General features: G+C 71.8%; 47 protein-coding genes and 1 pseudogene (1 of these 48 only partly in view). 30 read left to right on the top strand and 18 right to left on the bottom strand.

Going from position 1 to position 55986, the window contains the following annotated elements:
- The 3 genes and pseudogenes from H4F90_RS15560 to queA all read right to left on the bottom strand — a co-directional run.
- Positions 1 to 569: pseudogene (locus H4F90_RS15560) on the bottom strand (transposase); the annotation flags it as partial.
- A 46-nt stretch (positions 570 to 615) separates the two neighbouring features.
- Positions 616 to 1089, bottom strand: a complete 474-nt coding sequence (locus H4F90_RS07515; protein ID WP_182663136.1) for a restriction endonuclease subunit S domain-containing protein — start codon at positions 1087 to 1089, stop codon at positions 616 to 618.
- Between the two features lie 35 nt (positions 1090 to 1124).
- Complete coding sequence (queA, locus tag H4F90_RS07520; RefSeq protein ID WP_182663138.1) at positions 1125 to 2225, bottom strand: tRNA preQ1(34) S-adenosylmethionine ribosyltransferase-isomerase QueA; 1101 nt, start codon at positions 2223 to 2225, stop codon at positions 1125 to 1127.
- Positions 2226 to 2414: 189 nt separating this feature from the next.
- On the opposite strand from queA, the gene H4F90_RS07525 reads away from it, so the two are divergent.
- Positions 2415 to 4841, top strand: coding sequence for an ATP-dependent DNA helicase RecG (locus tag H4F90_RS07525; RefSeq protein ID WP_182663140.1), 2427 nt, complete (start codon positions 2415 to 2417; stop codon positions 4839 to 4841).
- A 5-nt stretch (positions 4842 to 4846) separates the two neighbouring features.
- On the opposite strand, the gene H4F90_RS07530 is transcribed toward H4F90_RS07525, so the two are convergent.
- The gene (locus H4F90_RS07530; RefSeq protein ID WP_182663142.1) at positions 4847 to 5644 is read right to left on the bottom strand and encodes a hypothetical protein; all 798 of its coding nucleotides are present in this window, start codon (positions 5642 to 5644) and stop codon (positions 4847 to 4849) included.
- Between the two features lie 156 nt (positions 5645 to 5800).
- Between H4F90_RS07530 and H4F90_RS07535 the strand changes: the two genes are divergently transcribed.
- Positions 5801 to 6736 carry a hydrogen peroxide-inducible genes activator gene (locus H4F90_RS07535; protein ID WP_182663144.1) on the top strand — a complete coding sequence of 312 codons (936 nt, stop codon included), beginning with the start codon at positions 5801 to 5803 and terminating at the stop codon, positions 6734 to 6736.
- Positions 6737 to 6875: 139 nt separating this feature from the next.
- Here the strand turns inward: H4F90_RS07535 and katG are convergent, their stop codons facing one another.
- Positions 6876 to 9089, bottom strand: a complete 2214-nt coding sequence (gene katG / locus H4F90_RS07540) for a catalase/peroxidase HPI (protein ID WP_182663147.1) — start codon at positions 9087 to 9089, stop codon at positions 6876 to 6878.
- 201 nt (positions 9090 to 9290) lie between these two features.
- Between katG and H4F90_RS07545 the strand changes: the two genes are divergently transcribed.
- From H4F90_RS07545 to H4F90_RS07575, 7 genes are all read left to right on the top strand, one after another.
- Positions 9291 to 9905 (top strand): DUF2062 domain-containing protein, encoded by a 615-nt coding sequence (locus H4F90_RS07545; protein ID WP_182663149.1) that lies wholly within the window; start codon positions 9291 to 9293, stop codon positions 9903 to 9905.
- Positions 9906 to 9923: 18 nt separating this feature from the next.
- A complete protein-coding gene (locus H4F90_RS07550; protein ID WP_182663151.1) occupies positions 9924 to 10706 on the top strand; it encodes an ABC transporter ATP-binding protein in 783 nt (260 codons plus the stop codon).
- Positions 10703 to 11491: an ABC transporter permease gene (locus tag H4F90_RS07555; RefSeq protein WP_182663153.1), complete on the top strand. Its 789-nt coding sequence runs from the start codon at positions 10703 to 10705 to the stop codon at positions 11489 to 11491. The genes H4F90_RS07550 and H4F90_RS07555 overlap by 4 nt, the downstream gene beginning before the upstream one ends.
- Before the next feature lie 14 nt (positions 11492 to 11505).
- Positions 11506 to 12534, top strand: a complete 1029-nt coding sequence (locus tag H4F90_RS07560) for an ABC transporter substrate-binding protein (protein WP_182663154.1) — start codon at positions 11506 to 11508, stop codon at positions 12532 to 12534.
- A 260-nt stretch (positions 12535 to 12794) separates the two neighbouring features.
- Entirely contained in the window at positions 12795 to 16376 is a 3582-nt protein-coding gene (locus tag H4F90_RS07565; RefSeq protein ID WP_182663156.1) for an indolepyruvate ferredoxin oxidoreductase family protein, read from the top strand.
- A 110-nt stretch (positions 16377 to 16486) separates the two neighbouring features.
- On the top strand, positions 16487 to 16993 hold the full coding sequence (locus H4F90_RS07570; RefSeq protein ID WP_182663158.1) for a Dps family protein: 507 nt from the start codon (positions 16487 to 16489) through the stop codon (positions 16991 to 16993).
- Positions 16994 to 17061: 68 nt separating this feature from the next.
- Positions 17062 to 17778 carry a glycosyltransferase family 25 protein gene (locus tag H4F90_RS07575; protein WP_182663160.1) on the top strand — a complete coding sequence of 239 codons (717 nt, stop codon included), beginning with the start codon at positions 17062 to 17064 and terminating at the stop codon, positions 17776 to 17778.
- A gap of 43 nt (positions 17779 to 17821) precedes the next feature.
- On the opposite strand, the gene H4F90_RS15565 is transcribed toward H4F90_RS07575, so the two are convergent.
- From H4F90_RS15565 to H4F90_RS15745, 6 genes are all read right to left on the bottom strand, one after another.
- Positions 17822 to 19375 (bottom strand): choice-of-anchor I family protein, encoded by a 1554-nt coding sequence (locus tag H4F90_RS15565; protein ID WP_235972110.1) that lies wholly within the window; start codon positions 19373 to 19375, stop codon positions 17822 to 17824.
- 88 nt (positions 19376 to 19463) lie between these two features.
- Positions 19464 to 20156 carry a Fe2+-dependent dioxygenase gene (locus H4F90_RS07585; protein ID WP_182663162.1) on the bottom strand — a complete coding sequence of 231 codons (693 nt, stop codon included), beginning with the start codon at positions 20154 to 20156 and terminating at the stop codon, positions 19464 to 19466.
- A 66-nt stretch (positions 20157 to 20222) separates the two neighbouring features.
- Positions 20223 to 22475, bottom strand: a complete 2253-nt coding sequence (locus H4F90_RS07590; protein ID WP_182663164.1) for a TonB-dependent receptor — start codon at positions 22473 to 22475, stop codon at positions 20223 to 20225.
- Between the two features lie 171 nt (positions 22476 to 22646).
- Positions 22647 to 23063 (bottom strand): ExbD/TolR family protein, encoded by a 417-nt coding sequence (locus tag H4F90_RS07595; protein WP_182663166.1) that lies wholly within the window; start codon positions 23061 to 23063, stop codon positions 22647 to 22649.
- A gap of 25 nt (positions 23064 to 23088) precedes the next feature.
- Positions 23089 to 23853: a MotA/TolQ/ExbB proton channel family protein gene (locus H4F90_RS07600; protein WP_182663168.1), complete on the bottom strand. Its 765-nt coding sequence runs from the start codon at positions 23851 to 23853 to the stop codon at positions 23089 to 23091.
- Positions 23854 to 23908: 55 nt separating this feature from the next.
- Positions 23909 to 24667, bottom strand: coding sequence for a TonB family protein (locus H4F90_RS15745; protein WP_182663170.1), 759 nt, complete (start codon positions 24665 to 24667; stop codon positions 23909 to 23911).
- Between the two features lie 278 nt (positions 24668 to 24945).
- Here H4F90_RS15745 and tgt point away from each other — a divergent pair, with 278 nt between their 5' ends.
- On the top strand, positions 24946 to 26160 hold the full coding sequence (gene tgt / locus H4F90_RS07610) for a tRNA guanosine(34) transglycosylase Tgt (RefSeq protein WP_182663172.1): 1215 nt from the start codon (positions 24946 to 24948) through the stop codon (positions 26158 to 26160).
- Between the two features lie 24 nt (positions 26161 to 26184).
- Here the strand turns inward: tgt and H4F90_RS07615 are convergent, their stop codons facing one another.
- Positions 26185 to 27345 (bottom strand): Fic family protein, encoded by a 1161-nt coding sequence (locus H4F90_RS07615; protein ID WP_182663174.1) that lies wholly within the window; start codon positions 27343 to 27345, stop codon positions 26185 to 26187.
- A gap of 144 nt (positions 27346 to 27489) precedes the next feature.
- The gene (locus tag H4F90_RS07620) at positions 27490 to 27699 is read right to left on the bottom strand and encodes an AbrB/MazE/SpoVT family DNA-binding domain-containing protein (RefSeq protein ID WP_182663176.1); all 210 of its coding nucleotides are present in this window, start codon (positions 27697 to 27699) and stop codon (positions 27490 to 27492) included.
- Between the two features lie 66 nt (positions 27700 to 27765).
- Here H4F90_RS07620 and H4F90_RS07625 point away from each other — a divergent pair, with 66 nt between their 5' ends.
- On the top strand, positions 27766 to 28449 hold the full coding sequence (locus H4F90_RS07625; protein WP_182663178.1) for an alpha/beta hydrolase: 684 nt from the start codon (positions 27766 to 27768) through the stop codon (positions 28447 to 28449).
- A gap of 87 nt (positions 28450 to 28536) precedes the next feature.
- Here the strand turns inward: H4F90_RS07625 and H4F90_RS07630 are convergent, their stop codons facing one another.
- On the bottom strand, positions 28537 to 30534 hold the full coding sequence (locus H4F90_RS07630; protein ID WP_182663180.1) for a CocE/NonD family hydrolase: 1998 nt from the start codon (positions 30532 to 30534) through the stop codon (positions 28537 to 28539).
- A gap of 172 nt (positions 30535 to 30706) precedes the next feature.
- On the opposite strand from H4F90_RS07630, the gene H4F90_RS07635 reads away from it, so the two are divergent.
- The 4 genes from H4F90_RS07635 (at position 30707) to H4F90_RS07650 (ending at position 37370) form a co-directional block, all read left to right on the top strand.
- Positions 30707 to 32311, top strand: a complete 1605-nt coding sequence (locus H4F90_RS07635; protein WP_182663182.1) for a tetratricopeptide repeat protein — start codon at positions 30707 to 30709, stop codon at positions 32309 to 32311.
- Between the two features lie 103 nt (positions 32312 to 32414).
- Positions 32415 to 34301: a potassium transporter Kup gene (locus H4F90_RS07640; protein WP_182663184.1), complete on the top strand. Its 1887-nt coding sequence runs from the start codon at positions 32415 to 32417 to the stop codon at positions 34299 to 34301.
- 71 nt (positions 34302 to 34372) lie between these two features.
- Complete coding sequence (gene gshB / locus H4F90_RS07645) at positions 34373 to 35347, top strand: glutathione synthase (RefSeq protein ID WP_182663186.1); 975 nt, start codon at positions 34373 to 34375, stop codon at positions 35345 to 35347.
- Positions 35348 to 35441: 94 nt separating this feature from the next.
- On the top strand, positions 35442 to 37370 hold the full coding sequence (locus tag H4F90_RS07650; RefSeq protein ID WP_182663188.1) for an ATP-binding cassette domain-containing protein: 1929 nt from the start codon (positions 35442 to 35444) through the stop codon (positions 37368 to 37370).
- A gap of 25 nt (positions 37371 to 37395) precedes the next feature.
- Here the strand turns inward: H4F90_RS07650 and H4F90_RS07655 are convergent, their stop codons facing one another.
- Positions 37396 to 38322, bottom strand: coding sequence for a hypothetical protein (locus tag H4F90_RS07655; RefSeq protein ID WP_182663189.1), 927 nt, complete (start codon positions 38320 to 38322; stop codon positions 37396 to 37398).
- Positions 38323 to 38407: 85 nt separating this feature from the next.
- On the opposite strand from H4F90_RS07655, the gene H4F90_RS07660 reads away from it, so the two are divergent.
- From H4F90_RS07660 to H4F90_RS07675, 4 genes are all read left to right on the top strand, one after another.
- A complete protein-coding gene (locus H4F90_RS07660; RefSeq protein ID WP_182663191.1) occupies positions 38408 to 39034 on the top strand; it encodes a LysE family translocator in 627 nt (208 codons plus the stop codon).
- Between the two features lie 191 nt (positions 39035 to 39225).
- Positions 39226 to 41475: a protein-disulfide reductase DsbD family protein gene (locus H4F90_RS07665; protein WP_182663843.1), complete on the top strand. Its 2250-nt coding sequence runs from the start codon at positions 39226 to 39228 to the stop codon at positions 41473 to 41475.
- A 51-nt stretch (positions 41476 to 41526) separates the two neighbouring features.
- Positions 41527 to 42150: a redoxin domain-containing protein gene (locus H4F90_RS07670; RefSeq protein ID WP_182663193.1), complete on the top strand. Its 624-nt coding sequence runs from the start codon at positions 41527 to 41529 to the stop codon at positions 42148 to 42150.
- 44 nt (positions 42151 to 42194) lie between these two features.
- On the top strand, positions 42195 to 42716 hold the full coding sequence (locus H4F90_RS07675) for a GNAT family N-acetyltransferase (RefSeq protein ID WP_182663195.1): 522 nt from the start codon (positions 42195 to 42197) through the stop codon (positions 42714 to 42716).
- Here the strand turns inward: H4F90_RS07675 and H4F90_RS07680 are convergent.
- Positions 42710 to 43882 (bottom strand): MBL fold metallo-hydrolase, encoded by a 1173-nt coding sequence (locus H4F90_RS07680; protein ID WP_182663197.1) that lies wholly within the window; start codon positions 43880 to 43882, stop codon positions 42710 to 42712. The two genes, H4F90_RS07675 and H4F90_RS07680, sit on opposite strands and share 7 nt — an antisense overlap.
- Positions 43883 to 43952: 70 nt before the next feature.
- Here H4F90_RS07680 and H4F90_RS07685 point away from each other — a divergent pair, with 70 nt between their 5' ends.
- The 10 genes from H4F90_RS07685 (at position 43953) to H4F90_RS07730 (ending at position 52431) form a co-directional block, all read left to right on the top strand.
- Entirely contained in the window at positions 43953 to 44522 is a 570-nt protein-coding gene (locus H4F90_RS07685) for an ATP synthase subunit I (RefSeq protein ID WP_182663199.1), read from the top strand.
- 26 nt (positions 44523 to 44548) lie between these two features.
- Positions 44549 to 45418 (top strand): F0F1 ATP synthase subunit A, encoded by an 870-nt coding sequence (atpB, locus tag H4F90_RS07690; protein ID WP_182663201.1) that lies wholly within the window; start codon positions 44549 to 44551, stop codon positions 45416 to 45418.
- 42 nt (positions 45419 to 45460) lie between these two features.
- A complete protein-coding gene (atpE, locus tag H4F90_RS07695) occupies positions 45461 to 45712 on the top strand; it encodes a F0F1 ATP synthase subunit C (protein ID WP_182663203.1) in 252 nt (83 codons plus the stop codon).
- A 37-nt stretch (positions 45713 to 45749) separates the two neighbouring features.
- On the top strand, positions 45750 to 46220 hold the full coding sequence (locus H4F90_RS07700) for a F0F1 ATP synthase subunit B (RefSeq protein WP_182663205.1): 471 nt from the start codon (positions 45750 to 45752) through the stop codon (positions 46218 to 46220).
- Positions 46221 to 46222: 2 nt separating this feature from the next.
- Positions 46223 to 46756, top strand: a complete 534-nt coding sequence (locus H4F90_RS07705) for a F0F1 ATP synthase subunit delta (RefSeq protein WP_182663207.1) — start codon at positions 46223 to 46225, stop codon at positions 46754 to 46756.
- A gap of 88 nt (positions 46757 to 46844) precedes the next feature.
- Positions 46845 to 48398 (top strand): F0F1 ATP synthase subunit alpha, encoded by a 1554-nt coding sequence (atpA, locus tag H4F90_RS07710; protein ID WP_182663209.1) that lies wholly within the window; start codon positions 46845 to 46847, stop codon positions 48396 to 48398.
- A gap of 38 nt (positions 48399 to 48436) precedes the next feature.
- Entirely contained in the window at positions 48437 to 49315 is an 879-nt protein-coding gene (gene atpG / locus H4F90_RS07715; protein ID WP_182663212.1) for a F0F1 ATP synthase subunit gamma, read from the top strand.
- A 49-nt stretch (positions 49316 to 49364) separates the two neighbouring features.
- Positions 49365 to 50780: a F0F1 ATP synthase subunit beta gene (gene atpD / locus H4F90_RS07720; protein ID WP_182663214.1), complete on the top strand. Its 1416-nt coding sequence runs from the start codon at positions 49365 to 49367 to the stop codon at positions 50778 to 50780.
- Between the two features lie 119 nt (positions 50781 to 50899).
- Entirely contained in the window at positions 50900 to 51316 is a 417-nt protein-coding gene (locus tag H4F90_RS07725; RefSeq protein WP_182663216.1) for a F0F1 ATP synthase subunit epsilon, read from the top strand.
- Positions 51317 to 51405: 89 nt separating this feature from the next.
- Complete coding sequence (locus tag H4F90_RS07730; protein ID WP_182663218.1) at positions 51406 to 52431, top strand: class I SAM-dependent methyltransferase; 1026 nt, start codon at positions 51406 to 51408, stop codon at positions 52429 to 52431.
- Between the two features lie 15 nt (positions 52432 to 52446).
- Here H4F90_RS07730 and H4F90_RS07735 read toward each other — a convergent pair whose 3' ends face one another.
- Both H4F90_RS07735 and H4F90_RS07740 read right to left on the bottom strand, forming a co-directional pair.
- Positions 52447 to 53211, bottom strand: a complete 765-nt coding sequence (locus H4F90_RS07735; RefSeq protein ID WP_182663220.1) for a 16S rRNA (uracil(1498)-N(3))-methyltransferase — start codon at positions 53209 to 53211, stop codon at positions 52447 to 52449.
- 17 nt (positions 53212 to 53228) lie between these two features.
- A complete protein-coding gene (locus H4F90_RS07740; RefSeq protein WP_182663222.1) occupies positions 53229 to 54281 on the bottom strand; it encodes an aminoglycoside phosphotransferase family protein in 1053 nt (350 codons plus the stop codon).
- A gap of 313 nt (positions 54282 to 54594) precedes the next feature.
- On the opposite strand from H4F90_RS07740, the gene H4F90_RS07745 reads away from it, so the two are divergent.
- Positions 54595 to 55986: the 5' portion of an LPS-assembly protein LptD gene (locus tag H4F90_RS07745; RefSeq protein WP_182663224.1), read on the top strand. It continues 1113 nt past the right edge of the window; 1392 of the gene's 2505 nt are visible here — the first part of the coding sequence; it begins with the start codon at positions 54595 to 54597; the stop codon falls past the right edge of the window.

Genomic DNA, 55986 nt, shown 5'->3' on the forward strand with positions numbered 1-55986 from the left:
GCGGCGCCGCACCTTGCGCTTGAGGTTCAGGCGCATCGCGCAGTACACCCGGTACACACGCTTGTGGTTCCAGCCGTGCCCGTCCTGACGCAGCCGGTCGAAGCACTTCCAGAACCCCCAGCGTGGGCGCTTTTCCAGCATGCCGTTGATCGCCTGGATGACCGGCGCATCCTTGGCCGCCTGGTCCGTCGTGGGCTTGTACAACGCCGACCGCGGTAGCCCCACGGCCTAGCAGGCGCGCACTCGGGACAGATGGTGTTCGTCGACCATGATCTGCACCGCAGCTCGCCTGGCGATCGGCGTCACAATTTTCGCGACAGCACGTCCTTGATCGCGGCGTTCTCCAGTGCCAGGTCGGCATACATGCGTTTGAGCCGCGCGTTCTCCGCCTCGAGCTCCTTGACGCGCTTGAGCTCGTTGACGGACATGCCCGCGAACTTGCTCTTCCACTGGTAGTACGTCGCCGAGCTGATGCCGTGCTTGCGGCAGACCTCCGCCACGGCCAGCCCCGTCTCGCCCTCGCTCAGGATCGCCAGGATCTGGCTCTCTGTGATTCTCGACTTCCTCATCGCTCTTCCTCGAAGATGCGGAAGTCTCCACTTTCAGGTTGTCTACTCAGCGGGGGAGCTTACGCGCGTGCTTGATGCGGGCGGCGGCAATGCGGGCTTTGAGCGGGTCGCAGAGGGCGAGGAGTTCGGTGACGCTGGCGACGATGCGACGTTGCTTGGCTAGGGGCTGAACGGGAAACGCGCACGCACGCAACGGCGTGATGTTGATCGACGCGAGGTTCGTCGTCTGCTTGGATGCGCCAGTGAAGTAGTCGCGTGCCACCGGGCTGTTGAGATACAGCTCAACCCACTGCAGGTCGAGTTCATCCGAACACGGCCGCGCACGGAAGACATAGCTCTGATGCAGGCACAGCGGCAGATCGTCGGCCCACATCGCAGTGCGGCCAACCTTGTCCCAATCGCCTCCCTCGGTGATCAGCAGGTCGCCGGCTTCGAGTCGGTACTTCTCGATCTCGTCGCCCGGAATCTCTTCTTGCTCACGACGCTCCCTGGGCGCCGGTCTGGGGCCGGCGATGCCCATGGATTCTGCCGTCCGCCTTGCGTGGGCCCTGAGCCTCACCCCACCCGATCCAGCAGCATCGCATCCCCATAGCTGAAGAAGCGGTAGCGCTGCGCCACCGCGTGGGCGTAGAGGGCCTGCATGCGGGCGTGGCCGGTGAAGGCGCTGACCAGCATCAGCAGCGTGCTCTTGGGCAGGTGGAAGTTGGTGACGAGGCGCTCGACCACGCGGAAGCGGAAGCCGGGGGTGATGAAGATGTCGGTCTCCTGCGCGCCGGGGGCGGGCAGGCCGTCGGGGGTGTTGCGGGCGGCGGATTCGAGCGCGCGCAGCGTGGTGGTGCCGACCGCGACGATGCGGCCGCCGGCCGCGCGGGTGCGGGCGATGGCGTCGACGGTGGCGGCCGGCACCTCGAAGCATTCGCTGTGCATGCGGTGCTCGCTCAGGCGCTCGGCCCGCACCGGCTGGAAGGTGCCGGCGCCCACATGCAGGGTGACGGCGGCGCGCTGCACGCCGCGCGCGTCCAGGGCGGCCAGCACGCCTTCGTCGAAGTGCAGCGAGGCGGTCGGCGCGGCCACGGCACCGGGCGCGCGCGCGAAGACGGTCTGGTAGCGGCGCGCGTCCTCGGCATCGTCGGCATGGGTGATGTAGGGCGGCAGCGGCACGTGGCCGCAGCGGGCCAGCAGGGCCAGGGCCTCGCCGGGGAAGGCCAGGCGGAAGAGGCTGTCCTCCGGCCCGCAGCGGCCCAGCACCTCGGCGCGGAAGCCGGGGGCGCCGTCGCGGCCATCGAAATCCACCGCCTGCCCGGCCTTGGGCGATTTGCTGGCGCGCAGATGGGCCCAGACCTCATGCACCCCCTCCGGCGTGGCCGGTGCGGGCAGCACGCGCTCGACCAGGGCCTCGACCCGGCCGCCGCTGGCCTTGGCGCCATGCAGGCGGGCGGGGATGACCTGGGTGTCGTTGAAGACCAGCAAGTCGCCCGGATTCAGCAGCGCGGGGAGCTCGCGGAAGACGCGGTCGGCGAAGGGCTCGGCCCGGCCGTCGAGCAGGCGCGAGGCGCTGCGCTCGGCCGCCGGATGCTGGGCGATCAGCTCGGGCGGCAGGGTGTAGTCGAAATCGGCGAGGCGCAGCTCGGGGGAGGCTTGGGGGGTGGCGCTCATGCAGGGGCCCGGCTGGACCGGCCGGGTCGGAGAGAGAACAGGGGGGAAGGGGGCGGGAGGGGCGGAGGCCCCGCGCGCCGCAGCCGCGATGATGCCGCCGGCCTGAGCCGGACGCCGTCAGGCCCTGCGGCGCTTGGCCTGACGGCTGAGCGGCGCGCCCGGTCGGGCCGGCCTCGGCAGAATGCCGCGATGCCTGCCGCCTCCGCCCCGCCGCCCGCTGCTCCGCGCGGTCGTCGCGCGGCCCCGGCGACGGTCGAGGCCCGGCCGGCCGCCAAGTCCGCACTCAAGCCCCTGTCGGCCCCGCAGCGGGCGATGGAGCGCCTGGGCCTGACCCGGCCGATCGATCTGGCCCTGCACCTGCCCCTGCGCTACGAGGACGAGACCCGCCTCACCGCCATCGCCGCCGCCCGGCCCGGCGAGACCGTGCAGGTGGAAGGCACGGTGCGCGAGGCGCAGGTCGAGCTGCGCGGCCGCCGCCAGCTCGTCGTGCGGCTGGCGGACGCCAGCGGCAGCCTGATGCTGCGCTTCCTGCACTTCTACCCGGCGCAGCAGAAGCTGATGGCGCCCGGCGCCCGGCTGCGGGTGCGCGGCGAGCTGCGCGGTGGTTTCTTCGGGCCGGAGATGGTCCACCCCACCGTCAAGGCGGTGACGGACGACACCCCGCTGGCCGCTGCGCTGACGCCGGTCTACCCGGCCAGCGCGCAGCTGCCGCAGGCCTATCTGCGCAAGGCCGTGGCGGCCGGACTGGCGCGGGCGCCGCTGGACGAGATCCTGCCGCCGGGCGTGGTGCCGGCCGGCCTGCCGACGCTGCGCGAGGCCCTGCGCTTCCTGCACCATCCGGCCCCCGAGGTGGCCCTGGCCACGCTGGAGGATCACAGCCATCCGGCCTGGCAGCGCCTGAAGTTCGAGGAGCTGCTGGCCCAGCAGCTCGCGCAGCTGCAGGCCCGCCGCGAGCGCGCCCGCCAGCGCGCGCCCGTGCTGCGCGGCCGGCCCGGCGGCCTGCATGAGCGCTTGCTCGCCACCCTGCCCTTCGCCCTGACCGGCGCGCAGCGCCGCTGCGCGGAAGAGATCGCCGCCGACCTGGCCGGCCTGGCGCCGGCTGGCGCCGACACCCCGCCGCCGGCCGGTCCCAGTCCCATGCACCGCCTGCTGCAGGGCGACGTCGGCTCGGGCAAGACGGTGGTGGCTGCGCTGGCCGCCGCCATCGCGCTGGATGCCGGCTGGCAGTGCGCGCTGATGGCGCCCACCGAGATCCTGGCCGAGCAGCATGCGCGCAAGCTGGTCGACTGGCTGGTGCCGCTGGGCGTGGGCGTGGCCTGGCTCAGCGGCAGCCGCAAAGGCAAGGCGCGCCAGGCCGAGCTGGCCCGGGTGGCCAGCGGCGCGGCCCAGCTCGTCGTCGGCACCCATGCCGTGATCCAGGACGAGGTGCGCTTCGCCCGCCTGGGCCTGGCCATCGTCGACGAGCAGCACCGCTTCGGCGTGGCCCAGCGCCTGGCCCTGCGGCGCAAGCTGGCCGGCGCCGACGCCCTTCCGGGGGCCGAGGTCGCCAGGCCATCGGGCTCAGCGTCTGAGCCCCACCTGGAGCCGCACCTGCTGATGATGAGCGCCACGCCCATCCCCCGCACCCTGGCGATGACGCTGTTTGCCGACCTGGACCTGAGCACGCTCGACGAGCTGCCGCCCGGCCGCACCCCCATCGTCACCAAGGTGCTGGCCGAGGCCAAGCGCGAGGCCGTGATCGAGCGCATCCGCGACGAGGTGGCCCAGGGCCGGCAGGTCTACTGGGTCTGCCCCCTGATCGGCGAAACCGCCGAAGGCGAGGCAGGGGCCGGGGCCGAGCTTCCCGCCGTCGAGCCCCCGCCCCGCCCCCGCGCCCGCCGGGGCGCGGCCGCCGCCGGCGGCGAGCCGCCCGAGCTGCGCGACGTGATCGCCACCCATGCCGAGCTGTGCGAAGCCCTGGGAGGCCGCGTGCCGGCGGGGCCGGCCTCGGCCGAGGCGTCGCCTGCCCTGCCCGGGTCGACGGTCGATGCGGTGCCCCAAGGGGTGGCTGCGTCCTCGCCCGCGGGGACGTCGGCTGCGCCCGCGCCCCTCGTCGGCCTCATCCACGGCCGCCTGCCCGCCGCCGAGAAAGCCGCCGTCATGGCCGACTTCGCCGCCGGCCGCACCCGCCTGCTGGTGGCCACCACGGTCATCGAAGTGGGCGTGGATGTGCCCAAGGCCAGCCTCATGGTCATCGAGCATGCCGAGCGCTTCGGCCTGGCCCAGCTTCACCAGCTGCGCGGCCGGGTGGGGCGGGGCTCGGTGGCCAGCGTCTGCGTGCTGATCTACAGCCCGCCGCTCTCGCCCACCGGCCGCGAGCGCCTCAAGGCCATGGCCGAGACCACCGACGGCTTCGAGATCGCCCGCCGCGACCTGCAGATCCGCGGCCCCGGCGAATTCCTCGGCGCCCGCCAGAGCGGCGTCGCCCTGTTGCGCTTCGCCGACCTGGAGGAGGACAGCGCCCTGCTGCAGCAGGCCCGCGAGCTCGCCCCCCGCCTGGCCCAGCGCGACCCGCGCATCGCCCAGGCCCAGATCGACCGCTGGCTGGGCTCGCGGCAGGAGTTCATGAAGGCCTGAGCGACTCACTTATTTGCCGCTCCTTCCGGTGCGGCTTGCTTGGCCTTGTTGGTCGCCTTCCTCTCAAGTTCTATTGCAAAAGCTTTATTCGCAAAAAGTGCATCCAGTCCCGTATTTTCGACATATTTTCCGAGAGCGCCATCCGCTTGCTCTAGCCCGCCAATCAAGCTGCATGCGCCGTGGTATGTGATGGCGTCAGCGATGGCGCCTTCAAGGGTGTAGTCTCCTTTGGCGTCTTTGCGTGCCTCAAATATTTTCTCCATGATGTCGCTGCGTCGCTTGCTGATCCCTTTGACGATGACTTGTGCGGCAACGTCGGCGTAAAAAGAGTGATTCGCTTCAGCCCGAACGCCGCTGGCCGTTCCTGAAAGGGCTGAAAGATAAGACGCCGCGCCCCCAGTGGTTACGGCCCCTGCTGCCCCGAAAAAGGTTGCGGCAGACCCGTACCAAAAGTTGAGATTGGACTGCTTTCTCTTCAAGATGGTCTTGTACTCTTCGCATCGACTGTTTGAGGCCATGATGATGCGGTCTTGAATGCGATTGCGTTCAGCGGATGGGAAAGGAGACGCCTTCTCTGCTAGAACCTGTTCCAGAAGTGCTTTATCAGTTTGCGTGTTGGCCTTCCCGCCTTTTCTTGCTCCCGGCTTGATTAGCTCAATGAGGTCAACTTCGCCAATCGGTATGGTGTCGCCAAAAGGGTCTTCCGAACTGTACTTGGTGCTTTTTACTGCGTCATTGAGGGTTGTGCAGCCAGCTGATGCCAAGGCTCCCGTGATGGCTGCGAAAACATAGATGACTCTCATGGATTCCTCCCGGATTGATATGGTGCGTTGTCATCGTTATTGGTCTCAGGTGTTGCAGCAACACACACCGATTGGTGCTTGGAGGTCGGTGCGAGATCAACTACAAACAATGTTTGTTTTGGTGAGTTGGCTTACAGAAGCTTGTAGGATTGCTGAATGACCCTCACCGAACTCCGCTACATCGTCGCCGTCGCGCGCGAGCGGCATTTCGGCCGCGCGGCCGAGGCCTGCTTCGTCTCGCAGCCCACGCTCAGCGTGGCCATCAAGAAGCTGGAGGACGAGCTGGACTGCAAGATCTTCGAGCGCGGCAGCAGCGAGGTCTCGGTCACGCCGCTGGGCGACGAGATCGTCCGCCAGGCGCAGTCGGTGATCGAGCAGGCGGCCGCGATCAAGGAGATCGCCAAGCGCGGCAAGGACCCGCTGGCCGGCCCGCTTCGCCTGGGCATCATCTACACGATCGGGCCCTACCTCTTGCCGGAGCTGGTCCGGAACGCGATCGACCGTGTGCCGCAGATGCCGCTGATGCTGCAGGAGAACTTCACGGTCAAGCTGCTCGACATGCTGCGCACCGGTGAGCTGGATGCGGCCATCCTGGCCGAGCCTTTTCCGGACACCGGCCTGGCCGTTGCGCCGCTCTACGACGAGCCCTTCATGGTGGCCGCACCGGCCACGCATGCCCTGGCCCGGCGCGCATCCGTCAGCGCCGAGGAGCTGAAGCAGGAAACCATGCTGCTGCTCGGCAACGGCCACTGCTTCCGCGACCACGTGCTGGAGGTCTGCCCCGAGTTCGCCCGCTTCTCCAGCGATGCCGAGGGCATCCGCAAGAGCTTCGAGGGCAGCTCGCTGGAGACGATCAAGCACATGGTCGCGTCCGGCATGGGCGTGACGGTGGTGCCGCAGCTCAGCATCCCCGAGGCCGGGCAGGCGCCGGCCAATCCGCACCTGCGCTACATCCCCTTCAGCGATCCGGTGCCCACGCGCCGCGTGGTGCTGGTCTGGCGCCGCACCTTCACCCGCTACGAGGCCATCGCCGCGCTTCGCAATGCGATCTACGCCTGCGCGCTGCCCGGCGTGAAGCGGCTCACGGCCTGAGCCTGGTCTGAAGAAGGCGCGCCCCGCGGCCTGGATCGCAGGCGGCGGGGCGCGTGGGCTTCAGCGGGGCCCGGGATCACCGGGCCGGGCGTCGGGCTGCAAGGGGTGGCGGCCGATCGCTTCGAGGAAGCTCGGGGCGTCAGCGCAGGTCGTAGCGGTCCAGCTCCATCACCTTGGCCCAGGCCTGGGCGAAGTCCTGCACCAGCTTGGCTTCGCCGCCGGCTTCGGCATAGACCTCGGCCAGCGCGCGCAGTTGCGAGTTGGAGCCGAAGACCAGGTCGACGACGGTCGCCGTCCACTTCAACGCACCCGTCTTGCGGCAACGGCCTTCGAGCACGCCGGCCTGGCTGGCCGAGCGGCTCCACTCGGTGTCCATGTCGAGCAGGTTGACGAAGAAGTCCTTGCTCAGGGTTTCCGGCCGCTGGGTGAAGATGCCGTGGCGCGAGCCGTCGAAATTGGCATTCATCGCCCGCAGGCCGCCCACCAGCACCGTCATCTCGGGCGCGCTCAGGCCCAGCAGCTGGGCCTTGTCGACCAGCAGCTCGGCGGCCACGTCCTCCAGGCCCTGGTGCACATAGTTGCGGAAGCCATCGGCCAGCGGCTGCAGCACGGCGAAGGACTCGACATCGGTCTGATCCTGGCTTGCATCCGTGCGGCCGGGGGTGAAGCGCACGCTCACGGTGTGGCCCGCCTTCTGCGCGGCGGCTTCCACCGCGGCGCCGCCGGCCAGCACGATGAGATCGGCCAGGGAGATCTTCTTGCCGCCCGAGGCGCTGGCGTTGAAGTCCTTCTGGATGCCTTCCAGGAGGGCGAGCACCTTGCCCAGTTCCGCCGGCTGGTTGACGGCCCATGCCTTCTGCGGCGCCAGGCGGATGCGGGCGCCGTTGGCGCCGCCGCGCTTGTCGCTGCCCCGGAAGCTCGAGGCCGAGGCCCAGGCCGTGCGCACGAGCTGGGCGATCGACAGGCCGGAGGCCAGCACCTTGGCCTTGAGCGCGGCCACGTCGGCGGCATCGACCAGGGCATGGTCGACCGCTGGTACCGGGTCCTGCCAGATCAGGCTTTCCTGCGGCACGAGCTTGCCGAGGTAGCGGCTGCGCGGGCCCATGTCGCGGTGGGTGAGCTTGAACCAGGCGCGGGCGAAGGCGTCGGCGAAGGCGGCCGGGTCGGCCAGGAAGCGGCGCGAGATCTTCTCGTAGGCGGGATCCATGCGCAGCGCCAGGTCGGCGGTGGTCATCATCGGCGCGTGGCGCTTGGACGGGTCGTGGGCGTCGACCACATCGTCGGCGCCCGCGCCACCCTTGGGATGCCACTGGTGGGCGCCGGCCGGGCTCTTGGACAGCTCCCACTCGTACTTGAAGAGGGTCTCCAGGTAGCCGTGGTCCCAGGTGGTGGGGTGGGGCTTCCAGGCGCCCTCGATGCCGCTGGTGATGGTGTCGCCGCCCTTGCCGCTGCCGTGGCGGTTGGCCCAGCCGAAGCCCATCTGCTCCAGCGGCGCGCCTTCGGGTTCGGGGCCGACGTTGGAGGCCGGGGCGGCGCCGTGGGCCTTGCCGAAGGTGTGGCCGCCGGCCACCAGGGCCACGGTCTCCTCGTCGTTCATGGCCATGCGGGCGAAGGTCTCGCGGATGTCATGCGCGGAGAGCAGCGGGTCGGGCTTGCCGTCCGGGCCTTCGGGGTTCACGTAGATCAGGCCCATCTGCACGGCGGCCAGGGGGTTGGCCAGGTCGCGCTTGCCGCTGTAGCGGCTGCCCGGCTTGTCGCTGGTGGCCAGCCATTCGGCCTCGGGGCCCCAGTTGATGTCGATCTCGGGCTCGTAGATGTCGGGGCGGCCGCCGGCGAAGCCGAAGGTCTTGAAGCCCATGGACTCCATGGCCACATTGCCGGCCAGCACGATGAGGTCGGCCCAGGACAGGTGCTTGCCGTACTTCTGCTTGATGGGCCACAGCAGGCGGCGGGCCTTGTCGAGGTTGCCGTTGTCGGGCCAGCTGTTGGTGGGGGCGAAGCGCTGCGCGCCGGTGCCCGCGCCGCCGCGGCCGTCATGGATGCGGTAGGTGCCGGCGGCATGCCAGGTCATGCGCACGAAGAAAGGACCGTAGTGGCCGTAGTCGGCCGGCCACCAGTCCTTGGAGTCGGTCATCAGCGCCTTCAGGTCGGCGACGACGGCATCCAGGTCCAGCTGCCTGAAGGCCTCGGCGTAGTCGAAGGCCTCGCCCATCGGGTTCGCCCGGGCCGACTGCTGATGCAGGATGGACAGGTTCAGTTGCTCGGGCCACCAGTCGCGCGGCGTGCGTGCCCGGGTGGACAGGCTGGGCGCGAGGGCGCCGCTTGCGTAGGGGCACTTGGCTTCGTTGGACATCGATCTCTCCTGCAGCATGTTGTGGGGGTCGGACAGTGCGAAGGCAGTCTAGAAGTGGCCCCCGGGCCGGGCAATGAAACTTCGGCAATCGCGGCGATAAGGCTTTTGTCCGCTGCCGTGGCGCGGGGTGCCGGTTGCGCGGGCCGGTGAACCTGCGCGGCTTGGCCGGCTCTGAGGGCCACGTCCAGACTGCCTTCGGCCATGCCCGATCCCATCCCGCCTGCCTCCCTTCGCCAGCGCCTCGGGGCCGCCCTGCGCGCCCGCCTGCCCCGCCTGCCCCGCCTGCGCCGGGAGGACCTGGCCCGCCTGCCGCTGATCGGCCGCCTGGCCGCACCCCTGGGTCGGCCGGCCTTGTGGCAATGGCGGCGCGAGCCGGTGGCACGTGGTGCGGCCATCGGCGCCTTCTTCGCCTTCGCGACGCCGGTGGCGCAGATCCCGGCGGCCCTGCTCTGTGCCCTGCTGTTCCGGCTGCACCTGCCGACGGCGGCGCTGGCCACCTTCGTCAACTCGCCGCTGACCTTCGGCCCGGTCTATTACGCGGCTTACCTGCTCGGCGCCTGGCTGCTGGGCCTCAACCCCAGCGCGGCCGAGGCCGAGGCCGCCGCGGCCGGCGTCTCCGGCGGGCCGGCCTGGGGCGAACGGGCCCTGGCCCTGCTCAGCGGCTCGCTGGTCTTCGCCGTGCTGGCCGCGCTCATGGCCTATGCCCTGGTGCAGGGCGGCTGGGCCTGGGCCTTGCGCCGCCGGGCCCGGCGCATCCGTGCCCTCCGGCAGGTCGATGCCCGGGCCCGCCCCCGTGGCGGCGCGGGCTGCGCCTGACACGGCACACTCGCCGCCATGCCCACGCCCGCCGCGCCGCCCCTGCTGGTCTTCGACCGCGTCGGCCTGCGCCATCCCGGCGGCCGCCAGGCGCTGCAGGATTGTTCGCTGCAGCTGGCCCCGGGCGAATTCCTCGCCCTGCTCGGCCCCTCGGGCTGCGGCAAGAGCACGCTGCTGCGCCTGGCCGCCGGCCTGATCGCGGCCAGCAGCGGCCACGTGCAGTCGCCGGCCCTGGCGCCCGGCCGCGAGGGCGGCACGGCCATGGTCTTTCAAAGCCCGGCCCTGATGCCCTGGGCCAGCGTCGAGGCCAATGTGATGCTGCCGCTGCGCCTGCGCGGCCGGCCGCAGGCCGAGGCCCGCGCGGCGGCGCGCGCGCAGCTCGCCCAGGTCGGTCTGGCGGGCTGGGAGGCGGCCCGGCCGGCCGAGCTTTCCGGCGGCATGGCGATGCGGGTGGCGATCGCCCGCGCCCTGGTGCAGCGGCCGCGCCTGCTGCTGATGGACGAGCCCTTCGCCGCGCTCGACGAGCTCAGCCGCCAGGCCCTGCAGGCCGAGCTGCTGGCCGGCTGGCAGGCCAGTGGCTGCGCGGTGCTCTTCGTCACCCACAACGTGGCCGAGGCGGTGGTGCTGAGCCAGCGCGTGGCGGTGATGGGCCGCAGCCCGGGCTGCATCGTGGCCGAGCACCGCATCGATCCGCCGCCGCCGCGCGCCGCCGATTTCCGCCACAGCGATGCCGCCGCCGCCCATGCCCGGGCCCTGTCGGCCGCCCTCGCCGCGGCCCAGGCGGCGCCCCAGCCGGCATGAGCACGTCGACCCCTGCCCGCCGCCCGCGCCGCGGGCCCGATCCGCTGCCCGTCCTGGCCCTGCTGGTCCTGGCCGGCGCCTGGGAGCTGCTGGTGCGATGGGCCGAGCTGCCGGCCTACACCCTGCCCGCGCCCAGCCGCATCGCCCTGACCCTGTTCGAGCAGGCCGGCCCGCTGGCCGCCAGCGCCTGGTTCACGCTCAAGGTGACCGGCGGCGCGCTGGCCCTGGCGGCGGCCGGCGGCGTGCTGCTGGCGGCGGTCTTCGTCACCCTGCCGGTGGTCGAGCGGGCGCTGTGGCCGCTGGCCGTGGCGCTGCAGGTCACGCCGCTGGTGGCGATCGCGCCGCTGATCCTGATCTACCTGGAAAGCACGACGGCCGCGCTGCTGCTCTGCGCCTGGCTGGTGGCCTTCTTCCCCCTCCTGGTCAACACCCTGGCCGGGCTGCGGGCGGTCGATCCGCTGCTGCTCGACCTCTTCCGCCTGCAACGCGCCAGCGCCTGGCAGCGCCTGTGCCTGCTGCGCCTGCCGACGGCGCTGCCGCACCTGCTGGCCGGCCTGAAGATCGCCAGCGGCCTGAGCCTGATCGGCGCGGTCAGCGCCGAGATGGTGGCCGGTGCGGCCGGCCGGGAGACCGGCCTGGCCTCGCGCATCCTGGAGGCCAGCTTCCGCACCGAGACGCCGAAGATGTTCGCCGCCCTGCTGCTGCTGGTGCTGATCGGCTGGGCCCTGCATGCCGGCTTCGAGGCCCTGGCCCGCCGCCTGCTGGGCCCCGCCGCCCGCGACTGAAACCCCGACACGCCATGTCCCTGTCCGCTACCGACCGCCGCCGTCACCTGGGCCAGCTCGTCGCCCTGGGCCTGGGGGCGGCCGGACCCCTGCGCGCGCAGCCGGGGGGCCTGGAGCCGGTCCGCTTCGCGACCAACTGGCGCGCGCAGGCCGCGCACGGCGGCTTCTACCAGGCCCTGGTCGACGGCGGCTATGCGCGCGCCGGGCTGGACGTCAGCATCCTCCAGGGCGGCCCGCAGGTGAACAACCGGCCGCTGCTGCCGGCCAAGCGCATCGACTTCCTGATGAGCGGCAACCTGCTGCACAGCTTCGACAACCAGCGCAACGGCGTGCCCACGGTGGTGGTGGCCGCCGTGTTCCAGAAGGACCCGCAGGCCCTGATCGCCCACCCCGGCCAGGGCCACGAGCGCTTTGCCGCGCTGAAGGATGCGCCGGTGGCGCTGATCGCCAAGGACGCGCAGTACACCTGGTGGGCCTGGCTGAAGTCGCGCCACGGCTTCCGCGACGAGCAGCTGCGGCCCTACACCTACAACCTCGGCCCCTTCCTGGCCAACAAGCGTGCGATCCAGCAGGGCTATGCCGTGGCCGAGCCGATCTATGTGAAGCAGCAGGGCGGCTTCGAGCCGGTCGTGCACCTGCTGGCCGACCACGGCTTCTCCACCTACAGCACCCTGATCGAGGCCCATGCCGACACGGTGAAGCAGCGGCCCGACACGGTGCGGCGCTTCGTCGAGGCCTCGCTGGCCGGCTGGCGCCGCTACCTGGAGGGCGACCGCCGCGCCGCCCACGCCCGCATGCGCGCGGACAACCCGGAGCTCGGCGAGGCCGAGCTGGAGGCCTCGGTCGCGCTGATCCGCCGCCTCGGCCTGGTCGAGGGCGGCGATGCACCGGCCCTGGGCCTGGGCGCGATGCGGCTGGAGCGCATCCGCGACTTTCTGGCGCAGATGGTCGATGCCGGCCTCTACCGGCCGGGCGAGATCGACGCCACGCGCATCGCCGAGCTGGGCTTCGTCAAGCCGGGCCCGGTCCGTCCTCCGCGCTGAGGCGTCCGCGCGGCATGCGCTTTGCGTGACATCGATCACGCGGAGGCGGTGTTTCCACGCCGTTTCCTGGGCCTGCGGTGTGAGCTTGAAAGAGGCGTGAGCAGAGGTTTCCGAATCTCACGCCTGTGCAAGGAAGTTGACGTCTTGGCGCGCTTCCGGGCGGCTTTATTGCTACAGGCCATTACAAGCCGCGTGCTTGCAAAGTCGCTCTGCTACCTTGCGGCCGCCCGCCCCCTGATCGTTTTCCCGAGCTGTCCGCCATGCCCCACGACCTGTCCGCCGACGATGCGCTGCTCCCCATGAGCGGGCGCGTCTATGTGAGCGGCATCGAGGCCATCGTCCGCCTGCTCTTCGTGCAGCGCTGGCGCGACCGGGCGGCCGGCCTGCGCACCGGCGGCTTCGTCTCGGGCTACCGGGGTTCGCCGCTGGGCGGACTCGACGAGGCCCTGTGGGCCGTGCAGGACCGGCTGGCCCGCGAGGACATCCATTTCCAGCCCGGTGTGAACGAGGACCTGGCCGCCACCGCGATCTGGGGCTCGCAGCAGCTGCACCTGACGGGCGAGAGCGACTTCGTCGGCGTCTTCGGCCTCTGGTACGGCAAGTCGCCCGGCGTCGACCGCTGCGGCGATGTCTTCAAGCACATGGCCCACGCCGGCACGGCCCCGCGCGGTGGCGTGCTGCTGATCGCCGGCGACGACCATGCGGCGTCCTCGTCCTCGCTGCCCGGGCAGAGCGAGCAGCTCTTCATCGCCTCGTCCATTCCCATCCTCTATCCGGCCGGCGTCGGCGAGTACGTCGAGCTGGGCCTGCACGGCTACGCCATGTCGCGCTTCGCCGGCGTGCCGATCGGCTTCAAGGCCCTGGCCGACACGGTCGAGGCCTCGGCCTCGATCGATGCCGACCCGGCCGCCGTCGTCACCGCGGTGCCGGAGGACTTCGTGATCCCGCCCGGCGGCGTGCACATCCGCAGCGCCGCCACCATCACCCAGCAGGCGCGCGACCAGGAATCCCTGATGCAGCGCGTGCGCCTGCAGGCCGTGATGGCCTATGCGCGCCGCAACCGCCTCAACCACGTGGCCGTGGCCGCGCCGCGCGCGCGGCTGGGCGTGGTCGCTTCCGGCAAGGCCTACACCGAGACGCTGGAGGCCCTGGAGCTGCTCGGCCTGCTCGATGCCGGCGAGGACGCCTGCCCGGTGCGCCTGTTCAAGGTGGCCATGCCCTGGCCGCTGGAGCCGACCAGCCTGCTCGACTTCGCCGAGGGCCTCGACGAGATCCTCGTGATCGAGGAGAAGCGCGCGGTCATCGAGCCGCAGATCAAGGAGCTGCTCTACGAGCGGCCCGACGGCCGCCGCCCGCGCGTCGTCGGCAAGTTCGCCGAGCAGCCGGCTGCGCCGCTCGCCAACCCGGACTGGCTGGTCTCGCCCATCGTCGTGCTCTCGGTCTCGGCCATCGCCCGCATCCTGGCCGGCCGCCTCGGCGCCTTCACCGACCCGGCCCCGCTGCAGCAGCGCCTGGCCTGGCTGGATGCGGCCGAGGCCCGCGTCGCCAGCCTGGTGCCGGTGCCGGCGCGGCCGCCCTGGTACTGCGCGGGCTGCCCGCACAACACCTCCACCCGCGTGCCCGAAGGCAGCCTGGCCCTGGCCGGCATCGGCTGCCATGCCATGGCCACGCTGATCTATCCGAAGGAGAACCTCTCCCTGACCCACATGGGCGGCGAGGGCATGCCCTGGCTCGGCCAGGCGCCCTTCTCCAAGCGCGAGCACGTCTTCGTCAACCTCGGCGACGGCACCTACTTCCACTCGGGCTCGCTTGCCATCCGTGCCGCGGTCGCCGCCAAGGCGCGGATGACCTACAAGATCCTCTACAACGATGCCGTCGCGATGACCGGCGGCCAGCCGGTCGACGGCCCGATCGGCGTGCCCGAGATCGTCGAGCAGCTGGTCGCCGAGGGCGTCACCCGCATCGCCGTGGTGGCCGACGACGCCAGCCGCTGGCTCGGCAACCCGGTGCTGAAGCCGCGCCGGGCGCAGGTGCAGCTCAGCATCCACGGCCGCGAGCAGCTCGACGCCGTGCAGCGCACGCTGCGCGACTTCGACGGCCCCTCGGTCCTGATCTACGACCAGGTCTGCGCCGCCGAGAAGCGCCGCCGCAGCAAGAAGACCCCGCCGGCCAAGCTGCCCACCCGCGCCTTCATCAACGAGGCCGTCTGCGAGGGCTGCGGTGACTGCGGCGTGCAGTCCAACTGCGTGGCCCTCAGCCCGCTGCGCACCTCGCTGGGCAGCAAGCGCCAGGTCGACCAGTCGGCCTGCAACACCGACCTGAGCTGCGTGCAGGGCTTCTGCCCGAGCTTCGTCACCGTCGAAGGCGTCACCCCGCGCCGCAAGCCCGCGCGTGCCGCCGAGCCGGCGGCCTTCGATCCGGCCAGCCTGCCCGAGCCGCAGCCGGCCGCGGCCGACGGCGTCTTCAATGTGCTGATCACCGGCATCGGCGGCACCGGCGTCATCACCGTGGGCAAGGTCATCGGCCTGGCCGCGCACCTCGAAGGCCGGCGCGTGTCGGTGCTCGACATGACCGGCATGTCGCAGAAGAACGGCGCGGTCAGCTCGCATGTGCGCATCGCCGGCCACGGGGCGGAGATCCGCGCGCCGCGCATCTCGCCCGGGCAGGCCGACCTGCTGATCGGCTGCGATGTGCTGACCGCCGCCGCGCCCGACAGCCTGCGCTGCCTGCAGCCCGGCCGCACGCGGGCCGTGCTCAACAGCTTCGAGCAGGTCACCGGCAAGTTCGCGCAGGACGCCGAGTGGCGCTTCCCCGCCGAGACCGTGCGGCGCCTCCTCGGCGAGGCCGTCGGGGGCCGGCTGGACTGGATCGACGCGACCACGCTCGCGCAGAAGCTCTTCGGCGATGCGATCGGCGCCAACCTCTTCCTGCTCGGCTTCGCCGTGCAGCAGGGCGGCCTGCCGCTGCCGGTGGCCAGCCTGCTGCGCGCGATCGAGCTCAACGGCGTGGCCGTCAGCGCCAGCAAGGCGGCCTTCCACTGGGGCCGGCGGGCGGCGGTCGACCTGGCCGCCGTGCAGCGGGCGGCCCTGCCGGTGCAGCCCATGGTGCTGCACCGTCCGCCCAGCCTCGCGGCCCTGCTCAAGGAGCGCGAGGCCTTCCTCACCGCCTACCAGGACGCCGCCTACGCCGCCAGCTACCGCGCCTTCGTGGACGGCGTGGCCCAGGTGGGCCGCGAGCGAGCCGGCGCGGCCGACCTCGACCGCCTGCTCCGGGCCGTGGCCGAAGGCCTGTTCAAGCTGATGGCCTACAAGGACGAGTACGAGGTCGCCCGGCTCTACAGCCACCCCGATTTCCGCGCCCGCCTGGCCGAGACCTTCGAGGGGCGGCCGCGCCTGAGCTTCCACCTGGCCCCGCCGCTTTTCGCGCGCGCCGGCCCGGACGGACGGCCGCGCAAGATCCGCTTCGGCGGCTGGGTCGAGGGGGCGATGCGCGGCCTGGCCCGGCTGCGCCGGCTGCGCGGCACCGTCCTCGACCCCTTCGGCCACACGGCCGAGCGGCGCGAGGAGCGCCAGCTCATCGTCGACTACCGCCAGAGCCTCGAACAGGCCCTGGCCTGCGGTGCCGAGCTCGACACCCTGCTGGCCCTGGCCCGCCTGCCCGAGCGCATCCGCGGCTACGGCCCGGTCAAGCAGGCCGCGCTGCGCGAGGTGCGGGCCGAGTGGGCCCGGCTGCTCGCCAGCCTGCCGCCGACCCAGGGCGGTTCGGCCAGCAGCCCGTCCGGCGGCAGCCAGAGCCGGACGCTGGCCCCGGCGGTCGCGCCGGCCATCGTCGAAGCCGCCTGAGCGGGCGTCAGCCCCGCGCAGCGGCTGCGCCGGGCGCCGCTGCTACGATCCTTCGACGATGCGGTGCCGGCCCCGGCGCCGTGGCCCTTTTCCCCCGCGAGGAGTCGATCGTGTCCAAGTCCAAGCGCCCGGCCGGCGCCGCCCCCCAGATCAACATCGGCATCAGCGACAAGGACCGCGCGGCCATCGCCGCCGGCCTGTCCAAGCTGCTGGCCGACACCTACACGCTCTACCTGACCACGCACAACTTCCACTGGAACGTGACGGGGCCGATGTTCAACACGCTCCACACCATGTTCATGGCCCAGTACACCGAGCTGTGGAATGCGGTGGACCCGGTGGCCGAGCGCATCCGCTCGCTCGGCCATCCGGCGCCCGGCAGCTACGCTGCCTTCGGCCAGCTCAGCAGCCTGTCCGATGCGCCGACCGAGCCGCCCAAGGCCCTGGAGATGGTGCGCATCCTGGTCGAGGGCCACGAGGCCGTGGCCCGCACCGCGCGCAGCCTCTTCCCGCTGGTCGACAAGGCCGGCGACGAGCCCAGCGCCGACTTGCTCACCCAGCGCCTGACCGTGCACGAGCAGACCGCCTGGATGCTGCGCAGCCTGCTGGAGGAGTAACGCGACCTGCGACCGAAGCCGGTCGCAGGTCGCTCTGATCCCCCGATTCCGCTCTTGCCACGCGAACCATGACCAGTGATCTGTTCGACCGTATCGTCGTCATCAACCTGCCTGATCGAGCTGACCGGCGGCGTGAAATCGATGCCCAGCTCCAGCGCATCGACCTGCGGCTCGGTCAGGGGGTGGTGAAGCTGTTCGCGGCGGTGCGGCCTGACGATGCCGGCGACTTCCCATCCCGGGGGGCCCGCGGTTGTTTCCTCAGTCATCTCGGCGTGCTGCGCGAGGCTCGTGAGGCGGGCGTACGGCGCCTGCTGATTCTGGAAGACGATTGCGACTGGGTTCGGGGACTCGATGCAGCCACCTGGCGGACCGCTTGGTCATCGGCCGAAGGCATGGGCTGGGACATCGCCTATGGCGGCCATCAAGCGCTGCATCTGCCACCGGTTGCCGACCGCTGGCAGGCAGTGGATTCCCGAGCTCCTGTGCAGACCACGCATTGCTTGGCCTTCAGCGCCCGGGGCATCGAGCGAGCCGTGGTCCATCTCGAAACCATGATGGCTCGCAAGCCGGGTGACCCCCGCGGTGGCCCCATGCACGTGGACGGTGCCTACACCTGGCTGCGCACGGATCACCCGGACCTGCGCACCGTGGCGGCGGTGCCCCCGCTGGCAGACCAGCGACCCTCACGGACCGACATACACGATCTGCGCTGGTTTGACCTGACTCCCGGGGTGCGTACCTTGGTCAGCCTGCTCCGTCGACTGCGGCACCGCCTGCGCCGATGAGGGGTGTGAGCCCTTGGGCCGCAACAGCGGCCCGCGTGCGGGTTCAGGTACGAGCTGTGTCCAGCGTCCGGCGCCGCGCGAAGGCGCCCAGGGCCAGCAGGCCCCCGGCCATCAGGGCGTAGGTCGAGGGCTCCGGCACCGGGCTGAGCTGGAACAGCGAGGTCGTGCCGGCCACGCCGTCGACGGCCTCGTTGGCCACGGCCAGGTAGTAGTTCGGGCCGATCTTGAAGCCGCTCAGGCCCTCGGGGGCCAGGTCGCCCTGGCCGACGATGAAGTCGAGGAAGCTGACCTGGGTCGGGTCGGTGATGTCGAAGACGGCGACGGCCGAGGTGGTCGTGCGCTCCAGGCCGATGAAGGCGAAGGTGCGGCCCTCGATGTCGAGCAGGGTCACGCCCTCGGGTTCGACGCCCTTGTTGTCGCTGCGGCCGTCATCGTAGAGGCCGCGAGCGATGGCCTCCGCATCGAGCAGGTTGCCGCTGTCGTAGACCAGCTGGCCGTTGGTGTCGCGGATCGAGAAGCTGCGGCCGCCGAAGGTGAGCAGGTCGCCACGCACCGATTCCACGTTCGACAGGGTCAGGCGCGACAGCTCGCTGCCCTCGGGCACCAGCTCGACCGAGGCATTGCCGGCCGAGCCGCGGCGCTCGTCCGTGCCGTCCTCGCGCGAATCGCCTTCGTTGGCCATCACCAGGAAGGTCTTGCCGCCGGCCTCGTAGGCGGCGATGCCGTCGGGCTGGTAGAGGCCCTTCACGTTCGCGCTGCGCAACTCGATGCGGCCATCCTGGTCGTTCGGGTCGATGGCGTTGCCGGGCAGGCTGAAGTCCTTCAAGCCCAGGCCGACGACCTTCTCGAAGCTCTGCGTCTGCAGGTTCAGCACCGCCAGGCCATTGGCTTCCTGCAGCGTGACGTAGGCCCGGGTGCCGGTCTTGTCGACGGCGATGTATTCGGGTTCGGGGCCCATCGGGCTGAAGTTCGGTCGCGTCGCGGTGCTGCCGCTGGTCGGGAACTGGCGCAGGCTGCTCCAGCCGGGCAGGGCCGGGTCGAGGTTCACGGTGTTCACCGTGCGGCTGGCCACGTCGATGATGCTGACGCCCCCGACCGGGTCGACCGCGCCGGTCGGCGTGGCCTCGTTGGCCACCAGCACGCGGCTGCCGTCGGGGGTGAAGGTCAGCATGTCGGGCAGGGCGCCCACGGTGAGCGCGGCCCCGCTCTGCGTGCGGGTCGCGGTGTCGTAGAAGACGACGCTGCCGGGGCTGGTGCGGCTGCTGCTGTTCTCGATCGCGAAGGCCGCCTTGCCGCCGTGGATGGCCACGCTGTTGATCGTGCCGAAGCCGCTCACGTCGATGTGCTGCAGCAGGCTGCCGGTGCTGCGGCTGAGCACGTCCACGCCCTTCACGCCGGCCACCCAGAGGGTGTCGGTCAGCGCGTCGTAGGCCACGATCTCGGCCTTCTGGCCGGCCACGCCGGTGGCCGCGTGGTCGTACTGCCAGACGCGCTGGGCACGCAGGCCCTGGGCCTGGGCGGCTGTCATCAGCAGGGCCGCGCCCAGGCCCGCGAGGGTCAGGGGCAGCAGACGAAGGGAGGGGGGCGTACGGCGCATCGGCAGTCCCGGCAAGGCATGTGGCAAAGCACCCGAGCTTGGTGGCCGCGCGTGACAGCGTGGTGACAGCGCCCCTCCTCGCCGGCGTTCAGGCCTCGGCCCACTGCCGCAGCAGGTTGTGATACACGCCGGTCAGGCCGACGGTGGCCTCGGTCTCGCCGAGCTGCTCGCGCAGGCCCATCAGGTGGCGATCCAGGTCGAAGAGCAGGCGCCGCTGGTCTTCCCCCCGCACCATGCTCTCGACCCAGAAGAAGCTGGCCAGGCGCTCGCCGCGCGTCACCGGCTCGACGGCATGCACGCTGGTGCCGGGGTAGAGCAGCAGGTCGCCGGCCGGCAGCTTCACACGCTGCTCGCCGAAGCTGTGCTCGATCACCAGCTCGCCGCCGTCGTAGCTTTCGGGCGCGGCCAGGAAGAGCGTGGCCGACAGGTCGGTGCGCACCGACTGGCCCCGCAGCGGGCCGTGGCGGATCAGGCGCACGCCGTTGTCGATGTGCTTGCCGAAGCGGTTCATGGCGCCGCCGTAGCGGTTGAACAGCGGCGGGTAGATCTTGCGCGGCAGCGCGGCGCTGAAGAACAGCGCGTTCTCGGCCAGGCCGTCGAGCACCAGATCGCGCAGCGCGGCACCGGCCGGGTCGTCCTCGGCGATCTGCAGATTGGACTTGACCGCCCCGGACTGCGGCCCGGCCGTCGCCCGGCCATCGATCCAGCGGGCCTCGCGCAGCAGGGCCTGTGCCTGGGCGAGGCGTGTGCCCTGCAGGACGGCGGGGATGTGCAGCAGCATGGCGGAAGGCTCCGGAAAGGGGGCGGATCGGGGCCCGGCCCGGCGTATGCCGGGCCGGGTTCGGGCTCAGAACTTGAGCCCCAGGGTCAGCAGGGCGCTGCGGGTCGGGCCGGGCACGGTGAAGCCGCGGTAGATGCCGTCGGCATAGACCTTGTCGGTCAGGTTGCTGACCAGCAGCTTGGCGCGCCAGGGGCCGGCGTTGTATTCGAGCAGGGCATCGGCCTTCACATAGCCCGGCGCACGGTTCACGCCGGCCTCGGCCTGCGCCGGCACGCGGTCGCTCATGCCGTCGGCGCCGAGGCCGACCCGCCACTTCGGCGCGAAGGCCCAGGTGACGAAGACGTTGCCGGTCCAGCGCGGAGTCAGGCCGCTGTCCTTGCCGACGGTGGCCTGCGAGGTGGCCGAGCTGCCGGCCTCGTCGATCTTGCCGCGCATGTAGGCGATGCCGCCGAAGATCTCCACCGTCGGGTGCGGCCGGCCGGCCAGCTCGAACTCGACGCCGTCGGTGTGCCGCTTGCCGTTGAGCAGGTAGGCGTCGGCGGCCTGGTCGACGTCGGTGTTGCGCTCGTTGTACTTCTCGGTGCGGAACAGCGCAGTGCGCAGCGACAGGTCGCCGTCGAGCAGGTCCCACTTCGCGCCGATCTCGAGGTTGCGGCTCTTCTCGGGGGCGGTGTTCGCGCTGCGGTCGTCGAACTGGTAGAGGTCGCCCGAGGCATTGAAGGAGGTGCCGTGCGAGACGTAGTAGCTCGACGCCGCGTCGGGCTGCCACAGCAGGCCCTCGCGGTGGCTCCACATCGCGTCCTTGCGTTCGAGCGGGCCGCCGGTGCGGCGCTCGTAGTCGGCGCTGAAGCGGTCGTGGCGCGCGCCGAGCATCAGCTTCCACTGCGGTGCGATCTGCACGGTGTCCTGTGCATAGACGCCGAAGGTGTTGGCCTTGAACTGGGTGTTGCGCACCTTCACCCGGGTGTCCACCAGGGCCGCCGTGCCGCCGGTGTCGGCCCAGGTGATGGTGCCCTTGGCCGGCGTGCCGGTGTAGGCGAAGGTGGTGGTGTCCTCGTGCGCGAATTCGGCGCCGGCCAGCAGCTCGTGCTTCAGGCCGAACCAGCTGGCGCGGCCGCTGTAGTCGGTCTGCAGGAAGCGGTGGCGGTCCTGGCCGGCGCGGGTCTGGTTGCCGCGGCTGATGCGCGAGGCGTCGGTGATGGCGTCCTCGCTCGTCACGCCCGTCAGGCCGGCGGTGGTCGCCCACAGATCGCGCTTGTAGCGGCCGTCGCGGAAGCTCGTCTTGAGTTCTCCGCCGTTGTCGAAGCGGTGCAGCCAGGTGAAGAACACGCTGTTGGCCGAGTCGTTCTGGTAGTCGGAATCGCTGCCGTACCAGCGCTCGGCGGCCCTGGCCACCGGCCGGCCGTTCAGCCAGCGGAAGCCGAAGTCCGGCACGTCCTGGTAGCTGAGGTGGTAGGCGCCGACGCTGAACTCGTTGCGCTGGCCGATGCCCCAGCGCAGCGTCGGCGCGAAGCCTTCGCGGTGGGTCTCGGGGCCGTTGCGGAAGCTCTCCGCATCGGTCTTCATCACGTTCAGCCGCAGGGCGGCGTCCTCGCCGAGGCGCCAGTTGAAGTCGCCGGTCACGCGGCGGTAGTCGTGGCTGCCCAGGGTCAGGTCGGCCTCGTGCTGGGTCAGGCCGAAGGGCTGCTTGCTGGCCTGGTTGATGATGCCGCCGGTCGAGCCGCGGCCGTAGAGCATCGAGGATGAACCGCGCAGCAGCTCCACCCGGTCGAGGTTGAAGGTGTCGCGGTTGTACTGCGCGATGTCGCGCATGCCGTCGAGGAAGATGTCGCCCCGGGTCGAGAAGCCGCGCAGGCGGATCAGGTCGCCGATCGCGCCACCCTCGCCGGCCTCGAAGGCGATGCCGACCGCGCCGTGCAGCGCGCTCTTGAGCGTGTCGAGGTTGCGGTCGTCCATCAGCTTCTCGGGGATCACCGTCACCGATTGCGGGATGTCGCGCAGCTCTTGGTTGCCCTTGCCGGCGGTGGTGTTCACGGCCTGGTAGCGGGTCTTGCTCGGCGGCGGGCCCTCGGCCTCGGCCCGCACCTGCACCGAGGGCATGCGCGGCGGTTCCGCCGCGGCGCTCTGGGTGCTTTCCGCTGCGGTCTGCGCGCTGGCCGGCAGGCCGAAGCCGGCCAGGCCGAAGCCGGCGGCCATCGCCCCCAGCGGCAGCAGGCGGCGCGTGGCCCGTGTCCGGGTCGCGGGGCGTGCCGGTGTGGGCAGCGCGCGCAGTGCGTGCCGCAGGGCCCGGGTCAGCGGGTGCAGGGAAGGGGTGTTCATGGCCAGTCTCCGAGGAAGGTTTGCAGGGGTCCGGGGCTCGGTGGCTGGCGTGTCCCGCCCCGGTCTGTCGGGGGGGGGGCTGGGGCGCCTGGGGCGCCCGCGGGCTGGCGGGGAACGGATCCGGGGATCAGGGAAGAGGGGTGGGGGGCGAAGCCGGCGGCCCGCGGTGGCTCAGGGCGCGGGCTGGCTGACAAAGCCGATGCGGGCCAGGCCGGCGCGCGAGGCGTCGCCCAGGGTCTCGGCCACCAGCCGATAGGCCACCGCCTCGTCGGCGCGCAGCTGCAGCAGCGGCTGCGGCTGGCGCTGGGCGGCCTCGGCGAAGCGGGCGGCGGCGGCCTCGCGGCTCAGGGCCTGGCCGTTCCACAGGCGCTGGCCCTCGGCGTCGATCGCAAAGTCGATGCGCTCGGGCTCGGCCTTGAGCGGCTCGGCGCTGACCTTGGGCAGCTGCAGCGCCACCTGGTGGGCGGCCAGCGGGGCGGCCAGGATGAAGATCACCAGCAGCACCAGCATCACATCGATCAGCGGGACCATGTTGATCTCCGCCAGTGGGGCACCGCTGCGCGAGCGGTCGAAATTGCCGAAGGCCATCGGGGGCTCCTTGCGGGGGTCGGACTCAGGCCGGCTGGGCCGAGCGGGCGACGCGGAGCGGGGCCTGCGAGGGTGCCTCGGCCGGGCCGCGGCCCAGTGCCGCGCCGGTGGCCACCAGGCTCATCAGCTGATGCGCAAAGCCGTCGAGCCGGCCGGCCAGCAGGCGGTTGCCGCGCACCAGCACGTTGTAGGCGATCACCGCAGGGATCGCGACGGCCAGGCCCAGGCCGGTCATCACCAGGGCCTCGCCGACCGGGCCGGCGACCTGGTCCAGCGTGCCCAGGCTGCCGGCCGAACCGATGCCGATCAGGGCGTGGTAGACGCCCCAGACCGTGCCGAAGAGGCCGACGAAGGGCGCGGTGGCGCCGACGGTGGCCAGCAGGGTCAGCCCGTGCTCGGCGCGCAGCGCCTCCTCGTCCAGACCCTGCTTGATCGCACGCTCCACGAAGTCGTGCAGGCCGCCGGCCTCGGCCAGGCGCCTGGCATCGCCCGCGCCGTGGGTGTCGTGATGGGCGCGGGCCTCCAGCGCGCGCAGGGCCAGGCGGCCGAAGGCCTCTTGCGGGGCCGTCTCGGCCAGCTCGCGCCCGGCGGCAGCCAGCGAGGGCGCCGCCCAGAAGCGCGCCAGGAAGGCGCTGCCGCGCTGGCGGCCGCGCCAGCGGGCCAGGGCCTGCACGGCCATCACCGTCCACGAGGCCACCGACATCAGCAGCAGGACGACGAAGAGCGTGCGGCCCACCGCATCGGTGCTGGCCAGCAGGTGGGCCAGGCCCAGGGGGTTGGATTCGGTCATGGGGAGGCTCCGGAAAGCGAACGGGGCGAAGCAGGAAGGGAAGGGCGGGCGCGCCTCAGCGGCCCAGCACGAAGTCGATCGGCGCCAGCACCCACACGCCGCGGGCCGGGGCCTGCGGCGGCGGCTCGAACAGGGTCTGCGCGGCCGCGGCCAGCGCGGCGGCATCCAGGCGCGGGTGGCCCGAGCTGGTCTCGATCCGCCATTCGCGCGGCCGGCCCAGGGCATCGACCAGGATGCGCAGCATCACCGTGCCGGCCTCCTGCTGGCGGCGCGACAGCAGCGGGTAGGACGGCGCGGGGGCCTGGCGATAGCGCAGGGCGCCGGGCGGCAGCGGCGTGGCCTCCTGGGCCGGTGCGGGGGGCGGGGCCGGGCGCGGCGACGTGTCGGCAGGCACCGGGCCGGGCCGGGTCTCGGCCGCGGCGACCGGGCGGGCCGGCGCTGCCGGTGCGGGCTCGGCGACTGCCTGGGGCAAGGGCGGCGGGGCCACGTGCTCCTGCTCGGCCAGGGGTGCGGGCTCCGGTGTGGCCAGGGGTGCCGGCGGCTGGGGCTGGGGCCGGGTCACCGGGCGGGGCGCCGGCCGGGGCGGCTCCGGCAGGGCGCGTGCGGTGGCAGCCGGCACCGTCGGCGGGGCGAGCAGCACCGCCTCGACCACCGGCCGCAGCGGCGGGGCCTCCGGCGCATCCAGCCCCAGGATCAAGCCCAGGCCCAGCAGGCCGTGGGCCAGCAGCACGGCCAGCGTCAGGCCGGAAACCGCCGGGCGCGACAGCGGGGCGGCATGGGCGGCGTGAAGGGCGGAGGCCTGGGCGGCGGACATCGTGTGGGGCGGCGGGAGGACGACGGGGTGGGGGCGGGCCCGCGCCAGGGACGCAGGCCGATCCGGTGGCAGGCCGCGCATCAGGCGCCGCGGATCGTGTTGCGAATCATTCGCGAGTGTATTTGAGAATGATTCGCGTTGGCAAAGTTGTCAGAAGCTCGCCACAGCCGCTCCGCGTCCCCCGCCCTTCCCTTGCCGCCCGCCGCCCTGCCACCCGCCGCCCTGCCGTCCTGCCCCGGCCCCGGCCCCGGCCCCGGCCCCGGCCCGACAATCGCCCCATGCTGCATTTCGACCTGCTCGCCACGGAGGGCCATGCCCGCCGCGGCCGCCTCACCCTGGCCCATGGCGTCGTCGAGACGCCGGTCTTCATGCCCGTCGGCACCTACGGCACGGTCAAGGGCATGACGCCGCGCGACCTGCATGCCATCGGCGCGCCCATCATCCTGGGCAACACCTTCCACCTCTGGCTGCGGCCGGGGCTGGACGTGATCGGCGCCTTCGGCGGCCTGCATGCCTTCGAGGGCTGGGACAAGCCCATCCTCACCGACAGCGGCGGCTTCCAGGTCTGGTCCCTCGGCGAGATGCGCAAGATCAGCGAGGAGGGCGTGCGCTTCGCCTCCCCCGTCAACGGCGACAAGCTGCTGCTCACGCCCGAGGAAAGCATCCGCATCCAGACCGTGCTGAACAGCGACATCGTCATGCAGTTCGACGAGTGCACGCCCTACTGGAAGCCCGGCAGCAGCGCCGCCAGCGTCAAGGGCCTGAGCCCGCAGGAGGCCGCCGGCCACATCACCACCGAGGCCGAGGCCCGCAGCTCCATGGAACTGAGCCTGCGCTGGGCCCGGCGCTGCCAGGAGGCCATGGGCCGCTTCGAGAACCCCAACGCCCTCTTCGGCATCGTCCAGGGCGGCATGTTCGAGGCCCTGCGCGAGGAAAGCCTGGCCGGCCTGGAAGCCCTGGACCTGCCCGGCATCGCCGTGGGCGGCCTCAGCGTCGGCGAGCCCAAGGCCGAGATGCGCCGCATCCTGGCCCACCTCGGCCCGCGCCTGCCGGCGCACAAGCCGCACTACCTGATGGGCGTGGGCACGCCGGAGGACCTGGTCGAGGGCGTGTCCATGGGCATCGACATGTTCGACTGCGTCATGCCCACCCGCAACGCCCGCAACGGCCACCTCTTCACCCGCTACGGCGACCTCAAGCTGCGCAACGCCCGCCACCGCAGCGACCCCGGCCCGGTGGACCCGAGCTGCGCCTGCTATGCCTGCGCCGGCCCCAGCGGCGTGCCGGTGGCGCAGGGCGGCCCCGGCGGCTTCAGCCGCGCCTACCTGCACCACCTCGACCGCTGCGGCGAAATGCTCGGCCCCATGCTCGCCAGCATCCACAACCTGCACTACTACCAGCAGCTCACCCGCGAAATGCGCGCGGCGATCGAGGCCGGGCAGTTCGCGGCATGGCGGGCGAGCTTTGCGGCGGATCGGGGGCGGGGGGTGTGAGGAGCCGCCCGCGGCGCCCGGCCTTCAGCCCCGGCCCGCCCCGGCGCCCTGCACGACGGGACAGGCCGCATCCGCCACCAGCTCATAGGCGGTGCTGCGGCCTCCCCCTGGGGCCTTGCGCAGCACGCCAAGCGCCAGCAGCTGCGTGATGTCGCGCAGCGCCGTGTCGTTCGAACACTTCGCGATCGCCGCCCACTTGCCGCTGCTCAGCTTGCCCTCGAAGCCATCGAGCAGCCGGTTCAGCAGCTTCACCTGCCGCCCGTTCAGCGGCAGCCCTGCCCAGCCTTGCCAGCAGCGCGCCTTGCGCAGCACCGCATCCAGGACGCCCTGGGCATGGGCCAGTGCCCGGCCCAGCGTGTCCAGGAACCAGGCCAGCCACGCGCTCACTTCCAGGCTGCCCTTCTGGCTGCGTTCGAGCACGGCGTAGTAGTCCTTGCGCTCGCGCTGGATCTGGGCCGAGAGGCTGTAGAAGCGCTGAGGGCTGCCGTCAGCCCGGGCCAGGAACAGATCCCCCACGGCCCGGGCGATGCGGCCATTGCCATCGTCGAAGGGATGCAGCGTCACGAACCACAGGTGCGCCAGTCCCGCCTTGATCAGCATGGGCTCGCCCGTATCGGCCTCGGCCCAGGTCAGGAAGCGCGCGGTCTCGGCCGCCAGCGCCTCGGCCGGTGGTGCCTGGAAATGGACCGTACGCCGCCCCGGCGGACCGGAAACCACCTGCATGGGCCCGTCGACGTCGCGGCGCCACTGCCCGACGGCGATGCGGCTCATGCCGGAGTAGCCGGTCGGAAACAAGGCTGCGTGCCAGCCGAACAAGCGCTCGGCCGTCAGGGGCGCGGCGGCTCGGGTGGTGGCGTCGAGCACCATCTCCACCACGCCTTCCACATGCCGATCCACCGGCGCCACGGCGCCCAGGTCCACGCCCATGCGGCGCGCCAGGGAAGAGCGCACCGAAAGCAGGTCCAGCGCCTCCCCTTCGATCTCGCTGGTCTTGACCACGTCCTCGCTCAGCGCATCCAGGCTGGCCTGCGCACGCAGGGCCAGACCGACATCGGCCAGCCGCCCCAGCAGCAGGCCCTGCGCACGGCTGACCTCGGCCAGCCGCCCGCTGAGCGCGCCGAGGTCGTAGCGCCACCGCGGCCAGTCTTCCGCTTCCCAGATGTAGGTTTTTTCACCGCTTTTCACGCGGTGATTAAACGCCGCGATCGCCGCAAAGGCAAGGCCTTGGCCGCATTCGCTGAGGTCGTGCGCGCCGCACGCCCGCGTCCAGCGGAAGCGCATCGACTGCCGCAACGCGGTCCGGCGCTCAAGCCGTGAACGAGGGCGAATTCAGGTGGATTCCGCGGCAGGTGGGCTGCCTGCCGCCAAATCCTCGGGTAACGGAGCAGCCTGGCCACCCGGGCGCGTCAGCATCAGCCGGTCCGCCGTGGCCGTCAGCACCACGGGGTCGCCCGCGGACAGATCGAGGCGCCTCAGCACCTCGTCGGGCAGGACGAGGCCAAGTTCTGCGCCCACGGGGACGATCTGTAGCGGGGTCATGGTGCAAGGCCTCCATTCTGGAAGGGCGGTATCTTGCGGGCTTTTCGAGCTGCCGCCCACCTTGCCATGACCCTCGACACCGTTGAACTCCTCGCCGGCCCGGCCGGCGCCGCCCCTGTCGCCACCGTGATCGTGCTGCACGGCCTGGGGGCCGATGGGCATGACTTCGTGCCGGTCTGCCGCGAGCTGGATCTCTCGGCCCTCGGCGCGGTGCGCTATGTGCTGCCGCACGCGCCCAAGCGGCCGGTGACGATCAACGGCGGCTACGTGATGCGGGCCTGGTACGACATCCGCGAGGCCGATCTGCTGCGCCGCGAGGACGAGGCCAGCCTGCGCGAATCGCAGGCGCTGGTGGATGCGCTGATCGCGGCCGAGATCGCGCGCGGCGTGCCCGCCGAGCGCATCGTGCTGATGGGCTTCTCGCAGGGCTGCGCGATGACGCTGATGGCCGGCCTGCGCCAGCCCAACCGCCTGGCCGGCCTGGTGGGGCTGTCGGGCTACCTGCCGCTGGCGGCGACCACGGCGGCCGAGCGCCATGCGGCCAATGCGGCCACGCCGGTCTTCCTGGCCCATGGCGACTGGGATCCGATCATCCCGATCGCACGGGCCGAGGCCTCGCGCGACCAGCTCGCAGCCCTGGGCTACGCGGTCGAGTGGCAGCGCTACCCCATGCCTCACTCGGTGAGCCCGGAGGAGATCGAGGCCATCGAGGCCTTCCTCCTGCGCGTGTTGGCCGCGCCGGCGGCCTGAACCCGCGGGGCGGGTCGGTCCGGCCCCGCGACCCGGGGCCGGCGGACCGGCGAATGGCACGGGCGCCGGCCCACCCGGCCCGCCGGCTCAGCGCTCCAGCGGCACCTTGACCGTGCCCTGCACGGTCACAGCCGGCAGCAGCAGGTCGCGCGACAGGCTGCTCGCGTACTGCAGGTGGGCGCCGTGCAGCAGCAGGCCCAGGGTCTCGTCCGGGGCCAGGCGTTCGGCCACGCCGACCATGGGCAGGGTGTGGCGCTTCAGGCCACGCAGCGGGGTGAGCTGTTCGTCGATCAGGCGTGGCGCCTCGCTGCCGCGGCGCGCGCCCCAGCCGACCAGCACGATGGGGTCGCAGCCCAGCTGCAGGTCCAGCAGCGGGTCGGCGGCGGCGCCGAGCCGGGCGCGCACGCAGGGCGTCAGCGCGGCCAGCGGGGCGCTAAGGCTCAGGTCGAGCTGGCCGATGCCGGCCAGGATGCGGCGGTCGGCCGGCAGGCCGCTCAGGGGCACGAAGACCGGCGCGACCAGGCTGCCCGCGCCCGTCAGGCCCTGGGCCAGCGGCACGCTGCGCGCCGGCAGGCTGGCGGTCACGAGGTTGGCGCCGGCCAGGCGGGCGGGGCTCAGCCACAGGGCCTGGTCGGGCGCGAGGGAGAGGCAGACCTCGCTGCGCAGCCGGGCCAGGTCGGCGGCCACGGCCGCGCTCGGCGCGGTGGCGGCGGGCGGCTGCAGCTTCTCGTTGAGGAAGGCCAGGGTGGCATCCAGGCGGTCGAGCCGGCCGCAGCGCTCGGGGCCGGCCGGGGCCTGGGTGTCGGGCAGGCGCAGGCCCAGGGCGGCCAGACGGGCCTGCAGGGCGGCGCTGGCCGGGCTCAGCGGGCCCAGGGCGTCCAGCACGGTGGCGCTGCCGGGCAGGATGTGGCCGCCCTCGTGGCTCAGCAGCCGCACGTCGCCGCCGCGGGCGCGGTAGCCCTGGAAGTTGGCGAAGCCGGCGTTGAAGTTGAAGAGCGTGTCGCGCACGCCCTGGCTGAACAGGATGCTGACGGGCGGCGGCGGCACGGCCGGAAAGTCGTAGCCCAGGCTGCCCGACAGGCCGGCGCCCAGGAAGCGCATCGGCGTCTGCTGCGCGGCCGGCAGGCCGTCGAGGAAGTACTTGGCCGAGTGGTAGTAGAAGAAGGGCAGGGCGCCGGCCGGGAAGGTGTTGGTCGCCACGCCGCGCACCAGGGTCTCGCGGATCAGCGGGTCCAGGCCGCCGATCAGCTTCTGGCTGGCGCCGCTCTCGCCCAGGGCCACCAGCAGCGCGACCCAGGCGGTCTTGATGACGCCGTTGGGGTTCAGGCTGTCGCGCAGGTCGTGCGGGGTGATGTCGGGCGTCAGCGCGTCCAGGCGGCGCTTCGCATCCAGGTTGTGCAGCAGCAGCTGGAACATGCCGCCGTAGCTGCCCCCGGTGGCGCCGGCCACCAGGTTGTGGCCGCCGCCGGGCTGGGGGTCGTGGGCCAGGAAGTCGAGGTGGGTCTCGGCCCAGTCCAGCACCTGCAGCAGGTCGCGGCCGTCGGTGTTGGGGTCCATCACGCGCACCGTGCCGCCGCTCTCGCCGAAGCCGCGCAGGTCGAGGCTGATCACCACATGGCCCTGGGCCTGCAGGCGCTCCAGGAAGGTGCCGGCCGGGTCCACCGTCCGCGAGCCGCCGAAGCCGTGGCCGTGCAGCACCAGGGGGTGGCCGCGCTGGCAGTCGAAGACCTTGGGCTCGATCAGCTCGAAGACGATGGGCTGGCCGCTCTGGGCGGAGGTGAGCTGCACGCGGTGGTGGCGTCCGCCCGCCAGGCCCTGCAGCCGCGCGCAGGCGGGCAGGGCGGCCGAGCTGGCGTCGCGCTGCAGCAGCAGGTCCGGGCGCTGGGCGCCCGTCAGGCGCACTCCGGCGCCGAAGCCCGCGGCCTCCGCCGCGCCGGGGGCCAGGGCGCCCGCCCCCAGGCTCAGGCCCAGCCCGAGGACCAGGGCCGCCCCCGGCCGCCGCAGCCGCGACGCCGGGAGCCCGGGCGGGCGGGTGGCCCGATCGACGGGTCGGGACGGGGACGGGCTGAAGGGCAGGCGGGCCATGGCGGATCCGGAAGGCGTCGGTCGGCCGAAGCACTGTAAGCAGATGCGTCAGGCGTCGGCCCTGCGGAAAACGCCGGGCCGGGGGCGCGCCGGCCCCGCGTTTCGCCCCTGCCGCGCCGCGGGGGGCGGTGCTACAAGCGGCCGCCTGTCGATTTGCGAGCCCGCCCTGCCCATGCCGCCCCGTGCCCCCGTTCCCCTGCCGTCCCCGCTGGCGCAGGATCTGATCGCCCTGGCCCAGGCCGGCCGCTGGCCGCAGCTCGAAGCCCAGGCCCGCAAGGCCCTGGGCAAGCATCCCGAGGCCCTGCTGCTGCACAACCTGCTGGGCAGCGCGCTGAACGAGCAGGGCCGCCATGCGGCCGCCGTCCACAGCTTCCAGCGCGCGGTGCAGCTGGCGCCGCAGGCGCCCGAGCTGCGCTTCAACCTGGCCGTGGCCCAGGCCGCCGCCGGCCAGCTGGCCGAGGCGGTGGCCAGCTACCGCGCGGTGCTGGCGGCGCGGCCGGAGCTGACGGTGGCGCACTACAACCTGGGCACCACCCTGCAGCGCCTGGGGCGGCTGGAGGAAGCCGAGGCCGCCTTCCGTGCCGCCCTGGTGCAGGCCCCGGAGGCCGTCGAGACCCTGGGCAACCTCGGCGCCGTGCTGCAGGCCCGGGGCCGCCTGGACGAGGCCATCGAGCACTACCGCGAGGCCCTGCGCCGCCGCGAGCTGCCGCGCCTGCGCCACAACCTGGGCACCGCGCTGCGCAGCCAGGGCCGGCTGGACGAGGCGGTCGAGGCCTTCGAGGCCGCCCTGCGCGGCGCCCCCGAGCCGGCCCTGGCCGCCGACACCCACACCCGCCTGGGCGAGACCCGCTGGGACCAGGGCCGGGTGGACGAGGCCGTGGCCGCCTACCGCGCCGCGCTGGCCATCGACCCCGCGCATGCCGCTGCGCACTACGCCCTCGGCGTGGTCGCCTTCGACGGCGGCCAGTTGGACGCCGCGCTGGCCTGCTTCGAGCAGACCTCGCTGCACGACGCCGCCCAGCGCCGCCTGGATCTGCTGTACCGGCTCGGCCGCCGCGAAGCCTTCCGCACGCAGCTGGCGCAGCAGCTGGCGGCGGGCCCGCACCGCGCGCCCTGGGTGGCCACGCTCTCGGCCCACCACGCCCACGAGCACGGCCTGCCCGATGCCTGCGGCTTCTGCCCCGAACCCTTCCGCGCCCTCCACCACGGCCGCCTGGCCCCGCTGGCCGAGGCCGACAGCCCGCTGCGCGCGGCCCTGCTGCGCGACCTGCGCGAGGCGCGCATGGCCGAGCGCAAGCAGGGCCGGCTCCACCACGGCGTGCAGTCCGCCGGCCATCTGTTCAAGCGGCCCGAGGCCTCCTTCCGCACCCTGGCCGAGCTGCTGCGCGGCGCCTTGCAGGCCTACCGCGCCGGCCTGGACCCGGCGCTCGGCGTCTACGCCCGCGACTTTCCCGCCGAGCCCGTCTTCAGCGGCGCCTGGTCGGTGGCCATGCGCCGCGGCGGCCACCTGAGCGCGCACATCCACGAGGAGGGCTGGCTGTCCGGCGTGGTCTACCTGCAGGTGCCCGAGCCGCCGCCGGGCCGCCAGGACGGCGCCATCGCCTTCGGCCTGGACGGCAACGGCTACCCGCGCCAGCGTGCCGACTGGCCCGAGACCGTGCTGCAGCCCCGGGCAGGCGACGTGGTCTTCTTCCCGTCCTCGCTCTTCCACCGCACCCTGCCCTTCGATGGCGAGGTCGAGCGCATCTGCATCGCCTTCGACCTCGCACCCGCCTGATCCGGGGGGCTGCGTGAACGCTTTTGCTGCATTGCCGCAAAGTCCGGTCCGCCCGCGGTGGCTCGGCGCACAATGCGCCTTCCCTGGCTGATCCGTCTGCCCTGTGTCCGCAAACCATGACCCCCAGGCCAGCCGCGCCTCGCTCGCGGCGGCCGCCCTCGCCGCCATCGGCGTGGTGTACGGCGACATCGGCACCAGTCCGCTGTACGCGCTCAAGGAGGTCTTCAACCATGGGCATGTCGAGTTCACGCCCGAGAACATGCTGGGCGTGCTCTCCCTCGTGTTCTGGACGCTGACCGTCATCGTCTCCTTCAAGTACGTCGCGCTGATCCTGCGCGCCGACAACAACGGGGAAGGCGGGCTGATCGCGATGCTCGCGCTGGCCTCCACCGCGGTGAAGGACAAGCCCCGCCTGCGCAATGTGCTGCTGATGCTCGGCATCTTCGGCACCGCCATCTTCTACGGCGACGGGGTGATCACGCCGGCCATCTCGGTGCTCTCCGCCGTCGAGGGCCTGGAGGTGGCCGCGCCCGGCCTGCACCGCTGGGTGCTGCCGCTGACCCTGCTGGTGCTGACCGTGCTGTTCGCCGCGCAGCGCTTCGGCACCGCGGCGGTGGGCCGCTACTTCGGGCCCTTCACCGCCGTGTGGTTCGCCGTGCTGGCCCTGCTCGGCCTGATGCACATCGTGCAGAACCCGGCCGTGCTGACCGCGCTGAGCCCGCACCATGCGATCGGCTTCATCCTGCGCCATCCCGGCACGGCCTTCTTCGCGCTTGGCGCCATCGTGCTGTGCGTGACCGGCGCCGAGGCCCTGTATGCCGACATGGGCCACTTCGGCAAGCGGCCCATCCGCATGGCCTGGTTCTTCTGGGTGATGCCGGCCCTGGTGCTGAACTACTTCGGCCAGGGCGCGATGCTGCTGGCCCATCCCGAGAACATCAAGAACCCCTTCTACGAGATGGCGCCGACCTGGGCGCTCTATCCGCTGATCGGCATGGCCACGGTGGCCACCGTGATCGCCTCGCAGGCCCTGATCACCGCGGCCTTCTCGGTGACCAAGCAGGCCATCCAGCTCGGCTACCTGCCGCGGCTGCGCATCCTGCACACCTCGGTCAAGTCCACCGGCCAGATCTACATCCCCTTCGTGAACTGGGGCCTGTATGCCGGCATCGTGCTGGCGGTGGTGACCTTCGGCTCAAGCACCAAGCTGGCCGCGGCCTATGGCATCGCGGTGACCACCGACATGCTCATCACCACCGTGATGACCTTCTTCGTGATCCGCCACGCCTGGGGCTACCCCTGGCTGCTGTGCGTGCTGGCGACGGTCTTCTTCTTCGTCGTCGACGCGCTCTTCTTTGCCGCCAATGCCGTGAAGATCCTCGACGGCGGCTGGTTTCCGCTGCTGATCGGCGGCTTCATGTTCACGCTGATGATGACCTGGAAGCGGGGCCGGGCCCTGATGGCCGACCGCCTGCGCGACGATTCGATCGACCTGCGCGGCTTCCTGGAATCCGTCTTCCTCAGCCCGCCGCTGCGCGTGCCCGGCACGGCCGTCTTCCTCAGCGCCGAGAAGGACGTGACGCCCAATGCCCTGCTGCACAACCTCAAGCACAACAAGGTGCTGCACGAGCAGAACCTGTTCGTGACGGTGCAGCACCACGAGGTGCCGTGGATCGGTTTCGACCGCCGCGTGCAGGTCGAGCCGCTGGGCCACGACTGCTGGCAGGTCACGCTGCACTTCGGCTTCAAGAACGACCCCGACGTGCCCGAGGCCCTGCAGCAGCTCGTCGGCCGCGGCTGCCAGCTCGACGACATGGAGACCAGCTACTTCCTGAGCCGCGACATCGTGATCCCCTCGGTCGGCTCGGGCATGGCGCTGTGGCGCGAGAAGCTCTTCGCCAGCATGCATCGCAATGCCGCGGCCGCGGCGGACTTCCTGAACCTGCCGACCAACCGCATCGTCGAGCTGGGCTCCAAGATCGAGATCTGAGCCGCCGCCCGCCGCCGCGCGGGGCCTTCGCGCCCGGTGTAGGGTGCCGGCCCTGACCCTGGGAGACCTGCTTGGACCTGCTCTTCGTCGCCGACCCGCTGGAAAGCTTCAAGATCGCGAAGGACTCGACCTTCGCCATGATGCGTGCCGCCGCCGCCCGCGGCCACCGCCTGATGGCCTGCACGCCGCGCGACCTGATGTGGCAGTCCGGCGGCCCGGTCACCGCCTACGTGCGCGACCTCAGCCTCACCGGCACCGAGGCCCCGTGGTTCCAGGCCGCCCAGCAGGCGCCCGACGAGCGGCCGCAGCCGCTGGCCGAGGTCGACGCGGTGATCATGCGCAAGGACCCGCCCTTCGACGCCGAGTACCTCTACGCCACCCACCTGCTGGAGCAGGCCGAGCGCGAAGGCGCCCTCGTGCTGAACCGCCCGCGTGCGCTGCGCGACCACCCGGAGAAGCTCGCGATCCTCGAGTTTCCGCAGCTCATCCCGCCGACCCTGGTGACGCGCGACGCGGCCGACATCCGGCGCTTCCACGCCGCGCACGGCGACCTCATCCTCAAGCCCCTGGACGGCATGGGTGGCATGGGCATCTTCCGCGTGCGCGAGGACGGCCTGAACCTCGGCAGCATCGTCGAGACCCTGAACCGCCACGGCGCGCAGACGGTGATGGTGCAGCGCTTCGAGCCGGCCATCGCCCAGGGCGACAAGCGCATCCTGCTGATCGAGGGCGTGGCCGTGCCCTGGGCCCTGGCGCGCATTCCGCAGGGCGGCGAGGTGCGCGGCAACCTGGCGGCCGGTGGCAAGGGCGTGGTGCAGCCGCTGACCGACACCGACCGGCACATCGCCGAGACCCTGGGCCCGGTGCTGGCCGCGCGCGGCCTCACGCTGGTGGGCCTGGACGTGATCGGCGAGCGCCTGACCGAGATCAACGTCACCAGCCCGACCGGCTTCCAGGAAATCACGAAGGCCAGCGGCCTGGACGTGGGCGGGCTGTTCATCGACGCCGTCGAGCGTCGGGTGCAGGCCGCCCGGGCTGCGCGCTGAGTCCCCTCGCCGCCCCGCCCATCCCGGCCTTGCCGCGACGGGCGGGCCGATGCGGCCGGGCCAGGGACAATCCGGCTTCACTGGAACGGATCCCATGGCCCTGCTTTCGCTCACCGACGCTCAACTCGCCTACGGCCACTGGGCCCTGCTCGACCGCGCCAGCCTCAGCCTGGAGGCGGGTGAACGGCTGGGCCTGATCGGCCGCAACGGCACCGGCAAGTCCTCGCTGCTCAAGGTGCTGGCGGGGCTGGAGAAGCTCGACGACGGCCTGCTCCAGCAGCAGCAGGGCCTGCGCCGCCACTACCTGCCGCAGGAGCCGAGCTTCGCGCCCGAGGCCACCATCTTCGACGCGGTGTCCGAGGGCGTGGCCGAGGCCAAGGCCCTGCGCGCGCGCTACGAGGCCCACCAGGACGGCGACGACCTCGACGCCCTCCAGACCCGCATCGAAGCCCTGGACGGCTGGACCTGGGAGCAGCGGGTCGACGCCACCCTGCAGCGCCTGGCGCTGGATCCGGCGCGCCGGGTCGACAGCCTGTCCGGCGGGCTGAAGAAGCGCGTGGCCCTGGCCCAGGCCCTGGTGGCCCAGCCCGACGTGCTCTTCCTCGACGAGCCGACCAACCACCTGGACCTGGAGGCCATCGTCTGGCTGCAGGAGCTGCTGGCCGAATGGCGTGGCGCGCTGATCGTGGTGACCCACGACCGCAGCTTCCTCGACGCGGTGGCGACCCGCATCGTCGAGCTGGACCGCGGCATCCTGCGCAGCTACCCCGGCCGCTACAGCGCCTACGAGGCCACCAAGCAGCGCGAGCTGGAGGCCGAGGCCCTGCTCAACGCGCGTGCCGACAAGCTGCTGGCGCAGGAGGAGGTCTGGGTGCGCCAGGGCGTCGAGGCCCGCCGCACGCGCAGCGTGGCCCGCATCGGCCGGCTCGAAGGCCTGCGCGCGGCGCGCGCTGCCCGGCGCGAGCAGGTGGGCCGCGTCAAGCTGGACCTGGACGCCGGCGAGCGCAGCGGCCAGCTGGTGGCCGTGCTCGAAGGCGTCAGCAAGGCCTGGCCGCGGCCCGACGGCAGCCTGCGCCAGGTGGTGCGCGGGCTGGACCTGACCGTGCTGCGCGGCGACCGCCTCGGCATCGTCGGCCCCAACGGCGCGGGCAAGACCACGCTGCTCAAGCTCATCCTCGGCAACCTGTCGCCCGACGAGGGCGTCGTCCGCACCGGCACCAAGCGCACGGTGGCCTACTTCGACCAGCTGCGCGAGGTGCTGGACCCCGAGAAGACCCTGGCCGAGACCATCAGCCCGGGCAGCGACTGGGTCGAGATCGGCGGCACGCGCAAGCACGTGATCGGCTACCTCGGCGATTTCCTGTTCCCGCCGCAGCGTGCCAATGCGCCGGTCCGCACCCTGTCGGGCGGCGAGCGCAACCGCCTGCTGCTGGCCCGGCTCTTCGCGCAGCCGGCCAATGTGCTGGTGCTGGACGAGCCGACCAACGATCTCGACATCGAGACCCTGGAGCTGCTGGAGGAACTGCTGTCCAGCTACCCCGGCACCGTCTTCCTGGTCAGCCACGATCGGCGCTTCGTCGACGCGGTGGTGACCAGCGTGCTGGTCGCCGAGGGCGCCGACGGGGAGGGCCGCTGGAAGGAATACGAAGGCGGCATCGAGGACTGGCTGGCCCAGTCGCGCCGCGCGGCGGCGCTGCAGGCCACGGCGGCCAAGGCCGCGCGCGGGCTGCCTGCGCCGGCGCCGGGAGGCCCCGCCCTCGCCCCCGCGTCCCCGCCGCCGGCCGCTGCGCCGGCCGTGGCCCGGCGCAAGCTCAGCTACAAGGAGCAGCGCGAGCTGGATGCACTGCCCGATCGCCTGGCCGCGCTGGAGGCCGAGCAGAAGGCGCTGGAGCTGCGGCTGGCCGATCCCGGCCTGTATGCCGCCGTCGGCAGCACCGAGTACGCGGCCCTGCAGGCCCGCCATGCGGCGCTGGACGAGGAACTGCTGGCCGCCCTCGAACGCTGGGAGGCGCTGGGCGGCTGAGGCCGCCGCGGCGCGTGCGCTGGGCTCAGCGCTCCGGGCCCAGCAGGGCGCCGAACCAGGCGCTCCAGGTCAGCGCGACATGGGAGCGCGTCACGATCAGGCCCGACTGCAGGTAGAGCCCGTTCAGCAGCCGGCGCGCCTGGGCCGGCTCCATGCCGGGCCAGGCGGCCACCGTCTCCACGCTGACCGGCTGGTCGCGCAGGCGCCGCAGGGCCTCGCGCCAGGCCGGTGGCGCGTCGCCCGGCAGCTGGCTGTCGGGGGTGCAGCGGTACAGCGCGGGCCCGGCGATGCCGGGCAGCAGGGCTTCACGGCCGCCAAGCCGGGCCAGGGTCCAGGCCAGGCGAGCCAGCGGCTGGCAATCCGCGCCGGCGGCCTGCGGCTCGGCTTCCGGGGGCTGCTCGGGCGCGGCATCGGGCAGCAGGGGCAGGTTCAGCTCGAAGTCCACGTCCAGGGGATTCAGCGGCAGCAGATCGGGGCCCAGCGGCCCGGTCAGCAGCGGGCCGTTCCCGCGGGCCGGCGGATGCCGCCGCTCCGGGGCCTCCGGGGACGACGCTTCGCTGTTGCGGCCCGGCCGGCCGGGCGGGCGCAGCGCAGCGGGCTCGACCTCGATCAGGCGCAGGCGCTCGAAGGGCAGGCCCCAGAGCTGCGCCGCGCTGAGGGGGGCGTGCACCAGGCGTTCCCGCGGGAACAGGGTCAGGGGCAGCACGTGGTCGTCCCACTCCAGCTGCAGCGTGGCGGCGCAGCCATGGCGCAGACAGGCGGCCAGGGCTTCGAGCAGGTCGGCCGGGCGGCCTTCGTCGCCACCGTGGGCCAGGTCGGCATAAAGCGAGGGGCTGATCCCGCGCAGCCGCGGGTCGACCGGCGGGGCCCCCGCAGCCGGCGTCAGGCCGCGGCGGTAGTCGCTGGCGCGCCACAGCTCGGGTTCGCCCATCGGCACGGTCGGTTCATCCATCCCCGCACTCTATCGGCCGCGGCCCGTCGAGGTGTATCCAGCCGAAGCGCCTGCAGCGCGCCGGAGCGCACGCGACACTGTGCGGATGCCCCTGGACGATCTGCTGGCCCTGTTGCTGCTCGCAACGACCATGACCTTCACGCCCGGCCCGAACACCGTGCTGGTCACGGCCCTGGCCGCCCGCCACGGCCTGCGCGCGGCCCTGCCCTTCTGCCTGGCCGTGCCCAGCGGCTGGCTGCTGCTGATGGCGGCGGTGGCCGGGGGCGTGGGCGCGCTGGTGGCGGCCGAGCCGGCCTTGCGCGGGGCACTGAAGCTGCTCGGCCTGGCCTATCTGCTGAGCCTGGCCTGGCGCCTGGCCCGGGCCGACGGCGGGCCGGCCGCCGCGGCCGCCCGGGAACGGCCCCTGGGCTACCGCGAGGGCGTGCTGCTGCAGTTTCTGAACGTGAAGGCCTGGATGTTTGCGCTCACCCTCAGCGCCGGCTGGGCCCTGCCGCGGCCGGGCGAGCTGGACACCGCCCTGCCGCGTCTGCTGACCGTGCTGGGGGTGATGGCCGTCTACGGTTTCGCCAGCAACTTCAGTTACGCCGCCCTCGGCGCAGCCCTGCGCGGCTGGCTGGCCGGCGGCCCGGTGCCCGGGCGCCGGATGCGGCGCTTCAACCGTGCCTCGGCCGTCCTGCTGGCGTTGACGGCGCTGTGGATGCTGCGGCATTGAGGGCCCGACGGCCCGGCCCCGCCCGCACCGGGCCCTTCGCGGGAGCCTCGGGAACCTCGGGCGGCGATCCGTTCCAATCCCCTCCGACCGTACCTGCTCCCTCCTCTGCCCAAGCCCCTGCCGTGTCTGCCGCCTTCTGCCTGGATCGATTGCCCGCCGCCCTGCGCCGCGGCCTGGTTGCGGCCGCCCTGATGGCCGCCCTGATGGCCGCGGCCCTGGCCGCCCAGGCCGCCGGCCCACTGGCCCGTGCCCTGGGCACGGCGCCGGCCGACCCGGCCGGGCCCGGCGCGGTGGTGGAGACCCCCCAGCTGCGCGCCGAGCTGGTCGCCCATGCGCCCGAAGGCCTGGGCCCCGGCAAGCCGATGTGGCTGGGCTTGAAGCTGCAGCACCAGCCGCACTGGCACACCTACTGGAAGAACCCGGGCGATTCCGGCCTGCCGACCCGGCTGGCCTGGACGCTGCCGCCGGGCGTGGAGGCCGGCCCCATCGACTGGCCGGTGCCGCATCGCCTGCGGGTGGGCCCGCTGGTGAACTACGGCTTCGAGGGCGAGCTGCTGCTGCCCGTCGCGCTGAGCCTGCCGGCCGACTGGCGCGGCGAGACGCTGGAAGTCTCGCTGCGCGCGGACTGGCTGGTCTGCAAGGAGGAGTGCATTCCCGACGGCGGTGATTTCCAGATCCGCCTGCCGGCCCAGGGCGCCTTGGCCGCGCACCGCGCGGCTTTCGAGGCGAGTTGGTCGCAGCGGCCGCAGGCCGTGGTCGGCGCGCAGGCCACGGCCCGCCACCAGCCGGCGCCAGCGGGCGCGGCCTCGGTGCCGGTCGACGACGGCCACGGCCCGCGGGCGGCGCCCCTGGATCCCGGCGCGCTGGCGCTGCGCATCGAGGGCTTGCCGGCCGCGCTGCAGGGGCGGCCGGTCGAGCTCTACAGCGAGACCGAGGCCCTGATCGACCATGCCGCCGAGCCGGCCCTGCGCTGGACGGGCGGGGTGCTGGAGGCCGCCTGGCCGCTCTCGCCGCAGCGCAGCAGCAGCCCGGCCAGCCTGCCGGTGGTGCTGCGCGTGCTGCCCGGCCCGGCGGGCGGCGAGGCGCGGCTGCTGCGCGTGGAGGCCGCGCTCAGCGGCCTGCCGCCGGTCGAGGCGGTCGAGCTGCCGCCGGCCCTGCAGGCCGCGCTGGCGGGAGCGGCGGCCGTGCCGCCGCCGGCCGAGCCGGTCGCGCTGAGCCTGGCCTTGCTGCTGGGCGCGCTGCTCGGCGGCGCCCTCCTCAACCTGATGCCCTGCGTCTTCCCGGTGCTTTCGCTCAAGGCCCTGGCCCTGGCCCAGCATGGCGAGGACCGGCGCGCCCTGCTCGGCGGCGGCCTGGCCTACACGGCGGGCGTGATCCTCAGCTTCCTGCTGCTGGCCGGTGTCCTGCTGGCGCTGCGCGCGGCGGGCGAGCAGCTCGGCTGGGGTTTTCAGCTGCAGAGCCCGGCCTTCATCGCCGGCATGGCCGTCCTCTTCACCCTGATCGGCCTGAACCTGGCGGGCGTCTTCGAGATCGGCGGCCTGCTGCCGGCCGGCCTGGGCGGGCTGCGGGCCCGCCATCCGCGGGTCGACGATGCGCTCTCGGGCGTGCTGGCGGTGGCGGTGGCTTCGCCCTGCACCGCACCCTTCATGGGCGCGGCCCTGGGCGCGGCGGTGGCCCTGCCCGCGGCGCAGGCCCTGCTCGTCTTCGCGCTGCTGGGCCTGGGCATGGCCTTGCCCTACCTGCTGCTGAGCGCGATGCCTGGCCTGGCCCGGCGCCTGCCGCGGCCAGGGCTCTGGATGGTGCGGTTCAAGGGGCTGATGGCCTTCCCGATGTTCGCCACCGTGGTCTGGCTGGGCTGGGTGCTGGGCCTGCAGACGGGGGTGGAGGGCCTGGTCGGCCTGCTGGGCGTGCTGCTGGCCCTGGCCTTCGCCGCCTGGGCCTGGGCCACGCCCTGGGCGGGCGGGCTGGCCCGCACGGCCTGGCGCGGCCTGGGCCTGCTGCTGCTGGCGGTCAGCCTGGGCTGGGCCTGGCCGGGCTGGCAGGCCGGTGCCGGGTCGGTGGCGGCCCCCACGGCGGCGGCGCAGCCCTCGGCCTCGGCCGACTGGCAGCCCTGGTCGGCCGAGAAGGTCGTCGCGGCCCGGGCCGCGGGCCAGCCGGTCTTCGTCGACTTCACCGCCGCCTGGTGCGTGACCTGCCAGTACAACAAGCGCACCGTGCTGGCCGATGCCGCGGTGCTGGCCGCGATGGACGGCCAGCGCGTGCTCAAGCTGCGCGCCGACTGGACGATGCGCGATGCCGCGATCACCGCCGAGCTCGGCCGCCTCGGCCGCAGCGGGGTGCCGGTTTATGTGTTTTTCCCGGGTCGTCCGGAGGCGCAGCCTCGGCTTTTGAGTGAACTGCCGAGCCGGGAGGAGGTCCTGCAAGCCCTGGCGGCGCTCTGAATCCGGCTTCGGCCGGGGGCGCCCGCCCCGCCACCCTGCCGGAGGACCCCCATGCAACGTCGCCATCTCCCCACGGCCCTGGCCGTGATCTCCGCCTCGGCCCTGGCCTGGAGCCTGCCGGCCCCGGCCGCGCCGGTCTCGGTCGGCCAGCCCGCCCCCCCGTTCAGCCTGAAGGACACCGCCGGCCGCCTCGTGCAGCTGGCCGACTTTGCCGGCAAGACCGTGGTGCTGGAATGGACCAACCCCGGCTGCCCCTTCGTCCGCAAGCACTACGCCAGCGGCAACCTGCCGGCCCAGCAGAAGGCGGCCACGGCGGCGGGGGTGGTCTGGCTGACGGTGAACTCCACCTCGCCCCGACATGGCGACCACATGGCTCCGGCAGACCTGGGCGACTGGATGACTGCGCAGGGCGCGGCGCCCACCGCCACGCTGCTCGACCCCGACGGCCTGGTCGGGCGGAGCTACGGGGCGAAGACGACGCCGCAGCTGGTCGTGATCCAGCCCCAGGGCCGGCTGGCCTATGTCGGCGCGGTCGACAGCATCGCCAGCGCCAGGCCCGAGGACATCGCCCGGGCCACCCAGCATGTGCCGGGGGTGCTGGCCCAGCTCGCCGCGGGCCAGCCGGTTCGTCCCGCGGTGACCGCGCCCTACGGCTGCTCGGTCAAGTACGACTGAGGCCAGGGAAGGGGCGTCGCGCGGGCGGCTAAAGTCGACCCACGATGGCTGCCCCCGAGGTCCTGCTGCTGACGCCCCGCAATCCGGCCGAGCTCGACGCGGCCCGCGCGCTGTTCCGCGAGTACGCGCTGGCGCTTGGGGTCGACCTGGCCTTCCAGGGTTTCGAGGCCGAGCTGGCCGCTCTGCCCGGCGACTATGCCGAGCCCGGCGGCCAGCTGCTGCTGGCCTGGTGCGCCGGTGAGCTGGCCGGCTGCGGCGCCTTCCGGCCCCGGCCCGATGCCGACGAGCCCAATGCCTGCGAGATGAAGCGGCTCTACGTGCGCCCCGCCTTCCGCCGCTTCGGCCTGGGGCGGCGCCTGGCCCAGGCCCTGATCGACGGGGCCATGCAGGCCGGCTACTCGGCCCTGCTGCTCGACACCCTCGATGACATGGAGGCCGCCCGGGGGCTTTACGCCTCGCTGGGCTTTGTCGAAGTGCCGCCCTTCTACTTCAACCCCCTGCCCGGCGCGCACTACCTGCGCGTCGACCTGCGGCCGGGGGCCGAGGGCGCGCGCGCGGCCTACTGAGTGCCGGCGGCGGCCGCGGCCCGACGCGGCAGCTTCAGCGTCTCGCCGATCGCCAGGGTGCGGAAGGCGTCCTCCGGCAGGCCGCGGGCAAGGCGCGCGAGGGCCAGGTCGCGTGGCGGCTGGTCCAGCGGCTCGAAGCTGAGTTCGAAGCTGCCCCAGTGCACGCCGATCGACTGCTTCGCGCCGAGGTCCTGATGGACCTGCACGGCTTCGTCCGGATTGATGTGCTGCGCGCGCATGAACCAGCGCGGCTCGTAGGCGCCGATGGGGATCAGGGCCAGATCGAAGCCCCCTCCTGCCGCCGTCGCCTGGCGTCCTGCGTAGCGCGCGCGGATGGCCTGGAAATCGGCCGAATAGCCGGTGTCGCCGGTGTAGAGCAGGTGCAGCTCGGGCGCGAACACCGCGAAGCCGCCCCAGAGCGTGCGGTTGCGGTCGTTCAGACCGCGCCGCGACCAATGCTGCGCCGGCGTCAGCGCGACCGGCACCGGGCCGGCCGCGCCCGGCAGCAGGGTTTCCTGCCACCAGTCGAGTTCGACCGTGTGCTCGGCGCCCGGCAGGGCCTCGTCGGCCAGCAGGCGGCCGATGCCGAGCGGCACGATCCAGCGCGGCGGCCCGCCGGGCTGGCGGGCCAGGGCCTGCAGGCTGGGCAGGTCGAGGTGGTCGTAGTGGTTGTGCGAGATCAGCACCGCATCGATGTGCGGCAGCGTCGCCGGCGTCAGCGCGGGGGGCTGCGCGCGCTTCGGACCGATCCAGCTGAGCGGCGAGGCCCTGTCGCTGAAGATCGGGTCGAGCAGCAGGTTCAGGCCGGCCACCTGCACCAGCACGCTGGCGTGGCCGATCCAGGTGATGGCGGGCTGCATCGCCGTGCCGGCGCGGGCGTTGTGGTGCAGGAAAGACAGGTCCGGCGCCTGGGTCGGCACCGGGGCCTGGGGCGGCGGCGGCAGGGTCTCGCGCCAGGCCTGCCAGCGCCACTTCAGCAGGGTCAGCAGGCCCTTGTCCTCGATCGGCGTGCCGCTGTTGCGGAAGCCCTCGGGCCCGTGGTGGGCCGGGCTGGGCGTTCCGGCCGCCGCGGTCGGGGCGGGGGCATGCAGGCAGGCGCCGAGCAGCAGGCAAAGCGCCAGAACGGGGATGCCGCGACCTTGGCGCGCTGGGATTCCTGACGGCATGTGTCCGAGGGGCTGGTCAATCGTGAGGGTAATCACGTACACTCGATGGGTTTGCCGGAGATGACCCCCGATGAGCGACGCCAGCGTGGACCTTTCAGCCCGCGCGGCGCCTGCGAAACCGGAGTCGTCGCGGGCGTCGACCGAAGAAGCGCAGAGGATGCTTGAGCGTCATCGTGCCACGTGGTCGACGGACGAGCCGGCGGACAACGGGCTTGTTGACGAGCCCCCGGGGACTCCCTGGACCCGCGCCGAGGCCGAGGCCTGGCGCGCCACGCAGCCCTCGCTCGGGTCGCCGCTTCGCCTGGTCGCGATGCAGGCCCTCGCGGGCGGTTTGTGTGCGCTGGTCTGGGGCGGGGTTTCGGGGCGCTTATCGGCCTTGGAGGCGGCGTGCATCGGCGCGGCCATCGTGGTGCTTCCGGCGCTGCTGATGGCTCTCGGTCTGCGACGGCTCGAAGGCACTCCGGCGCCATGGCGGCTGATGGGCTTCTTCGTGCTCGAAGGGGTCAAGGTCGCGGCCATGCTGATCGGTCTGGCGCTGGTCGCCTGGCTGCATCCGGGGGTCGAGTGGGTGGCGCTGGTCGTCACCCTGGTGGTGAGCCTGAAGGCTGGATGGGTGGCCCTGCTTCGGCGGGGTCGATGAACGGACGATCGAGAGAGACGCAAGACATGGCAAGCGAAGGACACGGCCCGACCGCCGGCGAATACATCGTTCACCACCTCCAGCACCTGCAGAAGAATTTCGACTTCGAGAGCGTCAAGCAGACCTCGATCGTCGACTTCAGCGTGTTCAACCTGGACTCGGTCTTCTTCTCGGTGGTGCTCGGCCTGATCGGCTGCTTCACGCTCTGGCGTGCCGCCCGTCATGCGACCTCCGGGGTGCCGGGTCGGTTCCAGGCCTTCGTTGAAATCCTCTTCGAGATGGTCGAGAACCAGGCGAAGGGCGTGATCCACAACGAGAAGAGCCGCAAGCTGGTCTCGCCGCTGGCGCTGACCGTGTTCGTCTGGATCTTCCTGATGAACTTCATGGACATGCTGCCCGTCGACCTGCTGCCCGCCTTCTGGCACTCGGCGGGTCCGGCGCTGGGTTTCAAGGACTACCTGCGCGTGGTCCCGACCGCCGACCTGTCGACGACCCTGGGTCTGTCGTGCAGCGTCCTGGTGGTCTGCCTCGTCTACAACATCAAGATCAAGGGTCTCGGAGGTTGGGCGCATGAGCTGGTCGCGGCGCCGTTCGGCGACAAGGTCGTGCTCTACCCGATCAACTTCCTGATGCAGATGATCGAGTTCCTGGCCAAGACCGTCTCGCACGGCATGCGGCTGTTCGGCAACATGTTCGCCGGCGAACTCGTGTTCATGCTGATCGCGCTGATGGGCGGTGCGTTCACGCTGTCGGTTACCGGTGTCGGGCTGGCCATCGGCCATCTCGTCGCGGGTACTGTGTGGACCTTGTTCCACATCCTTGTGATCACGCTGCAGGCATTCATCTTCATGATGCTGACGCTGATCTACGTCGGTCAGGCGCACGACGCACACTGATCTCTTTCTCTGTTCCCTCACCAAAACTCACTAGGAGTCATCATGGAAAACATCCTCGGCCTCGTCGCGCTGGCTTGCGGTCTGATCGTCGGTCTGGGCGCCATCGGCGCGTCGATCGGTATTGCCCTGATGGGTGGCAAGTTCCTCGAAGCTTCGGCCCGCCAGCCCGAGCTGATCAACGAACTGCAGACCAAGATGTTCATCCTGGCCGGCCTGATCGACGCGGCCTTCCTGATCGGCGTCGCCATCGCCCTGCTCTTCGCCTTCGCGAACCCCTTCCAACTGGCCGCCTGATCGCTGACGAGCCTTTCACGAACGAAAGGATCGAGTCGTGAATATCAATGCCACCCTGATCCTGCAAGCGATCGTTTTCGCGATCCTTGTCTGGTTCACGATGCGCTTCATCTGGCCGCCGCTTGCGAAGGCCCTCGATGAGCGCGCGCAGAAGATCGCCGACGGTCTCGCCGCCGCGGATCGCGCCAAGTCCGAGCTCGCCACCGCCAACAAGCGCGTGGAAGAGCAGCTGGTCGCGACCCGCGAGGAAACGACCAAGCGCATCGCCGACGCCGACAAGCGCGCCCTGGCGATCGTCGAGGACGCCAAGCGTCGCGCCGTCGAAGAGGCTGCCAAGATCGTCTCCGATGCCAAGGCCGAGGCCGACCAGCAGGTCGTCCGTGCCCGCGAGGCCCTGCGCGAGCAGGTTGCCGCGCTGGCCGTCAAGGGCGCCGAGCAGATCCTGCGTCGCGAGGTCAACGCCGGCGTTCACGCCGACCTGCTGACCCGCCTGAAGACGGAGCTCTGACCATGGCCGAGCTTGCCACCCTCGCCCGGCCGTATGCCGACGCGCTGTTCCAAGTCGCCCGCCAGGGCGACGTGGCGGCCTGGGGTCGACAGATCGATGCGCTGGCCGCGGTTGCGGTCGACGCCGATCTCCGGGCCTTCGCCGAAAACCCCAAGGTGACCGTGTCGCAGGTCGAAGAGGTGTTGCTTGCTGCCAGCGGTCAGGGCGTCGACGACGGTGTGCGCAATTTCCTGCGCGTGCTGCTCGACAACGGCCGCCTGGCCGCCCTGCCTGAGGTCGCGGCGCAGTTCCGAGCCCTGGTCAATGCGTCCAGTGGCGCGGCCGATGCCGTGATCCACAGCGCCTTCGCGATCGACGATGGGCAACTGGCGGATCTGGTCGCGACGCTCGAACAGCGTTTCGGCCGCAAGCTCAACGCGTCCGTGGTCCTGGACCCGGAGCTGATCGGCGGCGTTCGCGTCGTCGTCGGCGACCAGGTGCTCGACACCTCGGTGCGCGCCCGCCTCGAACGCATGAAGGTCACGCTCACCGCCTGAGGCGGCGAGCGCGACGGCACCGAATCACCCCTGGACAGCGCCGCACAGCCCAGGCCGACGAGCCGCTGGACCCGACTGGGAGCACACGATGCAACTCAATCCCGCTGAAATTTCCGAACTGATCAAGAGCCGCATCGAGGGCCTCGGCGCCTCCGCGGACGTGCGCAACCAGGGCACCGTGCTGTCGGTCACCGACGGTATCGTCCGTGTCCACGGTCTGTCCGACGCGATGGCCGGCGAAATGCTGGAGTTCCCCGCGACCAAGGACGGCCAGCCGACCTACGGCCTGGCGCTGAACCTCGAGCGCGACTCCGTCGGCGCCGTGATCCTGGGCGAGTACGAGCACATCTCCGAAGGCGACACCGTGAAGTGCACGGGCCGCATCCTGGAAGTGCCCGTCGGCCCCGAGCTGATCGGCCGCGTCGTGAACGCCCTCGGTCAGCCCATCGACGGCAAGGGCCCGATCAACGCCAAGATGACCGACGTCATCGAGAAGGTCGCCCCGGGCGTGATCGCGCGGAAGTCGGTGGACCAGCCGGTGCAGACCGGCCTGAAGTCGATCGACTCGATGGTGCCCGTCGGCCGTGGCCAGCGCGAGCTGATCATCGGTGACCGCCAGACCGGCAAGACCGCCGTGGCGATCGACGCGATCATCAACCAGAAGGGTCAGAACATGACCTGCGTCTACGTCGCGATCGGCCAGAAGGCTTCGTCGATCAAGAACGTGGTGCGCGCTCTGGAACAAGCTGGCGCGATGGAATACACCATCGTCGTCGCGGCCTCGGCCTCGGAATCGGCGGCGATGCAGTACGTGTCGGCCTACTCCGGCTGCACGATGGGCGAGTACTTCCGCGACCGCGGCCAGGACGCCCTGATCGTCTATGACGACCTGTCCAAGCAGGCCGTCGCCTACCGCCAGGTCTCGCTGCTGCTGCGCCGCCCGCCGGGCCGCGAAGCCTTCCCCGGCGACGTGTTCTATCTCCACAGCCGCCTGCTCGAGCGCGCCGCCCGCGTGAACGCCGACTACGTCGAAGCCTTCACCAAGGGTGAAGTCAAGGGCAAGACCGGCTCGCTGACCGCCCTGCCGGTCATCGAAACGCAAGCCGGCGACGTGTCGGCCTTCGTGCCGACCAACGTGATCTCGATCACCGACGGCCAGATCTTCCTGGAGACCTCGCTGTTCAACGCCGGCATCCGCCCCGCGATCAACGCCGGTATCTCGGTGTCCCGCGTCGGTGGCGCGGCGCAGACCAAGCTGGTCAAGGGCCTGTCCGGCGGTATCCGTACCGACCTGGCGCAGTACCGTGAACTGGCCGCCTTCGCGCAGTTCGCCTCGGACCTGGACGCTTCGACCAAGAAGCAGCTGGACCGCGGTGCCCGCGTGACCGAGCTGCTCAAGCAGGCCCAGTACCAGCCGCTGCCGATCAGCCTGATGGCCGCCACGCTCTACGCCGCCAACAAGGGCTACCTGGACGACATCGCCGTCAAGCAGGTGCTGGCTTTCGAATCGGGTCTGCATCAGCACCTGAAGACCAGCCACGCCGCCCTGGTGACCAAGCTCGAGACCGACAAGGCCCTCGACAAGGACGCCGAGGCCGAGCTGAAGGGCGCGATCGAAGCCTTCAAGAAGAGCTTCGCCTGATCCCCGTCTGACGACCCCCGAGAGAAAGGAGCTCCGTCATGGCGGCCGGCAAGGAAATTCGCGGCAAGATCAAGAGCGTCGAGAACACGAAGAAGATCACCAAGGCCATGGAGATGGTCGCGGCGTCGAAGATGCGCAAGGCGCAGGACCGCATGCGTGCGGCCCGGCCTTACGCGGACAAGATCCGCAACATCACGGCCAATCTCGCCAAGGCCAATCCGGAGTACACCCATCCCTTCATCGCGACCAACGCCGAGGCGGCTTCCAAGGCCGGCTTCGTCGTGGTGACGACGGACAAGGGTCTCTGCGGTGGTCTGAACACCAACCTGCTGCGTGCGGTGACCACCAAGCTGCGCGAGCTGGACGGCCAGGGTGTGGGCGCCGAGGCCGTGGCCATCGGCAACAAGGGTCTGGGCTTCCTCAACCGGATCGGCGTGCAGGTGGTTGCGCAGGCCGTCGGTCTGGGCGACACCCCGCACCTTGACCGCCTGATCGGCCCGGTCAAGGCCCTGCTGGACGCCTACGCCGAAGGCAAGCTGAACGCGGTCTACCTCTGCTACACGAAGTTCATCAACACGATGAAGCAGGAGTCGGTCGTCGAGCAGCTGCTGCCGCTGGCGGCGGACAAGCTCCAGGCGGACCAGGGTGGCCACAGCTGGGACTACATCTACGAGCCCGACGCGAAGTCGGTCATCGACGACCTGCTGCTGCGCTACATCGAGGCGCTGGTCTACCAGGCGGTTGCCGAGAACATGGCGTCCGAGCAATCGGCGCGCATGGTGGCCATGAAGGCCGCGACCGACAACGCCGGCACGGTGATCAACGACCTGAAGCTGGTCTACAACAAGACCCGTCAGGCCGGCATCACCAAGGAACTCTCCGAGATCGTCAGCGGCGCCGCCGCCATCAGCGGCTGACGCCGCGCCCTGCTCGCAGCAGCAAAGAACCTGATTGAAGGAACGCAAGATGTCGAACACTCAAGCCGCGGTCGGCAAGATCGTCCAGTGCATCGGCGCGGTCGTGGACGTGGAGTTTCCGCGCGACCGCATGCCCAAGGTCTACGACGCGCTGAAGATGGAGGGCTCGGCCCTCACGCTGGAAGTCCAGCAGCAGCTCGGTGACGGCGTGGTCCGCACCATCGCCCTGGGCTCGTCCGACGGCCTGCGTCGCGGCCTGACCGTGACCAACACCGGCGCGGCCATCACCGTGCCGGTGGGCCCGGCCACCCTGGGCCGCATCATGGACGTGCTGGGCACGCCCATCGACGAGCGGGGTCCGGTCGACCAGACCCTGACCGCCTCGATCCACCGCAAGGCTCCCAGCTACGACGAGCTGTCGCCGTCGCAGGAACTGCTCGAAACCGGCATCAAGGTGATCGACCTGATCTGCCCCTTCGCCAAGGGCGGCAAGGTGGGTCTGTTCGGCGGCGCCGGCGTCGGCAAGACCGTGAACATGATGGAGCTCATCAACAACATCGCCAAGGCCCACAGCGGTCTGTCGGTGTTCGCGGGTGTGGGCGAGCGGACCCGTGAGGGCAACGACTTCTATCACGAGATGGCCGATTCGGGCGTCGTCAACCTCGAGAACCTGGGCGAGTCCAAGGTGTCGATGGTCTACGGCCAGATGAACGAGCCCCCGGGCAACCGTCTGCGCGTGGCCCTGACCGGTCTGACCATCGCGGAATCCTTCCGCGACGAAGGCCGTGACGTGCTGTTCTTCGTGGACAACATCTACCGCTACACCCTGGCCGGCACCGAAGTGTCCGCGCTGCTGGGTCGTATGCCCTCCGCCGTGGGCTACCAGCCGACGCTGGCCGAGGAAATGGGCCGCCTGCAAGAGCGGATCACGTCGACCAAGGTCGGCTCGATCACCTCGATCCAGGCCGTGTACGTCCCCGCGGACGACCTGACCGACCCGTCGCCGGCGACCACCTTCGCCCACCTGGACGCCACCGTCGTGCTGTCGCGTGACATCGCCTCGCTGGGTATCTACCCCGCGGTCGACCCGCTCGACTCGACCTCGCGCCAGATCGACCCGAACGTGATCGGTGACGAGCACTACTCGACCACCCGCGCCGTCCAGGGCATCCTGCAGCGCTACAAGGAACTGCGCGACATCATCGCCATCCTGGGCATGGACGAACTCGCGCCGGAAGACAAGCTGACCGTGGCCCGCGCCCGGAAGATCCAGCGCTTCCTGTCGCAGCCCTTCCACGTGGCCGAAGTCTTCACCGGCTCGCCGGGCAAGTACGTGCCGCTGAAGGAAACCATCCGCGGCTTCAAGATGATCGTGGCCGGCGAATGCGATTCGCTGCCCGAGCAGGCCTTCTACATGGTCGGCACCATCGACGAAGCCTTCGAGAAGGCCAAGAAGATGCAGTAAGGCCCGCTGCGGTCCGGCCTCCGGCCGCAGCGCCTGCCGCCCCCCGGCGGTGATGCGCCGCGGCCCAGCCGACCGCCCGGTCCTGCTGCCCGCTTCCCACCCTGACATCAAGGTTCCCCATGGCCACCATCCACGTTGACGTCGTCTCGGCCGAAGAGCTGATCTTCTCGGGCGAAGCCAAGTTCGTCGCCCTGCCCGGCGAAAGCGGTGAGCTCGGCATCCTGCCCAAGCACACCCCGCTGATCAGCCGCATCAAGCCCGGTGCCGTGCGCATCGAGCGGGCCGACAACGGCGAAGAGGAATTCGTCTTCGTCGCCGGCGGCATCCTCGAAGTGCAGCCGGACCGCGTGACCGTGCTGGCCGACACCGCGATCCGCGGCCATGACCTCGACGAGGCCAAGGCCACCGAGGCCAAGAAGCTGGCCGAGGAAGCGATGAAGAACGCGAAGAGCGACATCGATTTCGCCAAGGCCCAGGGCGAGTTCGCTGCGATGGCCGCCCAGATCGCCGCGCTGCGCAAGTTCCGCCGCAAGTAAGCTCCGCAGAGCCCGGCGGTCCGGGCTCCGCCGAACGCCCTCGCCACCGTCCGGTGCCGAGGGCGTTTTCACGTGATGCAGGAGTCACGATGCCGTCCGAATCCTTGCTCGACAACGAAGGCGTGCGCTGTCGTCTGCAACCCTTTTGCGCAGTTTGCGGTGCACCCGGCCGGATCTGGGGGAGCAGCGGACTGCGCGATCAACTGTTCGGCGCGCCGGGTCGCTGGGGTCTGTTGCGGTGTACCGCGGCGGCTTGTGCGCAGGCGTGGCTGGCGCCCATGCCGGTACCTGAGGACGTCGCCCTCTTCTATCGCGACTACTACACCCACATCGAGCAGGACGATGCGGCCCAAGCCCTGGCCCCGCTTCCTCCTGTGCCTGCGCCAGCCCCTACCCGGGGCGTCAAGCGCTGGCTCGCCCGATGGCTGCCTGGAAGACGATATGCCCTGCTGTCAGCCCTTCATCACCTAGAGGACTTACCGCCCGGTCGTCTGCTTGAGATTGGCTGCGGCCATGGCCATTTTCTTGCCGAGGCGGCAGCCAGCGGCTGGGACGCTTTGGGCCTTGATTTCGATCCGAAAGCCATCGAGGTGGCCAAACGGCGGCCAGGAGTTCAGGCCAGGGTGGGGGATCCCGCCACCCTGGACGCGCCAGAAGCCAGCTTTGACGCGGTGCTGATGAACAACGTGATTGAGCATGTGCCCGACGCCGTGCAAGTTCTGGCGACTTGCCATCGGATGCTGCGTCCAGGCGGAAGGCTGGTCGTGTTGACGCCCAACTTTGCATCGCTCGGCCGGCGCTGCTACGGCAGCGACTGGCGCGGCCTTGAGATCCCACGGCATCTGCAGGTCTTCACGGCGGGGAGCCTGGCTTCCGCTGCGGTCCAGGCCGGCTTTTCGCAGCCCCATGTTTTCAGTAGCGCGGGAGGAGCGAACACCGTCTCGATTCTCCAGGCCAGCCGGACGATCCGTGCGAGGCGGCTTGGTCAGCCTGAACCCGCAATGGGCCTAGGGATCGCCGTCCTCGCGCAGCTTGAAAAACTCGGCCTGCTGCTGGGTCTGGGCTGGGGTGAATGGATTGTGCTGGTGGCACACCGCGGCCCGGCACGATCCTGAGGGCTGCTGCGGTGCTCAGCCCTGGGCCGCGACGGCGGCGAGCACCATCAGGGGCGCGGTCTCGGCGCGGAGCACGCGCGGGCCCAGGCTCAGCGGTCGCCAGCCCGCGGCCAGGGCCTCGGCCTCTTCTTCGGGGCTCAGACCGCCTTCGGGGCCGCTCAGCAGCCGCAGGCCCTGGCCCGGGGCGAGGGCTGCCAGGGCCGCAGGCAGGCCGAGGGCTTCGGGTCGGAAGCTCAGCATGTAGCGCGCAGCGGCCGGATCGGTCTCGGCCGGGCTGCGCAGCCAGTCCCGGAAGCTGCGCACGGCCTGCAGTTCGCAGACTCTTGCCCGCCCGCATTGCTCCGAGGCGGCCACCGCGATCCCCTGCCAGTGCGCCAGCCGCTTCTCGGCCCGCTCGCCCTGCATGCGCAGCACGGAGCGGGCGCAGACCAGGGGCTCGATGACGGTGGCACCCAGCTCGCCGGCCTTCTCGACCAGCCAGTCCATCCGTTCATTGGCCGGCATGCCCAGGGCCAGGCTCACCGGACGAGGCAGCTCCCGGTTCACCGGCTCGGCCGAGTCAATGCGCACCTGCACGCTGCTGCGGCCCATCTGCAGGATCTCGGCCGACCAGTCCAGCCCGCCAGGCTGGCCGGGATGGCCCCGGCCGTCGAAGAGCCTCAGGCGATCGCCCGGCTGCAGCCGCAGCACCTGGACATGGCGTGCCGCGCCGGAGGGCAGCTCAAGGACGTCGCCGCCCTGCAGCGGACGGTCGACATGGCAACGCGGCGGGGCGGCCATGGCCGGCAGCGCCCGCTTCAGAAGGTGGCGGCGTCGAGCCGCTGCACGCCGGCCAGCCGCTCCAGCAGATGGGCCAGCGGGCCCAGGCCTTGGTAGCGCGCAGCGACCTTGTGGGCGTATTGCCAGACGCGCGGGAGGTCGGCCAGGTAGGCGTCCTTGCCATCGCGGTGGTGCAGGCGCGCGAAGATGCCCAGCACCTTCAGGTGGCGCTGCAGGCCCATCCATTCGAAGTCGCGCCAGAAGCCGCCGAAGTCGGCATCGACCGGCAGGCCGGCCTTGCGGGCCTGCTCCCACCAGCGGATCGCCCAGTCGAGCTGCACCTCCTCGTCCCACGTCACGTAGGCGTCGCGCAGCAGGGAGACGAGGTCGTAGCTGATCGGCCCCCAGACGGCGTCCTGGAAGTCCAGCACGCCCGGCGGGGTGGCCGCGTCCGTCCGGTCGACCATCAGGTTGCGGCTGTGGAAGTCGCGATGCACGAGCACCGCGGGCTGGACCGCGCAGACGTCGAGGATGCGCGCCAGGCAGATGTCCAGCTGCTCGGCCTCCTTCGCCTCCAGGTGCACGCCGCAGTGGCGTTCGATGTACCAGGGCTTGAACAGGTCCAGCTCGCGCTGCAGCAGCGCGCGGTCGTAGGCCGGCACCTGGCCCTCGGCCGGGATGCGCTGCAGCTGCACCAGCGCGCCCAGGGCCTGGCGGTACAGCGGTGCGGCGGCGGCGGCGTCCAGGCCTGCCAGGGCCTGCAGCAGGGTGCGATCGCCCAGGTCCTCGAGCAGCATGAAACCCTGGGCTTCGTCCCAGTCCAGCACGGCCGGCGCACGCACGCCGCCCTCGCGCAGCAGCGCGGCGACGGCGACGAAGGGTTTGCAGTCCTCCTGCGCCGGCGGGGCGTCCATCACGATGCGCGGGCCCTGGCTGCCGTCGACACGGAAATAGCGACGGAAGCTGGCGTCGGCACTGGCCGGGCGCAAGCTGTCGGCCTGCAGGCCATGGCGGGCGGCGGCGGCCTGCAGCCATTCGGCGAAGCGGGCCTGGCGCAGGGCGTCGGTCCAGGCGATGGGGGCGTGGGACATGGGCGGGGGAGGGCGGGCAGGAGTCGGGACGGCCGCACCGGCTGCGGGCATGCGCAAGGGCGGAGCGGCTGGGGTCGCGGGCGCCGGTGAGGGCGCGCCGTGCGCCGGGGGCGGCGTGGATAATCGCGCGAATTTTGCCAGCGGGGGCCGCCGGCCCCAGCGCACGCCCGCGGCGCCCTGCGGGCCCCGCCCCGGGTCCTCACTCCGGCGGTGACCCGACCGCGAGCTCCCTTCGTCGCCTGCCCAGACCGTGCGCGCTGCCCGCCCTTCCCCCCTGTCCCGTCCGGTCCCTACCTGCCTCGTGGCGCCCCGGATGCGCCTGCTGCCCCTGCTGGCCAGCCTGATGCTGTCGGGCTGGGCCGAGGCCGCGCCGCGCAAGCCGGCGCCCTCCGCGGCCCCGGGGCCCGCCACCGGAGGCAGCGGTCTGTGCCCGGCCCCTGCCACCTGGGGCGCGGGCGCCGAGCTCGGTGCCCTGCTGCCGCCGGAACCGCCGGCTGGATCGCGCGACCGCCTGGAAGGCCGTGTCCCCGTCGGCCGCGATGCCGAGCTGCCGGTCCGTGTCGAGGCCGACCGCCTCAGCGGCACGCCCGGGGTCGACTCGGTGGCCGAGGGTTCGGCCATCCTGAGCCGCGGACCGATCACCTTGCGGGCCGACCGCATCGGCTACAAGCCGCCGGAGGACCTGGCCCAGGCCGATGGCGGGGTGATCATCACCCGCGAGGGCAACGTCTTTCGCGGCAAGTCGCTGTCGCTCAAGCTCGGCCGCTACGAGGGCGAGTTCGTCGAGCCCAGCTACTTCTTTGCCCGCACCCAGGCCGGGGGCAGTGCCGCCCGCTTCGAGTTCCTCGGCGAGAACCGCGGCCGGGCGACCGATGCGACCTACAGCAGCTGCCCGCCGGCCGATCAGGACTGGGTCATGCGCAGCGACCGGGTGACCCTGGACTTCGCCGCCAACGAGGGCGTGGCGGAGGGCGCGGTCCTGCGCTTCATGGGGGTGCCGATCCTGGCCGCGCCCCGGCTGAGCTTCCCGCTGACCGAGGCCCGCAAGTCCGGTTGGCTGCCGCCCAACATCAATCTCGACAGCAAGAGCGGCCTGGATGTGGCCGTGCCCTACTACTGGAACATCGCGCCGGACCGCGATCTCACCTTCACCCCGCGGGCCTACAGCCGCCGGGGGGCCGGAGCGACCGCCGAGTACCGCTACCTGACCCCCAGCGACCGTGGCACGCTCGAAGCCACTGCGCTGCCGGGCGACCAGGTGGCCGGCCGCGACCGCTGGATGCTGTTCCTGCGCCACGACGGCGGCCTCGATCCGCGGCCGCCGGTCTTCCGCAAGGACGAATCGGCCCTGCTGGACTACCGCTTCACGATGCAGCGGGTCTCCGACGATGCCTACTGGAAGGACTTCCCCCGCAGCCTGCTGCCCACGCTGACCCCGCGCCTGCTGCCGACCAGTTTCCAGGCCGAGCACCGCCGGGCCGCCGACTGGGGGCTGACCACCGTCTATGCCCGGGTGCAGCGCTACCAGGTGCTGCAGGAGGCCGACCTGAGCTCCCGCATCGTGGCGCCCTACCGCCGCGAGCCCCAGGTCGGCCTGCGCCAGGTGGGCGCCGCCCAGGGCTTCGAGTGGCGCTGGGAGACCGAGGCCAACCGCTTCACCCACGAAGACCGCAGCCTCGTGGCCGGCAACCGCGTGCACCTGCTC

The organism is Aquariibacter albus, from assembly GCF_014145335.1.
Lineage (GTDB): Bacteria > Pseudomonadota > Gammaproteobacteria > Burkholderiales > Burkholderiaceae_C > Aquariibacter > Aquariibacter albus.

What these genes read in the sequence shown, in the direction of transcription:
- H4F90_RS07515 (WP_182663136.1), bottom strand. Translation starts at nt 1,089, where the DNA reads ATGGGCATCGCCGGCCCCAGACCGGCGCCCAGGGAGCGTCGTGAGCAA.
- queA (WP_182663138.1), bottom strand. Translation starts at nt 2,225, where the DNA reads ATGAGCGCCACCCCCCAAGCCTCCCCCGAGCTGCGCCTCGCCGATTTC.
- H4F90_RS07525 (WP_182663140.1), top strand. Translation starts at nt 2,415, where the DNA reads ATGCCTGCCGCCTCCGCCCCGCCGCCCGCTGCTCCGCGCGGTCGTCGC.
- H4F90_RS07530 (WP_182663142.1), bottom strand. Translation starts at nt 5,644, where the DNA reads ATGAGAGTCATCTATGTTTTCGCAGCCATCACGGGAGCCTTGGCATCA.
- H4F90_RS07535 (WP_182663144.1), top strand. Translation starts at nt 5,801, where the DNA reads ATGACCCTCACCGAACTCCGCTACATCGTCGCCGTCGCGCGCGAGCGG.
- katG (WP_182663147.1), bottom strand. Translation starts at nt 9,089, where the DNA reads ATGTCCAACGAAGCCAAGTGCCCCTACGCAAGCGGCGCCCTCGCGCCC.
- H4F90_RS07545 (WP_182663149.1), top strand. Translation starts at nt 9,291, where the DNA reads ATGCCCGATCCCATCCCGCCTGCCTCCCTTCGCCAGCGCCTCGGGGCC.
- H4F90_RS07550 (WP_182663151.1), top strand. Translation starts at nt 9,924, where the DNA reads ATGCCCACGCCCGCCGCGCCGCCCCTGCTGGTCTTCGACCGCGTCGGC.
- H4F90_RS07555 (WP_182663153.1), top strand. Translation starts at nt 10,703, where the DNA reads ATGAGCACGTCGACCCCTGCCCGCCGCCCGCGCCGCGGGCCCGATCCG.
- H4F90_RS07560 (WP_182663154.1), top strand. Translation starts at nt 11,506, where the DNA reads ATGTCCCTGTCCGCTACCGACCGCCGCCGTCACCTGGGCCAGCTCGTC.
- H4F90_RS07565 (WP_182663156.1), top strand. Translation starts at nt 12,795, where the DNA reads ATGCCCCACGACCTGTCCGCCGACGATGCGCTGCTCCCCATGAGCGGG.
- H4F90_RS07575 (WP_182663160.1), top strand. Translation starts at nt 17,062, where the DNA reads ATGACCAGTGATCTGTTCGACCGTATCGTCGTCATCAACCTGCCTGAT.
- H4F90_RS15565 (WP_235972110.1), bottom strand. Translation starts at nt 19,375, where the DNA reads ATGCGCCGTACGCCCCCCTCCCTTCGTCTGCTGCCCCTGACCCTCGCG.
- H4F90_RS07585 (WP_182663162.1), bottom strand. Translation starts at nt 20,156, where the DNA reads ATGCTGCTGCACATCCCCGCCGTCCTGCAGGGCACACGCCTCGCCCAG.
- H4F90_RS07590 (WP_182663164.1), bottom strand. Translation starts at nt 22,475, where the DNA reads ATGAACACCCCTTCCCTGCACCCGCTGACCCGGGCCCTGCGGCACGCA.
- H4F90_RS07595 (WP_182663166.1), bottom strand. Translation starts at nt 23,063, where the DNA reads ATGGCCTTCGGCAATTTCGACCGCTCGCGCAGCGGTGCCCCACTGGCG.
- H4F90_RS07600 (WP_182663168.1), bottom strand. Translation starts at nt 23,853, where the DNA reads ATGACCGAATCCAACCCCCTGGGCCTGGCCCACCTGCTGGCCAGCACC.
- H4F90_RS15745 (WP_182663170.1), bottom strand. Translation starts at nt 24,667, where the DNA reads ATGTCCGCCGCCCAGGCCTCCGCCCTTCACGCCGCCCATGCCGCCCCG.
- tgt (WP_182663172.1), top strand. Translation starts at nt 24,946, where the DNA reads ATGCTGCATTTCGACCTGCTCGCCACGGAGGGCCATGCCCGCCGCGGC.
- H4F90_RS07620 (WP_182663176.1), bottom strand. Translation starts at nt 27,699, where the DNA reads ATGACCCCGCTACAGATCGTCCCCGTGGGCGCAGAACTTGGCCTCGTC.
- H4F90_RS07625 (WP_182663178.1), top strand. Translation starts at nt 27,766, where the DNA reads ATGACCCTCGACACCGTTGAACTCCTCGCCGGCCCGGCCGGCGCCGCC.
- H4F90_RS07630 (WP_182663180.1), bottom strand. Translation starts at nt 30,534, where the DNA reads ATGGCCCGCCTGCCCTTCAGCCCGTCCCCGTCCCGACCCGTCGATCGG.
- H4F90_RS07635 (WP_182663182.1), top strand. Translation starts at nt 30,707, where the DNA reads ATGCCGCCCCGTGCCCCCGTTCCCCTGCCGTCCCCGCTGGCGCAGGAT.
- H4F90_RS07650 (WP_182663188.1), top strand. Translation starts at nt 35,442, where the DNA reads ATGGCCCTGCTTTCGCTCACCGACGCTCAACTCGCCTACGGCCACTGG.
- H4F90_RS07655 (WP_182663189.1), bottom strand. Translation starts at nt 38,322, where the DNA reads ATGGATGAACCGACCGTGCCGATGGGCGAACCCGAGCTGTGGCGCGCC.
- H4F90_RS07660 (WP_182663191.1), top strand. Translation starts at nt 38,408, where the DNA reads ATGCCCCTGGACGATCTGCTGGCCCTGTTGCTGCTCGCAACGACCATG.
- H4F90_RS07665 (WP_182663843.1), top strand. Translation starts at nt 39,226, where the DNA reads ATGGCCGCCCTGATGGCCGCGGCCCTGGCCGCCCAGGCCGCCGGCCCA.
- H4F90_RS07670 (WP_182663193.1), top strand. Translation starts at nt 41,527, where the DNA reads ATGCAACGTCGCCATCTCCCCACGGCCCTGGCCGTGATCTCCGCCTCG.
- H4F90_RS07675 (WP_182663195.1), top strand. Translation starts at nt 42,195, where the DNA reads ATGGCTGCCCCCGAGGTCCTGCTGCTGACGCCCCGCAATCCGGCCGAG.
- H4F90_RS07680 (WP_182663197.1), bottom strand. Translation starts at nt 43,882, where the DNA reads ATGCCGTCAGGAATCCCAGCGCGCCAAGGTCGCGGCATCCCCGTTCTG.
- H4F90_RS07685 (WP_182663199.1), top strand. Translation starts at nt 43,953, where the DNA reads ATGAGCGACGCCAGCGTGGACCTTTCAGCCCGCGCGGCGCCTGCGAAA.
- atpB (WP_182663201.1), top strand. Translation starts at nt 44,549, where the DNA reads ATGGCAAGCGAAGGACACGGCCCGACCGCCGGCGAATACATCGTTCAC.
- atpE (WP_182663203.1), top strand. Translation starts at nt 45,461, where the DNA reads ATGGAAAACATCCTCGGCCTCGTCGCGCTGGCTTGCGGTCTGATCGTC.
- H4F90_RS07705 (WP_182663207.1), top strand. Translation starts at nt 46,223, where the DNA reads ATGGCCGAGCTTGCCACCCTCGCCCGGCCGTATGCCGACGCGCTGTTC.
- atpA (WP_182663209.1), top strand. Translation starts at nt 46,845, where the DNA reads ATGCAACTCAATCCCGCTGAAATTTCCGAACTGATCAAGAGCCGCATC.
- atpG (WP_182663212.1), top strand. Translation starts at nt 48,437, where the DNA reads ATGGCGGCCGGCAAGGAAATTCGCGGCAAGATCAAGAGCGTCGAGAAC.
- atpD (WP_182663214.1), top strand. Translation starts at nt 49,365, where the DNA reads ATGTCGAACACTCAAGCCGCGGTCGGCAAGATCGTCCAGTGCATCGGC.
- H4F90_RS07725 (WP_182663216.1), top strand. Translation starts at nt 50,900, where the DNA reads ATGGCCACCATCCACGTTGACGTCGTCTCGGCCGAAGAGCTGATCTTC.
- H4F90_RS07730 (WP_182663218.1), top strand. Translation starts at nt 51,406, where the DNA reads ATGCCGTCCGAATCCTTGCTCGACAACGAAGGCGTGCGCTGTCGTCTG.
- H4F90_RS07735 (WP_182663220.1), bottom strand. Translation starts at nt 53,211, where the DNA reads ATGGCCGCCCCGCCGCGTTGCCATGTCGACCGTCCGCTGCAGGGCGGC.
- H4F90_RS07740 (WP_182663222.1), bottom strand. Translation starts at nt 54,281, where the DNA reads ATGTCCCACGCCCCCATCGCCTGGACCGACGCCCTGCGCCAGGCCCGC.